At 60.6% G+C, this 57,542-nt stretch carries 53 protein-coding genes, 1 tRNA gene and 1 riboswitch (1 of these 55 running past the window's edge); of the genes, 28 read left to right on the plus strand and 26 right to left on the minus strand.

Annotated features, from left to right (window positions below; all coding sequences use genetic code 11):
• From J3T93_RS01675 to J3T93_RS01730, 12 genes are all read left to right on the plus strand, one after another.
• Positions 1-498: the 3' portion of a hypothetical protein gene (locus J3T93_RS01675; protein ID WP_267430292.1), read on the plus strand. Its footprint begins 81 nt before the window's first position; the window shows 498 of its 579 coding nt (coding positions 82-579); the start codon falls outside the window, past its left edge; its stop codon occupies positions 496-498.
• Between the two features lie 93 nt (positions 499-591).
• Positions 592-1,062, plus strand: a complete 471-nt coding sequence (locus J3T93_RS01680) for a hypothetical protein (protein WP_267430293.1) — start codon at positions 592-594, stop codon at positions 1,060-1,062.
• 44 nt (positions 1,063-1,106) lie between these two features.
• Positions 1,107-1,424, plus strand: coding sequence for a hypothetical protein (locus tag J3T93_RS01685; protein WP_267430294.1), 318 nt, complete (start codon positions 1,107-1,109; stop codon positions 1,422-1,424).
• Positions 1,425-1,439: 15 nt separating this feature from the next.
• The gene (locus J3T93_RS01690) at positions 1,440-4,736 is read left to right on the plus strand and encodes a phage tail tape measure protein (RefSeq protein WP_267430295.1); all 3,297 of its coding nucleotides are present in this window, start codon (positions 1,440-1,442) and stop codon (positions 4,734-4,736) included.
• Entirely contained in the window at positions 4,733-5,608 is an 876-nt protein-coding gene (locus J3T93_RS01695) for a hypothetical protein (protein WP_267430296.1), read from the plus strand. Before J3T93_RS01690 ends, J3T93_RS01695 begins: the two co-directional genes overlap by 4 nt.
• A gap of 11 nt (positions 5,609-5,619) precedes the next feature.
• On the plus strand, positions 5,620-6,534 hold the full coding sequence (locus tag J3T93_RS01700; RefSeq protein WP_267430297.1) for a hypothetical protein: 915 nt from the start codon (positions 5,620-5,622) through the stop codon (positions 6,532-6,534).
• On the plus strand, positions 6,531-7,742 hold the full coding sequence (locus tag J3T93_RS01705) for a hypothetical protein (protein WP_267430298.1): 1,212 nt from the start codon (positions 6,531-6,533) through the stop codon (positions 7,740-7,742). The genes J3T93_RS01700 and J3T93_RS01705 overlap by 4 nt, the downstream gene beginning before the upstream one ends.
• A gap of 12 nt (positions 7,743-7,754) precedes the next feature.
• Positions 7,755-10,178 (plus strand): hypothetical protein, encoded by a 2,424-nt coding sequence (locus tag J3T93_RS01710; RefSeq protein WP_267430299.1) that lies wholly within the window; start codon positions 7,755-7,757, stop codon positions 10,176-10,178.
• Between the two features lie 7 nt (positions 10,179-10,185).
• Positions 10,186-10,500, plus strand: a complete 315-nt coding sequence (locus J3T93_RS01715) for a hypothetical protein (protein ID WP_267430300.1) — start codon at positions 10,186-10,188, stop codon at positions 10,498-10,500.
• A 75-nt stretch (positions 10,501-10,575) separates the two neighbouring features.
• On the plus strand, positions 10,576-10,701 hold the full coding sequence (locus J3T93_RS01720) for a hypothetical protein (protein ID WP_267430301.1): 126 nt from the start codon (positions 10,576-10,578) through the stop codon (positions 10,699-10,701).
• Entirely contained in the window at positions 10,694-11,371 is a 678-nt protein-coding gene (locus J3T93_RS01725; RefSeq protein ID WP_267430302.1) for an NlpC/P60 family protein, read from the plus strand. Before J3T93_RS01720 ends, J3T93_RS01725 begins: the two co-directional genes overlap by 8 nt.
• Before the next feature lie 14 nt (positions 11,372-11,385).
• A complete protein-coding gene (locus J3T93_RS01730) occupies positions 11,386-11,769 on the plus strand; it encodes a hypothetical protein (RefSeq protein WP_267430303.1) in 384 nt (127 codons plus the stop codon).
• A 274-nt stretch (positions 11,770-12,043) separates the two neighbouring features.
• Here J3T93_RS01730 and J3T93_RS01735 read toward each other — a convergent pair whose 3' ends face one another.
• Positions 12,044-13,165, minus strand: a complete 1,122-nt coding sequence (locus J3T93_RS01735; RefSeq protein ID WP_267430304.1) for a hypothetical protein — start codon at positions 13,163-13,165, stop codon at positions 12,044-12,046.
• Positions 13,162-14,226 (minus strand): hypothetical protein, encoded by a 1,065-nt coding sequence (locus tag J3T93_RS01740; RefSeq protein WP_267430305.1) that lies wholly within the window; start codon positions 14,224-14,226, stop codon positions 13,162-13,164. The genes J3T93_RS01735 and J3T93_RS01740 overlap by 4 nt, the downstream gene beginning before the upstream one ends.
• Positions 14,227-14,370: 144 nt before the next feature.
• Here J3T93_RS01740 and J3T93_RS01745 point away from each other — a divergent pair, with 144 nt between their 5' ends.
• The gene (locus tag J3T93_RS01745) at positions 14,371-14,646 is read left to right on the plus strand and encodes a hypothetical protein (protein ID WP_267430306.1); all 276 of its coding nucleotides are present in this window, start codon (positions 14,371-14,373) and stop codon (positions 14,644-14,646) included.
• 104 nt (positions 14,647-14,750) lie between these two features.
• On the opposite strand, the gene J3T93_RS01750 is transcribed toward J3T93_RS01745, so the two are convergent.
• Both J3T93_RS01750 and J3T93_RS01755 read right to left on the minus strand, forming a co-directional pair.
• A tRNA-Arg gene (locus J3T93_RS01750) sits at positions 14,751-14,827 on the minus strand.
• Between the two features lie 44 nt (positions 14,828-14,871).
• Positions 14,872-16,710, minus strand: coding sequence for a 1-deoxy-D-xylulose-5-phosphate synthase (locus tag J3T93_RS01755; RefSeq protein WP_267430307.1), 1,839 nt, complete (start codon positions 16,708-16,710; stop codon positions 14,872-14,874).
• 179 nt (positions 16,711-16,889) lie between these two features.
• On the opposite strand from J3T93_RS01755, the gene purE reads away from it, so the two are divergent.
• The 3 genes from purE (at position 16,890) to J3T93_RS01770 (ending at position 19,059) form a co-directional block, all read left to right on the plus strand.
• The gene (gene purE / locus J3T93_RS01760; protein ID WP_024626635.1) at positions 16,890-17,396 is read left to right on the plus strand and encodes a 5-(carboxyamino)imidazole ribonucleotide mutase; all 507 of its coding nucleotides are present in this window, start codon (positions 16,890-16,892) and stop codon (positions 17,394-17,396) included.
• Entirely contained in the window at positions 17,380-18,546 is a 1,167-nt protein-coding gene (gene purK, locus J3T93_RS01765) for a 5-(carboxyamino)imidazole ribonucleotide synthase (protein ID WP_267430308.1), read from the plus strand. The genes purE and purK overlap by 17 nt, the downstream gene beginning before the upstream one ends.
• Before the next feature lie 69 nt (positions 18,547-18,615).
• Positions 18,616-19,059, plus strand: coding sequence for a Fur family transcriptional regulator (locus J3T93_RS01770; protein WP_267399609.1), 444 nt, complete (start codon positions 18,616-18,618; stop codon positions 19,057-19,059).
• On the opposite strand, the gene J3T93_RS01775 is transcribed toward J3T93_RS01770, so the two are convergent.
• Together J3T93_RS01775 and J3T93_RS01780 are read right to left on the minus strand one after the other, a co-directional pair.
• Positions 19,031-21,640: a bifunctional lysylphosphatidylglycerol flippase/synthetase MprF gene (locus J3T93_RS01775; RefSeq protein ID WP_267430309.1), complete on the minus strand. Its 2,610-nt coding sequence runs from the start codon at positions 21,638-21,640 to the stop codon at positions 19,031-19,033. The two genes, J3T93_RS01770 and J3T93_RS01775, sit on opposite strands and share 29 nt — an antisense overlap.
• Before the next feature lie 54 nt (positions 21,641-21,694).
• The gene (locus J3T93_RS01780; protein WP_267430310.1) at positions 21,695-23,059 is read right to left on the minus strand and encodes an alpha/beta hydrolase; all 1,365 of its coding nucleotides are present in this window, start codon (positions 23,057-23,059) and stop codon (positions 21,695-21,697) included.
• Positions 23,060-23,287: 228 nt separating this feature from the next.
• On the opposite strand from J3T93_RS01780, the gene J3T93_RS01785 reads away from it, so the two are divergent.
• Together J3T93_RS01785 and J3T93_RS01790 are read left to right on the plus strand one after the other, a co-directional pair.
• The gene (locus J3T93_RS01785) at positions 23,288-24,208 is read left to right on the plus strand and encodes a metal ABC transporter solute-binding protein, Zn/Mn family (RefSeq protein ID WP_267430311.1); all 921 of its coding nucleotides are present in this window, start codon (positions 23,288-23,290) and stop codon (positions 24,206-24,208) included.
• Positions 24,209-24,334: 126 nt separating this feature from the next.
• Positions 24,335-26,512, plus strand: coding sequence for an LTA synthase family protein (locus J3T93_RS01790; protein WP_267430312.1), 2,178 nt, complete (start codon positions 24,335-24,337; stop codon positions 26,510-26,512).
• On the opposite strand, the gene purD is transcribed toward J3T93_RS01790, so the two are convergent.
• The 6 genes from purD to purT form a co-directional block, all read right to left on the minus strand.
• Positions 26,509-27,780, minus strand: coding sequence for a phosphoribosylamine--glycine ligase (gene purD, locus J3T93_RS01795; RefSeq protein ID WP_267430313.1), 1,272 nt, complete (start codon positions 27,778-27,780; stop codon positions 26,509-26,511). The genes J3T93_RS01790 and purD overlap by 4 nt on opposite strands.
• Before the next feature lie 18 nt (positions 27,781-27,798).
• Positions 27,799-28,848 (minus strand): phosphoribosylformylglycinamidine cyclo-ligase, encoded by a 1,050-nt coding sequence (purM, locus tag J3T93_RS01800; RefSeq protein WP_267399617.1) that lies wholly within the window; start codon positions 28,846-28,848, stop codon positions 27,799-27,801.
• A gap of 38 nt (positions 28,849-28,886) precedes the next feature.
• Positions 28,887-30,404, minus strand: a complete 1,518-nt coding sequence (purF, locus tag J3T93_RS01805) for an amidophosphoribosyltransferase (protein WP_267430314.1) — start codon at positions 30,402-30,404, stop codon at positions 28,887-28,889.
• 17 nt (positions 30,405-30,421) lie between these two features.
• Positions 30,422-34,201 carry a phosphoribosylformylglycinamidine synthase gene (locus J3T93_RS01810; protein WP_267430315.1) on the minus strand — a complete coding sequence of 1,260 codons (3,780 nt, stop codon included), beginning with the start codon at positions 34,199-34,201 and terminating at the stop codon, positions 30,422-30,424.
• Between the two features lie 79 nt (positions 34,202-34,280).
• The gene (gene purC, locus J3T93_RS01815) at positions 34,281-35,033 is read right to left on the minus strand and encodes a phosphoribosylaminoimidazolesuccinocarboxamide synthase (RefSeq protein ID WP_267430316.1); all 753 of its coding nucleotides are present in this window, start codon (positions 35,031-35,033) and stop codon (positions 34,281-34,283) included.
• A 77-nt stretch (positions 35,034-35,110) separates the two neighbouring features.
• On the minus strand, positions 35,111-36,418 hold the full coding sequence (gene purT / locus J3T93_RS01820; protein WP_416378809.1) for a formate-dependent phosphoribosylglycinamide formyltransferase: 1,308 nt from the start codon (positions 36,416-36,418) through the stop codon (positions 35,111-35,113).
• A 135-nt stretch (positions 36,419-36,553) separates the two neighbouring features.
• On the opposite strand from purT, the gene J3T93_RS01825 reads away from it, so the two are divergent.
• The 5 genes from J3T93_RS01825 (at position 36,554) to J3T93_RS01845 (ending at position 41,328) form a co-directional block, all read left to right on the plus strand.
• Positions 36,554-37,606 (plus strand): methionine ABC transporter ATP-binding protein, encoded by a 1,053-nt coding sequence (locus J3T93_RS01825; protein ID WP_267430318.1) that lies wholly within the window; start codon positions 36,554-36,556, stop codon positions 37,604-37,606.
• Positions 37,603-38,283 (plus strand): methionine ABC transporter permease, encoded by a 681-nt coding sequence (locus tag J3T93_RS01830; RefSeq protein ID WP_267430319.1) that lies wholly within the window; start codon positions 37,603-37,605, stop codon positions 38,281-38,283. The genes J3T93_RS01825 and J3T93_RS01830 overlap by 4 nt, the downstream gene beginning before the upstream one ends.
• Before the next feature lie 25 nt (positions 38,284-38,308).
• Complete coding sequence (locus J3T93_RS01835; RefSeq protein WP_267430320.1) at positions 38,309-39,190, plus strand: MetQ/NlpA family ABC transporter substrate-binding protein; 882 nt, start codon at positions 38,309-38,311, stop codon at positions 39,188-39,190.
• Between the two features lie 33 nt (positions 39,191-39,223).
• Positions 39,224-40,087 carry a MetQ/NlpA family ABC transporter substrate-binding protein gene (locus tag J3T93_RS01840; RefSeq protein WP_267430321.1) on the plus strand — a complete coding sequence of 288 codons (864 nt, stop codon included), beginning with the start codon at positions 39,224-39,226 and terminating at the stop codon, positions 40,085-40,087.
• 77 nt (positions 40,088-40,164) lie between these two features.
• On the plus strand, positions 40,165-41,328 hold the full coding sequence (locus J3T93_RS01845) for a glycosyltransferase (protein WP_267430322.1): 1,164 nt from the start codon (positions 40,165-40,167) through the stop codon (positions 41,326-41,328).
• Positions 41,329-41,444: 116 nt separating this feature from the next.
• On the opposite strand, the gene J3T93_RS01850 is transcribed toward J3T93_RS01845, so the two are convergent.
• Together J3T93_RS01850 and J3T93_RS01855 are read right to left on the minus strand one after the other, a co-directional pair.
• A complete protein-coding gene (locus J3T93_RS01850; protein ID WP_267430323.1) occupies positions 41,445-42,101 on the minus strand; it encodes an ABC transporter permease in 657 nt (218 codons plus the stop codon).
• A complete protein-coding gene (locus J3T93_RS01855) occupies positions 42,098-43,030 on the minus strand; it encodes an ABC transporter ATP-binding protein (protein WP_267430324.1) in 933 nt (310 codons plus the stop codon). Before J3T93_RS01855 ends, J3T93_RS01850 begins: the two co-directional genes overlap by 4 nt.
• A gap of 157 nt (positions 43,031-43,187) precedes the next feature.
• On the opposite strand from J3T93_RS01855, the gene J3T93_RS01860 reads away from it, so the two are divergent.
• A complete protein-coding gene (locus J3T93_RS01860; protein WP_267430325.1) occupies positions 43,188-43,880 on the plus strand; it encodes a response regulator transcription factor in 693 nt (230 codons plus the stop codon).
• Between the two features lie 50 nt (positions 43,881-43,930).
• On the plus strand, positions 43,931-44,836 hold the full coding sequence (locus J3T93_RS01865) for a sensor histidine kinase (protein WP_267430326.1): 906 nt from the start codon (positions 43,931-43,933) through the stop codon (positions 44,834-44,836).
• Between the two features lie 175 nt (positions 44,837-45,011).
• On the opposite strand, the gene J3T93_RS01870 is transcribed toward J3T93_RS01865, so the two are convergent.
• The 8 genes from J3T93_RS01870 to J3T93_RS01905 all read right to left on the minus strand — a co-directional run bounded on the left by J3T93_RS01870 (position 45,012) and on the right by J3T93_RS01905 (position 51,849).
• Positions 45,012-45,143 carry a hypothetical protein gene (locus J3T93_RS01870; protein WP_267430327.1) on the minus strand — a complete coding sequence of 44 codons (132 nt, stop codon included), beginning with the start codon at positions 45,141-45,143 and terminating at the stop codon, positions 45,012-45,014.
• Between the two features lie 311 nt (positions 45,144-45,454).
• Positions 45,455-45,643, minus strand: coding sequence for a hypothetical protein (locus J3T93_RS01875; RefSeq protein WP_267430328.1), 189 nt, complete (start codon positions 45,641-45,643; stop codon positions 45,455-45,457).
• Positions 45,644-45,899: 256 nt separating this feature from the next.
• Positions 45,900-46,925: a threonine aldolase family protein gene (locus tag J3T93_RS01880; RefSeq protein WP_267430329.1), complete on the minus strand. Its 1,026-nt coding sequence runs from the start codon at positions 46,923-46,925 to the stop codon at positions 45,900-45,902.
• Between the two features lie 102 nt (positions 46,926-47,027).
• A complete protein-coding gene (locus J3T93_RS01885; protein WP_267399640.1) occupies positions 47,028-48,437 on the minus strand; it encodes an NAD(P)(+) transhydrogenase (Re/Si-specific) subunit beta in 1,410 nt (469 codons plus the stop codon).
• The gene (locus tag J3T93_RS01890) at positions 48,434-48,802 is read right to left on the minus strand and encodes an NAD(P) transhydrogenase subunit alpha (protein WP_267399641.1); all 369 of its coding nucleotides are present in this window, start codon (positions 48,800-48,802) and stop codon (positions 48,434-48,436) included. Before J3T93_RS01890 ends, J3T93_RS01885 begins: the two co-directional genes overlap by 4 nt.
• Positions 48,799-49,980 (minus strand): NAD(P) transhydrogenase subunit alpha, encoded by a 1,182-nt coding sequence (locus J3T93_RS01895; RefSeq protein WP_267430330.1) that lies wholly within the window; start codon positions 49,978-49,980, stop codon positions 48,799-48,801. Before J3T93_RS01895 ends, J3T93_RS01890 begins: the two co-directional genes overlap by 4 nt.
• Before the next feature lie 422 nt (positions 49,981-50,402).
• Entirely contained in the window at positions 50,403-51,173 is a 771-nt protein-coding gene (locus tag J3T93_RS01900; protein WP_267430331.1) for a hypothetical protein, read from the minus strand.
• A 424-nt stretch (positions 51,174-51,597) separates the two neighbouring features.
• Positions 51,598-51,849 (minus strand): ACT domain-containing protein, encoded by a 252-nt coding sequence (locus tag J3T93_RS01905; protein WP_267430332.1) that lies wholly within the window; start codon positions 51,847-51,849, stop codon positions 51,598-51,600.
• 414 nt (positions 51,850-52,263) lie between these two features.
• A riboswitch (guanidine-III (ykkC-III) riboswitch) is annotated at positions 52,264-52,324 on the minus strand.
• A gap of 150 nt (positions 52,325-52,474) precedes the next feature.
• On the opposite strand from J3T93_RS01905, the gene J3T93_RS01910 reads away from it, so the two are divergent.
• Positions 52,475-53,326 carry an aldo/keto reductase gene (locus J3T93_RS01910; protein WP_267430333.1) on the plus strand — a complete coding sequence of 284 codons (852 nt, stop codon included), beginning with the start codon at positions 52,475-52,477 and terminating at the stop codon, positions 53,324-53,326.
• Positions 53,327-53,443: 117 nt separating this feature from the next.
• On the opposite strand, the gene J3T93_RS01915 is transcribed toward J3T93_RS01910, so the two are convergent.
• Together J3T93_RS01915 and J3T93_RS01920 are read right to left on the minus strand one after the other, a co-directional pair.
• The gene (locus J3T93_RS01915; protein WP_267430334.1) at positions 53,444-53,998 is read right to left on the minus strand and encodes an NAD(P)H-dependent oxidoreductase; all 555 of its coding nucleotides are present in this window, start codon (positions 53,996-53,998) and stop codon (positions 53,444-53,446) included.
• Positions 53,999-54,011: 13 nt separating this feature from the next.
• Entirely contained in the window at positions 54,012-54,338 is a 327-nt protein-coding gene (locus J3T93_RS01920) for a carboxymuconolactone decarboxylase family protein (protein WP_267430335.1), read from the minus strand.
• A 325-nt stretch (positions 54,339-54,663) separates the two neighbouring features.
• Here J3T93_RS01920 and J3T93_RS01925 point away from each other — a divergent pair, with 325 nt between their 5' ends.
• Entirely contained in the window at positions 54,664-54,828 is a 165-nt protein-coding gene (locus J3T93_RS01925) for a VOC family protein (protein WP_267430336.1), read from the plus strand.
• Here J3T93_RS01925 and J3T93_RS01930 read toward each other — a convergent pair.
• Together J3T93_RS01930 and J3T93_RS01935 are read right to left on the minus strand one after the other, a co-directional pair.
• On the minus strand, positions 54,806-54,970 hold the full coding sequence (locus J3T93_RS01930) for a hypothetical protein (RefSeq protein WP_267430337.1): 165 nt from the start codon (positions 54,968-54,970) through the stop codon (positions 54,806-54,808). The two genes, J3T93_RS01925 and J3T93_RS01930, sit on opposite strands and share 23 nt — an antisense overlap.
• A 118-nt stretch (positions 54,971-55,088) precedes the next feature.
• A complete protein-coding gene (locus J3T93_RS01935; protein WP_267430338.1) occupies positions 55,089-56,081 on the minus strand; it encodes a LysR family transcriptional regulator in 993 nt (330 codons plus the stop codon).
• Between the two features lie 374 nt (positions 56,082-56,455).
• Between J3T93_RS01935 and J3T93_RS01940 the strand changes: the two genes are divergently transcribed.
• Positions 56,456-57,334, plus strand: a complete 879-nt coding sequence (locus J3T93_RS01940) for a DUF3737 family protein (RefSeq protein ID WP_267430339.1) — start codon at positions 56,456-56,458, stop codon at positions 57,332-57,334.
• Positions 57,335-57,542 lie beyond the last annotated feature (208 nt).

Here is a 57,542-nt window from a genome sequence, read left to right on the forward strand (position 1 = left end):
ATCCTCGAGGACGGCAACATCCTGACCACCTTCGTGCCCGGCCACGGGGGCATCAAGGACATGACCAAGCCCACCGAGACCGAGCTCAACGCCGAAGGGAATTTGAACGTTTCCGCTTATCTGACCTCGACTGGGTGGAAGCTCAACCATACGCAGGAGTCCATCAAGGACGACCGCGAGGCGTCCGCCGACGTGGGCGAGATCCCGGGAGCCGAAAAGTACGACGGCGGGTCCCTGCAGGTGATCAACAACGTCAACAACGAGGGCTATGCCAACGCGGCCATAGAGACCCTGGTCAAGGGGACCAAGGGGTATCTGGTGCGCCGCCGTGGCGCAGGCCAGACCCCGTACAAGGCCGGCCAGAAGGTGTCGGTTTTCAAAACCGTGATCGGCATCGCCACTCCCGTGGCCCACGCGGACAATGCCCGCATGATGAGCACCATCAGCTTCTCGGTCGCGCCCGGGTCCCAGGACGAGACCGCCACCGTCACGGCCTGACCATGATGCTTCCCCGCATGACCCTGTGCTCCGGCCATGCGGGGACCTTACTTTCGTCACTTTTGGAGCACAGCACATACTTAAGGAGCACGCATGCCTATTGCCGTCAAGCCCATCACCAAGGAAGTGGAGATCGTCACCGACCTGCAGCTGATGAGTGACATCATCGACCTGAGCAACCGGATCAACAGCCAGGACAAGCCGGACAAACAGGACAAGGAGCGTCTGGCCGGCATGGTCCAGGATCTGGACAAAAGCACCCTGGTGCTCACCCTCCGGGGCCTGCCGTCAAGCCCTTGGAACGCCATCGTCATCGACCACACGCAGGTCAAGGGCGACCGGGCCGTCAAGGACCTGCAGGGCATGGTCGCCGACGCGGTGCCCCGCATGCTGGTCAAAGCCCGCTACAAGGGCGGTGAGGACCTCGACCTGGGCGGGGAGGACCTGGCCGGGCTGACGGGCTCGCTGACCGACATCCAGGTGGCCGACCTTATCCAGACCATCCAGACTTTGAACACCCCTATCGACGCGCTCCCAAAAGCGGTGCGCGACCTGATCGGCTAGCGGACTGGCTCGCGCGCCACCCCGAAGACCTGGCCCAGCTGCGCGTGGCCCGCAGCCTGGGCATCTCCTACAAGCGATGGCTCGGCTGGCAGCCCACCCCCGACGACCCGGTCGAATGGGACGAGTACGAGCGCGACTGGATGATGGCCCTGGACACCTACGAGCGGGCCCACAAGTGCCCCATATGCGGCATGGACATTGAATTTTGTCACGACCAGGTTGCCGTCGCCACTGTCTTCAAGGACGCGGCCGTGGACACCTGCTTCGTGGGGCGGATGCGTGAGCTGGCCATGGACCGGTTCGCCCAAGGAGGCACGGTGGAGGCCCCGAACTCGCAGACCACCAGACTCAACCCCAGATAACCATGGAGGTGCATCGTGGCGCTCAACCAGAACATCGTCATCCGTTTGATGGCGGACAGCACGGACTACACCGCCAAGATGCAGGCCGCCTCGGCCTCAGCCACGGAGCTGTCCACAGCCCTGGAACGCCCCATGAGCAAAGGCGAACGGTTCAGCGCCATGGGACAGAAGGTGGCACTGGGCGTGGGGGCCCTGAGCGCCGCCGTAGGGGTGGCAGCCGTCAAGGCTTTTGCGGATTTCGACCAGTCTATGAGCGCGGTCGAAGCCAACACCGGCGCTTCCGCCGATACTATGGGGCGGCTCAGGGATGCGGCCCTGGAGGCCGGGGCACGCACCGTATACAGCGCCACCGAGTCCGCCGATGCCATCAACGAGCTGGCCAAGGCCGGTGTGAGCACCACGGACATCCTCCAGGGCGGCCTGGACGGGGCCCTCGACCTGGCAGCCTCCGGGCAGATGGGCGTCGCCGACGCCGCCGAGCTCACCGCATCCGCACTCAACGAATTCGGCCTGCAAGGCAACCAGGCCAGCCATGTAGCCGACCTGCTGGCCGCCGGAGCGAACACCGCCCAGGGCGGGGTCTCCGACATGGGCGAGGCCCTGAAGATGGTGGGCACGACCGCAAGCCAGCTGGGCATGAGCATCGAGGACACCACAGGAGCCATCACCATGATGGCCTCCCAGGGCATCGTCGGCTCCGACGCCGGCACGCAGCTGCGGTCTGCGCTGATTGGCCTGACCAGCGCCTCCGGCCCCGCCAAGGCGGAGATGCAGCAGCTGGGCATCAGCATGTACGACAGCCAAGGAAACTTCGTGGGATTGGCGAATTTTGCAGGTCAGCTCAAGGAAAAACTGTCAGCCCTCACCCCCGAACAGCGGGCCAACGCCATGGGCGTGCTCTTCAGCAACGCAGCCATGAGCGTGGGCAACACCCTCTACGAGCAGGGTGCCGAAGGCGTCAACAAATTCACCAAGCAGGTCAACCAACAGGGCTTCGCCGCCAAACAGGCCGCTGCGCTGACAGACAATCTGAAAGGCGATGTCGAGCAGTTCGGCGGGGCTGTGGAGACCTCCCTGATCAAGATCGGATCTGGAGCCAACGGGCCCATCCGCAGCGTCATCCAGTCGGTCACCAGCCTGGTGACCGCTTTCGGCGACCTGCCTGCCCCCGTACAGCAGACCGTCGTCATGCTCGGCATGGCCGCCGGAGCCGGCGTAGGCCTGCACAAGGTCTTCGGCCAGACCGCGCAAAGCACCAGCGCACTGAGCCGAAGCTTCGGCATGGTCGTGGACCCCGTGCAGCGCGTGCAGGCCGCCATGGGCAATTTCAGCTCAGCGGTGGAGCAGATCAAACTGTCCACGCTCTCCTATGAGGAGCAGATGAGGCGTGTGGGCACAGCCACCAGCGGCTCCGCCCTGCGTATGGGCGCACTCAAAAGCGCCGGCGCTGGCATCGTCGACCTGCTCGGCGGCCCGTGGGGAATCGCCCTGGGCGTGGCAGGAGCAGCGCTCACGGCCTTTGCCAACCACGCCGCCCAGGCCAAGGCCGCGCAGGACGAACTGTCCCAGGCCATGGCCGAAGGCGGGGACGCCAGCGAGAAACTCGTCGACATGATCACCAGTGGCAACAACATCGACTGGGGCTGGGTGCAGCACCTGAATACCGGCTTCGGCAGCCTTGACGACATGCTCCAGGCCTGCGGCATCAGCGCCGGCACCTTCGCCCGTGCCGCACAGGGCAGTAAAACCGCCATCGACCAGGTCAACAAAGCCCTCGAGGCCAACAAACAGTCCGGCAGCCAGTACTACGGGGTCATCACCGAGGGCCAGACCAAACTCTCACAGCTGACCAAGGTGTACAAGAACTCCACGGAAGAGACAAAACGCAACAAGGAGGGCAAGGACGAGCTGGCCTCGAGTGAAAAGAAGGCAGCCGACGCGGCCGGCCAGCACGCTCAGGCGCAAGGTCAGTCAGCCGAGCAGACCCAGAAGGCCGCTGACGCATCATCCATTCTCTCCAACCAGCTGAACGCCTCCAACAAAGGCGTGAACGAGGAGTCCTCCGCGCTTGGCGAGGCCGTGGACGCGCTGAAACAGTACTACGGCTTCAAACTAGGTGCTTTCGACGCTGACACCAAATGGGGGGAGGCCCTGTCCGCAGCCGACGAGGCCGTGAAGAAGAACGGCAAGTCGTTGGACGCGTTCAACCCCAAAGGCCAGGCCAACCGCAAGGCCCTGAAGGACCTGGCGACAGCTGCACAGGATTGCGCCGAGGCTCATGCCAGGAACGGTGAAGGCATCGACAAGGTGAGCCAGGTCATGGAGGAGGGCCGGCAGAAGGTCATCGACTATGCGAAAGCCATGGGCATGAGCGACGGCGACGCCACCGCTTTCGCCGACTCCGTGGGCCTGTCGTCTGGCCGGGTCAAGGACCTGGTGAACCAGATCGAGAGAGCCAACGCCAAGCCCCTCAAAATAAAGGACGAAGCATCGAAAACCCTCAAGCAGGTGGGACTGGCGGCCAAGGGCCTGCCTGACGGGAAGACCATCCAGATTACAGGAAAGAACAAGGATGCCATGATGGCCATCCGCGAGGTGACCGGAGCGAAGATCGACGACAAGCACTCCAAGCTCACCTTGGACAAGCACCAGTACGACATGGCGCTCGCCTTGGCCAACGGGGCGACCATCGACACCAAGACAGGCCAGCTGAAGGGCGACAACAGTGACCACTGGAAGAAGATCGCCCAGTCCAACGGGTGGAAGATCGACCCCAAGACCGGCGTGATATCTGGCAATGACGGGCCGTTTATGGCTGTCAGAAAAGCGGTCGATAACGCCACTATCCGGGACAAGACCGTGCACGTGGGTGCAGAGGCGAGCGGCTTCTGGAGCGTCGTCAACAGCATCCTGGGCAAGGTCTTTCACGTCAACATCAGCGCCACCGGTGGTCATGCAGCCGGCGGTCTGATCACCGGGCCCGGGACGGGCACCAGCGATGACATCCCGGCCCGCCTGTCCAACGGGGAGTACGTGATTAGGGCTTCTGCGGTGCGCCAATACGGCACGGAGATGCTCAATGCCATCAACTGGCAGCGCTATGCGACCGGAGGCTACGTGCAGAAGTACGAGGCCACGCCGATCACCCCGAACCTGCCACAGCCAGCCAGTCAGGAGCCGCGGATCGTGTACGAGCAGCCGGTCACTTTCCACCAGCATGTGGTGCAGGATCCTTACGCGCAGTCGGCTTTGGACTCGGCCAAGGTGCGACATGCGACCCTCGGTCTGCTGAGGAGAGGGGGCATGCTGTGAGCACGGTGATCTTCTACCCGCAAACCGGTGATAAGGAGCTGTGCCGCTTGTACGGGGATGATGGTGACCGGGAGATGATCCTGCGGGAGATCGACGGCTGGCATGGCACTCCTGAGTCGCGGACGGAGGCCACGCCCCGCAAGTGGGGTGACGGCGACCATGATGTGGGCGAGTCGGACATCGCCTACGGGGCGCGCACCGTGTCCGTCTCCTACCGTCTGCTGGCCGGCGACCGGGGCAGGCTGGAGCAGCTGCGCGGCATGCTTGGCGCTTTGACGCACCGGCTGGTCCGCCTGCGGGTCGTGGACCCTCCCGAGGACACTTACCAGGTGGGGGAGGTGCTGCAGGTGCTCCCCGACAAGGCACCGCAGAACATGGCCATGCAGACCGATACGGGCCTGATCACCGTCCTGTGCCGGCGTCCCGAGCGCCTGTCCTGGCGGTCGATGGACGTGCAGCTTTTCCCCACATCGTCCTCGTCGGGTGGTCTGTCCTATGGGAGCAAGGGTCTGGGCCTGGTGTATCCGCTCTCGTATGGGGCTGATGCGGGCTCCCCGCAGAGCGTGGCCCTGCTGCGTAATTCTGGCTCCGCCATGGCGTATCCGGTGATCACGGTGACGGGTCCGATGCCTGACGGGGTGCTGCTGGTGGGCTCTGATGGCAGGGCTTTGCAGTGGTCGGGGAGCGTGGGCCGTGTCCCACTGGTTTTGGACTGTCGGACGCAGACGGCGTCCATGGGCGGCGTGGATGTGAGCAGGCGGCTCACCCGCAGGGGGTTTCCTTCGATTCCGGCGATGGGGTCTTTGTCGGTGCAGCTGATGTCGCCCGGATCGGGCTGGGCGACCGTGAGCGTCCGTGACACGTATCTATAGAGGAGTGATCTATGTCTACAGCTTTGGGTGTGGCCCCGGACAGCGAGGGCCAGGGGTGTGATGCGCTGACTCACCGTCGGGTGATCGCCGCCCAGTGGGATAATCCGGGGGTGGTCAGCGGCCTGGTGGTGTCGGGCCGTCAGGATCTGCGCTACGGGGTGAGCCCCGGGGTGGCGGCCTGCTCCATGGGTGATGCGGACGGCATGAGCCTGGCCTGGTGGGACGGTGGCGGCGACCCGGCCACGGAGAACGCGGTGGATGCTGGTGACTCGGCCTATCCGCGCATCGATGCGGTCTATATCGTCTCCTATACGGGCCAGCCCGACAACAAGGCGCATGTGAAGGTGCAGCAGGGCACGCCGTCGGCATCACCAGCGGCCCCGCAGGTGGAGGCTGGTGGTCTTGTCATCGGCTACCGCCAGCTGCCGGCCGGTGCCATGAGCACCGCGTCGGCCATGGAGTACGGGGACGTTGATTATGCGATGCCGGCCGGCGCTTTGATGGGCAGGCTCGCCGAGTCCTGGAGCAGGCAGTCGGGCCAGGGCGGCGGCTCCGCCAACGACGGGACCGCATACTACGAGCGCAAGGTCGGCTTCTACCTGCCCACCGACCGAGAAATCGAATTCCGCTTCGACGACAATTTCTCGGCCGCGGACAACATGAGCGCCGAGCAGGGCGTCGCTTTCATGCTCGACGACAAGGCTTTGGAGGGGTCCAGCGCCATCCTCGCGGCCAAGGGCACGACCTGGACGACCCACCAGCATACCTTCATCGCCACGGTCCGCCGGGGCGACCATACGGCCTGCGTCATGAAATGGTGGGCGGCCGGCAGCGCACCCGTCTACCATTACGGCAACAACCATGCCGGCTTCCCATCGTATATAGGGCAGCGGTTCCAGCTTTTCGACCGGGGCGTGGCCCGGTGAGCTGGCGGCTGTGGCTGACCGACGCGCGCGACGGGCAGATCATCGCCCCAGTGGACGTGCCCAGCTTCCAATGGCAGATGGGGATAAGAGACTCGTCGTTTACTACCGCCTCACGCGAGCCTGGCGACAGGAGCGCCTCCAGCCTGACCCTGCCCTGGTCGGCCCTGCCAGCGGACACGCCCGACCAGCGGAGCCTGCTTTTGGACTCGGCCAGGCGGGCCCTGTGCCTGACCTGGGCGGACTCGATGGCGGGCGACGACTTCGGCGACCCTGCCGTCTGGGGCGTGATAGGGGAGCGGCAGGACACTCAGCAGGACACCAGCTTCCCTCTCTCCTCACCGCTTGAGCTGCTCTCCCAGCGGCTTGTGGTCCGTGAGGGCGCTTACCGGGACGGCAAGAGCACGGATGTGATCGGCGTGGACGGCCTGTCCTACCGGGGGATCATGTGCGAGGCCGGCCTGTACGCGACCGAACGCAAGCAGGGCGGCCAGCTGCCCATCGACTGGCCCTACCAGGGGGAGAAAGGCACGAGGCAGAAGACCAGCTGGAAGGCGTGGAACATCCAGAACAACGGTGCGAAGAAGCTGCTGTGCGACATCGCCGACCTGCAGGACGGGCCGGACTTCGTCTTCATCCCGTACCTGACTGCTGACGGGTCGCATGTGCGCATCCGTTTCGAGGCCGGCAGCGACGGAGACAGGCGTTTGTTTGCTTCCACGCCTCCGGTCGTCCTGCCCTATCATCCTGGGGCGAGCCTGCTGGATGATCTGCAGGTGGCGCACGCCTCCCCGATCCAGCGCGTGTATGCGACGGGGGCGGGCAGCGACGAGAGCGTGCTCACGGCCCTGGCCCAGGACCTGTCGGGCATCACCGGCGGGCCGGACCCGCAGATCCTGCGTGAGACGGCCTACTCGGACACGGACACCGACAATCCGGCCGTGCTCAAATCCCACGCCCGGGCGCAGCTGCAGGCAGGCCGGCGCAAGCTGATCCAGATCACCACCCAGGTGCATTTCGGCGATATGACCGCCGACAACGTGGCCCTGTCCCCGGCCAGTCTGCGTCCGGGCATGCCGGTGACGCTGAGCATCCAGGGCTTTCCGAGCCTGCCGGACGGCGACTACCGGACGGCGGTCATGCTCCTGTCCGGCGACCAGACAAACACCGCCAAGGTCACTTTCGACGTGATGGCAGATCCCTATCAGTAAGGAGGGCGTATCGTGCAGCATACGCTGATCGCCCCGCAGAGCCCGGGGGAGCAGCTGGCCGCCCTGGCCGCAGGGGCCCTGGACATGGCCAGCCGGCAGCAGACGGGCAACATCGGCAGCGTCACCATCCCCACGGCAGGCGGCACCAAGCTGATCGCCGGCGAGGCGGCCGGCCTGCAGGGCATCGCCCCCTGGGTGGGGGACACGACCCCTCCGGGCATGCCCACGGGCGTGGGTGTGGACTCGGCTGCGGGCATGATCCTGGTCTCCTGGGACGGCACCCTCAAGGGCGGCATGCCAGCCGACTTCGACCACATCAGCATCCTGGTGGACGGGACCGAGGCTGGCCAGCTGCGGGTCAGGGGCACGGCCACCCTGGGCCCGTACGAGGCGGACAGCGTCCACCGGGTGACCGCACGGGCGTGGGATGATGCGCATGCGGAGGACGGCAGCCCCGCCCCCAACGGCTCCGGCACCACAGAGCCTGTGAGCGTGACGGTCAAGAGCGTCGTGGACGCCAGCCAGATCAAAGACGCGCAGGACAAGGCGCAGCAGGCCATCAACCAGATCGCCGGGGTGCAGCAGACCGCAGCCAGCGCCAGCCAGGCAGCCGCCGATGCGGGCAAGGCCGCGGCCGACGCTGGCAGCACGGCCAGCCAGGCCAAGACCATCGCCGACGGCCTGTCCGGCAGCGTTGGCACGGCCGTGTCCACGGCCAACAACGCAGCAGCGTCGGCCAAGCAGGCATCGAAGGACGCCGGCGACGCCAAGCAGAAAGCCGGCGAGGCTGTAGACAGCGCGAGCACGGCCGTCAGCCAGAGCGCAGCCGCAAGCAGCAAGGCCGATGCGGCCCTCTCGCGGGGCGTGGAGCTGGTCCGCAATCCCGCCTTCGACCCGGCATGGGGCGACCTGGACGGCTTCGGCCTGAACATGGGCACGAGCGGTGCCCCGGCCAAGCCGCCCCTGCCCTACGCCACCTACGGGGCCTTGACCCAGAGGGACTACTTCAGCAGCTGGCGCTTCCCATTGGATCGTGGGCGCAGGTATCGTTTCGGCTTCTGGTGCATCTGCGACGGCAAGGGCCGTGAGGATCTGCGGATCGGCTGGCGGTACGTCAACCCCGGCACGCATTGGGATGAGGCGGTCACGGTCACCCCGGGGGAGGCCTCCTCCTGGGTGTGGCGGGAGGCCGTCGTCGGCACGCCCGACCAGTGGACCGACACCGACCACAGTCTGAGCGTGTGGCTCAACATCGCCGGCTACGGGGAAGCTGCGAAAGGCTGGTGGATCACCGGCCTGACCGTCAGGGACGTGACCGACAGCCAAGCCGCCAAGGACCAGGCCAGGCAGGCGCAGACCACGGCCGACGGGAAGAACCGGATCATCGCCGCCGCCTCCGAGCCGGATCATGCCGGTCTGGCCCTGGGTGACCTGTGGATGCAATTGGACAAGAGCAATAACGTGACCGGCATCCAGGTGTGGAACGGCAAGAGTTTCACCGACTACGTGTTGTTGGCACAGCAGGTGCTGGTGGCCGGCAGCGTGGGCACCATCTGCCTGGCCGACGGGGCGGTGGTCGCGGACAAGGTCACCGCGTCCGAGGCCATGCTGGAAAAGCTCCTGGTCAGGAAGATCAAGGCCGACGAGATCGACGTGGGGAGTCTGACGGCCGCCATCGTCGAGTCCGGCCTTTTCTCCACGCCGGACGGCCTGGTGGGCTTCGACTCGTCGGGCTTCTGGGCCAAGGGCAGGGACGGCAAGTATCTTTTCCGCGCCTCCGGGGACGGGGTGCAGGCGGTGGGCGGCTTCCAAACCGCCTCGAAGGGCGACCGCATCCAGCTGAGCCAGACCCTGATTCAAGGGAGCACGACCGGCGGCCTGCAGGGCATCGGTGATGATCCCACGCACCCGTACTGGCTGATCTGGGGGGATCATGACGGTGCTGGCAGCCGGCTGGCGATGGGCACCAGCCCCCAGCAGCCCGAATTCCAGGCGCGCATCACCCCGTCTGGCAGCGCCGCATCGGTCATGGCCAGCCAGATCGATCTGGGGATGCCCGGCGATTCCCTGCGCCTGCAGGGCGTGGATGCCAGCTCCGCCGACTACCGAACCAACGACGTCATCGCCTTCTACCAGGGTTTCACGAACTACCGGAATTTCATGCGCATCTACCAGAGGGCCGGCGTGTGCTTCCTCGATTTCAACGTGCAGAAAATATCGGGACTGTTCCAGCAGAACGTTTTGACGCCAGTCATAGTCCTGTCAAAACCGGTGCGGCCGGACCGGGCGATCGACATGTGGGCGTACGGCAGCTACTCGACCCTTTGCCGCGTGCACATCTTCGGGCCGAACGAGTCCTACCCGCAGGGCACGGTCAGCGTGACCGCGCAGGGCGGGCAGGTGGACTACTGCTCCGGACAATGCTTTTGGATGTGAGGCTGGCATGCCAGACGTGATGATGACCCTCCTGGAGTCGATAGTGCCCATGCTCCTGACGGGAGTGGGCGGGGTCTGCGGCTGGCTGCTGAAAAGCCACCGCAAGGAGGAGGCCAGGGACCAGGCCATGGAGACGGGCCTGCGCACCCTCCTGCGGGCCGAGCTGCTGGAGATCCACGCCAAGTACGTGCCTTTGGGCTATATCCCGGTGGCGGTCATGGAGGAGGCCGACCGCGTCTACAAGGCCTACCACTCCTTGGGCGGCAACGGCACCGGGACCAAGATCTACGAGGAGATCAAAGCCCTGCCCACCGTCGACTGACCGCCCATCACCTGTCCCGCCGCCTTTTCGGGCGGCTTTTGTCATGCCCGACCGGGCGCGAGAAAGGAGGCCGTCATGGACGACCATCAAGTGCATGCACACCAGGATCAGGGGGATTCGCCGCCGCCTGACGGCATACCGGCTATCGATGCCGACGCCGCCGTGCAGGATCTGGAGGAGGAAGCGGGGAAGGATGGCTGACCTGAATGTTTTGATCGCCCGGATGCGCTACTGGTGTGATGTGGCCAGCCTGGGCTACTCGCAGTCCGACCGGTGGGACATCAGGGACGGTGGTAACGCCGACTGCTCCAGCCTGGTCATCTGGTGCCTGCGCGAGGCGGGCTTTGATACGGGCGGTGCCACCTATACGGGCAATCTGAGCGCCGAGCTGACCGCCAGGGGATGGGCCCGCCTGCCCAACGACGGCAACCCGATGCCGGGCGACATCCTGCTCAACGACCGGGATCATGTGGCCGTCTACCTGGGCGGAGGGCGGCTCGCCCAGGCCAGCATGAGCGAGCATGGCACAGCCTGGGGCTCCGGCGGCGACCAGACCGGCGGGGAGACCAACACCGCCCCCTACTACGACTACCCGTGGGACTGCTACCTGCGGTACACGGGTCCGCAGGACGAGGAGGACGACAGCAATGACGACGATGAGGAGGATTCGATGAAAGCGATCATACAGCTCAACGACCAGCAGTCCCTGCATTACTTCGATGGCAGCCGGCTGCACCAGCTGCCGAACGCGGATGATGTGGACGCGCTGCAGATGGTGGCCAAAGCCACCATGGGCAGGACACTGCCCATGATCAAGCTCGGCAGCGACCAGGCCCCTTGGGGCACACGGCTCGCAGAATCACTCGGATGATAACAGGAGGAACCATGACAGAAACGGCAATAGGCAAGCACGTGGCAGGCGCTGTCACATCGATCGAACCGGCCGGGACCAAGGATGCGCAGACGGGCCCGCACCCCGAGGTGACCACGCTCTCCCAGCAGGACGTGGAGAGGATCAAGGCGGCCTGGTCCGCGCAGCAGCCCAAGGTGGACGGGTACACGCCAGTCTTCGGCGACACGACCCGAACGGTCATCTACCTGGTGTGCTGGATACTCGGCATCCTGGCCTTCGTCGCCACCGTGGCGTCCGCAGTCTCCGGGGCCCCGACCTGGCTGACCGCCGCATCGGCGATCCTCGCCTGGGTCGCGCCCCAGACTGCCAGCACCTTCGGGGTCGCCTACAACCCGCTACGCTTGGCAGGCAAGTAGCCGGCCTGGCCATAACAACTATCGCCCTCGCTTCGGGAGACCGGAGCGGGGGCGTTTTTCTCGTCTCAGTGTGTAAAATAGGGTTTGATCGTCCCCCGCCCTGCCTCTCGGGCACGAGTCCTGAAGCCCACTCGGCGGGGCCTTTCACGTCTAAGGTGACTTATCCACATTTTCCAGCAGGGCTGTTCTGGGATGCCGATGCCTTATAGCCTGGTATTGTCGTGCCGCCCGGCTCCCCCGATTAATGCGGGCGGCACGACCTTTGCTTCTTCGCTCAGTCGAGGGGGGCGACTCGCGTGTCCGGGGAGGCTTTCTTCGCGGGGGAGGAGAGCTGGTCCTTCTCGGCGGCGACTCGTCTGGTCATGTCGGCCAGCCGGCTCTGTGCGCAGTCCAGGGCGTGCGCCCGTCCCTGGCCGTCATGGTAGAGTCTTTCCCACATGTCGGTCTGCCGGTCGATCGCCTCTCTCAGCAGCGTGTCCAGGGTGGCGGCATCCCTGCTTTCCTGTACGATGAGCCGCTCATGCGCATCACGCTTCCGCCGTTTCCGGTCGGCGGTGCGCTGCTCGTAGTCGGCCTGCGTTTCGACGACCCTGGCCATGGCCTCCTGCCATGAGTCCGCCTCGTCCTGGTGGACCACCTCGGCTTCCGGCGGCCACTGCCGGTCGGGGGTGGACAGGGTCAGCGTCCAGTGAGGGTCATCAGGCCATGTCGTATGCCTTGCCGGGCTTTGCGGGTCGCTGACATCGATCACGCCCCTGTTGGGGAGCACGGTCACGTCCTTGTACCGGTAGGATCCCGAGCAGACTGCCTCCCTCATGTCCTCCGTCAGCTCCTCCCAGTCGGCGACCGCCTCCATCAGGGTCTGGAGCACCTGCATCGAGTCCATGTTCTGGCCGGGCTCTTTCAGGATGTCGCTGATCTCGCGGACCGGGATCATGCTGTCAGGCAGATGATGCCGCCACCCGGGGTCGGCCTGATCCCAGTCATGCACATAGTCCATGATCTCCTGGTCGGGGTCCTGCCGCATGGCTGGCCGCATATCATCATCCTCCGGCTCCTCCTGACCCTCGTACAAAACCTTGGCCCCGGTCTGCTCAGCCACCCTTTTGGCGACCATGCGATGCCAGGAGGCCGGCATATCGTCGTCCTCCTCACCGGCACCCTGCGGGACAGTCAGAGTCCCCTCATTCTCATTGACCTGCTCCTGGATGATGCCTCGCGTGTAGGCGTCCAGCGACTGCAGGTCCCGGGCGATGGTGTCAGGGATGCTGCGCTCGCCGGACTCCCACCGGTCCACGCTTTGCCGGCGCACCTTCCACCGGCGGGCCAGCCAGGCGACCGGCAGGCCCAGATCCTCGCGGGTGGCTTTGAAGTATCCTGGCGTCATGTGGATCATGACCGGACCTCCTCTCTGGTCTTGCTGATCGTGGCATCCGACGAAAGCAGCGGGTAGACGGCCCTAAGCTGGCTCCGTGTCAGCCGCCTGTCGATGGTCCACCGCGTGTCCGTCCCGTAGGCATCATCCATGCCGTCAGAGCCTGTGCCCTGCGCGTGGATGATGGTGTAGTAGACGATTTGCGAGCGGGTCCTGGTGGAGCGTTCGACCATAGCCACCCAGGCGGTGACCGTGCTCTCCCAGCCACCCCGGAAAAGATAAGAGTCCCCGCACTCGAAGCTGTCCAGGGTCCAGGAGGAGACCAGCCGGTACCCGAAGCGCTCATCCTGGGGGATCTCGGCCATCAGCTCCTCGTCCGAGGGCCTGGCCGCCGGCTGCGCATGGCTGTCTTTCGCAGCCGGCATGCGCGCATGCTCTACAGCCTGCTCGAGGGTCATGGCATCATCGTCCTCATCGGTGTCGTCGCTGATGGGATGCCCGCCCATGGTCAGCTGCACCCTGATGCTGAAGTCCCGCTCGTAGGAGACCTCCCCGGTCTCCGGGTCGTCATGCTCGCCAGGGTCCAGCGGGGAGAAAAGGATGCTGTGCGACAGGCTGATCTGCATGCCGTCCTCGGCCATGCCGGACAGGTCGGGCAGACCCTCGGCGGTCAGCACCACAAGGGCACCGCCGCCGTAGATGCCCTGCAAGCGGGTCACCTGATAGGCCCCGTCCAGGATGCCGCGCAGCACAGGCTCCGCCTGATCCCCGTAAGCGTCCAGGCTGTCAAAGCCCCGGAGGCTCCGGTCGTCATGGGCGAGCGTGAAGCGGGTGGTGGGCCCGGGGTGAAGCTCGCTGGTGTAAGGCTCAACGGTGACCGTCAGATCCGTGTCGGCCTGCCCGTCGGTCACCGGCAGGCTGGTCACCGTCCAGTCCTGGCCGGCCACCTGCTCGGCCGTGAACTCCTGCGTCTGATAGGCGGTGGCGCTCATCGGCATCGTCACCCGGCGGTTCTTGATGTCATACAGGTCGTAGGCCAGGCGGAACAGCTGGCGTGCAATGCAAGTAATGTTATCAGTCATTTTCTTCAGCCTTTCATGCTGAGCGGTATAGCCTCATGCTTCCCGCTGACAACTCTCATAATACCCAAAGTGGTGACAAATGCAACCGGATGTAAAGTCCGGGCGTGTCGCATCTTTTTCCGCATGACGGCCTATCATCCAGGTATGGTCTATATCCCTGATGATGTCTCCCAGATCCCCGACAACCACCCCGGCTATGTGCCCGCCTCAGACTCCGACCGGGAGCGGCTGACCATCCTCCTGCACAAGCGCCTCGACCAGATCATCGACCAGGAGCAACAGGCCGAACTCAGCCGGCAGGACCGCGAGCGCCTCGCCACCATCCACCAGCAGATAAGAGCAGACCTTGCAGACATCAGATACGGGGCCACAGAGCGGACCGTTAGGGAGATCGAGCGCCGGTACAGGGCGTTTCAGTGATTTTGGTGATTATGTCACACAATTGGCACACAAGCAGTGTAATGCTAGTTATTGCTGCGGATACGATGAAACCCCTACATCCGTTTGGGGAGTAGGGGTTGTGTTGGTGACCCCGGAGAGATTCGAACTCTCGACCTACAGATTAGAAGTCAGTTGCTCTATCCAGCTGAGCTACGGGGCCAAACCCTTTCATTGTACCCGCCTGTGTCCACCGGCGGGTCAGATCTATGAAGCCCGGTCGACAAGGGCATCCGATATGGCTTGGGTCATTGCAGGAACGGTCATACCATACCTTTCCAGCAGAGTAGCCTGGGGTACCCGATCATTGAACTCCTTGGCCGCTCCGAAGGACAGCGTGCGGACCTGAGCAGGCCCGTAGTAGGCTGCCACGGCCTGTCCCCAGCCGCTGTCCAGCTGGCCGTCCTCGATGGTGACCACCAGAGAGTGGGTGCTGGCCAGGGCGTCCAAGGTCTGCTTATCCAAGCGGTCATAGCGATGAGGATCCACCAGTGTGGGCTTCAGTCCCGTGGACCTTTCCAAGGAATCAGCAAGGTCATGGCCCAGCGGCAGGGCATCGCCGAGAGCCAGCAAGGCCACTGTCCTACCTTGTTGCAGGATGCGGTAACGATCCCAAGGCTGCCCTCCGGAGGTGGGATCGGAGGTCGCTGGCGCTATCGGCTTGCCTGCGCGTTCAGTCGCCAGCGTGCGCTCGCCGGGTACCCTGATGACCACCGGCTGCCGGGCCGGACCCGTGGCCCAGGCCAGCATGTCCAAAAACTCGGCCCCGCTGGTCGGAGCCAGGCAGGTCAGTCCGGGGATGCCTCGCATCATGACCATGTCGGCTGTGCCGGAATGTGTAGCGTCGGTTTTGGCAACGCCGGTGGAGAAGACCAGCAGGGTCACCGCACTGCCGTTCAAGGCCATCTCCTGCTCGATCTGGTCGTAGGCCCTCTGGAAGAAGGTGGCTGAGGTGGCAACTACAGGCGTGCCTCCGGCCTTGGCGATGCCCGCGGCATAGGCTATCGCATGGGATTCGGCGATGCCCACGTCCCGGTAGTGGTTTCCGGCCCGTTGGCGGAAGTCGGGATCGATGCCATTGGACAGCGGCGTAGCGGGGGAGATGACTGTCAGGCCCGGCTCCTGCGGGAACCTGGCCTCCAGGGCCTGCATGGCCATTCTTCCGTAGGTCTTCCGTGAGTTGGGCAGACGGTTCAGAGAGTCCAGGCCGTCCTGCCAGTGGTTGGCCTCCACAGGACCTTCAGCCGGCAAATCAGGCAGGGAAGTTGGGCCGATTTGCCCCTGGCTGCCCTGGCTCAGCCCCAGGCCCTTGCGGGTGTGGATGTGAACCACCACCGGATGGTCAGTGTCTTTGACCTGACGGAAAGCCTCGATCAGATCCTCAATTCGGTTGCCCTCCTCCACGTAGCGGTAGTCCAGTCCAAGGGCGCGGAAGGGATTGTTCGGGTTGCGTCCCCCGCTGGCACGCAGGGCCGCCAGGCTCTTGTAGAGCCCCCCGTGGTTTTCAGCGATGGACATTTCGTTGTCATTGACTACGATGATCAGGTTGCCGCCCTGTTCTGCAGCCCAGTCCAGCCCCTCGAATGCCGGCCCGCTGCTCAGGGAGCCGTCCCCGATGAAGGCGATGATGTTGGCCCTGCCTCCGGTCGCATCCCGCTGGGCAGCCATTCCGCAGGCCAAGCCGATGGAGGTGCCGGTATGCCCCAGCATAAAGTCGTCGTAGGGGCTCTCCTTGGGTGAGGTGAATCCGGAAAGATCCTCCTGGGACTCAGGGTCCGTGTAGGCCCGGCGCCGACCGGTCAGGATCTTGTGGGTGTAGGCCTGATGGGAAACGTCGAAGATCAGGTGGTCATGAGGCATATCGAAGACGTAGTGCAGGGCGATGATGGGCTCGATGGTGGCCAGGTTGGAGCCCAGGTGGCCGCCGTGACGTCGACAGAAGCTGATCAGCAGCTGACGGATCTCGTCGGCCAGTCGATCCAGCTCTTCCAGGGAGAGGATCTTCAGATCCTGTGGGGAGTCGATGCTGTCCAGAAGCTTGCCCATAACCCTCCTGTCTGTTTTCGTAATGCAATCCAATGATTCTAAATCTGAGACAGCGGTTTGGAGCCGCTGAAGGCCTTATGTTCACCAGGCCCGGCCTTTACATCCATAGGACCGTCACGATTGGTCGGCTTCTCCCCGGCCTTGCGTAGTATCGGATGTGCATGAACATTGGAGGGCCAATGGCTGACAATACACATGAAGGGGCACGCGTCGCAGTGATCATGGGGTCATCAAGCGACTGGGAGACGATGAAGGAAGCCTGTCGGATGCTGGACCGGTTCGCCATCGTCTACACCAAGGAGGTCATCTCCGCCCATCGCACACCCGGGCGCATGGCGGAGTTCGCGCATCAGGCCCGGAGCCAGGGCATAGGGGTCATCATTGCCGGGGCTGGAGGAGCAGCCCATCTGCCTGGGATGGTGGCGGCTCAGACAACGCTGCCGGTCATCGGGGTGCCAGTAAAGTCCCATGCACTGAGCGGGGTTGATTCGCTCCTGTCCATCGTGCAGATGCCTGCCGGCATTCCTGTGGCGACCACGGCCATAGGCGCATCCGGAGCCACCAACGCCGGTCTGTTGGCGGCTTCGATTCTCTCTATCAATGATCCAAGACTGGCTCAGGCCCTGGATGACTACCGTGCCGAGCTGGCCCGATCCGTGGAGGCTTCCAATGCCAAGCTTGTCTGAGGAAACCAAGGGAAGAATCGATCACTTGGAGCCGGGATCCGTCATCGGGATCGTAGGTGGCGGCCAGCTGGGACGGATGATGGCTCTGAGCGCCCGCTGCCATGGATTCCGCATCGGTGTGCTGGATCCCACGCCCGATGCTCCCGCGGCCCAGGTCGCCGATTTTCAGGAGACGGCCGACTATGGCGACCTCGAAGCCCTCAAGCGGCTTGCCGAACGCAGCGATGTACTCACCTACGAATTCGAGAACGTGGATGCCGACGCACTGGATCAGGTGAGGGACCGTGTGGCCATCCCTCAGGGGACCGACCTGCTCAGAGTCACTCAGGACCGCGTTCACGAGAAGACCTTCATCAACCGCCATGGCATCGATACGGCCCCCTGGAGGCAGGTTGACAGCCTTGATCAGCTTGACGCAGCCCTGAAGGAGCTGGGAATGCCCGCTGTGCTCAAGACACGAACCGGCGGCTATGATGGTCACGGCCAGGCGGTCTTGCGCACGAATGAGGATCTGCAGGCCTTGCAGGCGCGGATGAAGGGTCGGGACTTCCCGCCCTCCGTGCTGGAGGGGTTCGTGGATTTTGCCTTCGAGGCCTCCATACTGGTCTCAGGCAACGGGAAGGATTACGTGACCTTCCCCATGGTCCGCAACGAGCACCGTCACAACATCCTCCACATGACTCTGACACCTGCAAAGGTGGACCCTGGGATGGCGGACCGGGCGCGTGACATGGCCCTGACTCTGGCTGACGGCTTCAAGCTGGCCGGGACCTTGGCCCTTGAGCTCTTTGTCATGCCCGATGGCGGTCTGGTGGTCAACGAGTTGGCCCCGCGCCCCCATAACTCCGGTCATTACACCATCGAGGCCTGTTCCATGGATCAGTTTGATGCCCATGTTCGGGGTATCGCCGGGTGGCCCCTGCCCAATCCTCGCCTGCTCAGCCCTGCGGTCATGGTCAATGTTCTTGGCCAGCATGTGGCTCCGGTCAGGAAGTTGCTGGGTGAGCATCCCGAATGGTTCCTGCATGATTACGGCAAGGCCGAAGTGCGCACCGACCGCAAGATGGGGCACCTGACGGTGCTGACCGACGATCCGGAGCAGACAGCCCAGGACCTGGAGGCCACAGGCTGCTGGTCCGACCCGGACTGAACCGAATCCTCACATCCGACCCGGCAATCCGGATGTAGGCTTGGTGGAGCCCAAGGAGTGTGTCTAATCATGAACGCTGGCTCATCCGTCGGCCGTCAGACGCGGCAGAAGAACGCCATCTGGAGGGTTCTTCAGACCCAGAACGACTTCGTCTCAGCCAAGGAGCTGCACAGGCTTCTTCGGGATTCGGGCCAGCGAATCGGCTTGGCCACGGTCTATCGTCAGCTGGGCTCCCTGCATATGTCCGGCAGCCTGGACTGCATTGAGCATGGAGGTATCCGCCTCTACCGAGTCTGCCTGGCTCAGCGGAGGCACCACCATCATCTAGTCTGTGAACGCTGTGGCAGGACCGTCGAAATTAGCCCGCCCGATGATGGCTGGCTGAAGGCTGTGGCGGCTGAACATGGCTTTACAGTCTCCTCGCACACCTTGGAGGTCTACGGGCTGTGCAGCAGCTGTCGAGACCACTCTGGTCAGGTGGATGTCAGTGATCCTCCCGGCCCTTGGGCATGATGGTCTTGATGGCATCCCAGGCCTGCGAAGCCTTGAGATTGGGCAGGTAGGCCTGGACTACGGCCAGTCCGATCTGGGCCAGCTGGGCCGGGTCGGGGTAGCAGATATAGACCGGGTGTTCGCTGGGCTGGAACTTCTTCTTGAAGAAGAAGAGCGAGCGGAAGCCATAGGCTGGCTCCATCAGATCGGCCACCAGATGCAGGGCATGTTGCAGGAAGGCAGTCCGATCTTCGCCTTGATCATCCCCATCGTCTTCACTGCTGTCCATGCCGGCCAGGGGAGCGGCTGAGAGGCTCATGAATTCCGCTGTGCCCTGGTCGCGCAGTCGCTCGGCCATCCGCGCTATCAGGAACTCCATGATCCCATTGGGACTGTCGGTCCTGTGCCGCATGAAGTCCAGGGTCCATCCAATTACCTGGCCCTGGCGGTAGGTGGGCATCCAGCTGGTCACGGCCAACACCTTGCCTTGGTCGTCCACGGCGTAGAGGATGGCCATGCGCGGGTCCCTCAGCTCATCCAGGCCGCCCAGGGTGAACTTCATCTCGGGCAGGGCCTTGAGCTCGGCCCACTGCTCGGAGATGTCCACGATCTGCGACTGGACATCCCATGAGGCATCGTTGAATGTGGTCAACACGTCGGTGATCTTGTCGCGTTTGGCCTTGTTGATGGCTGTGCGAATGTCCTGCCACTTCTTGCCCTTGGTCTGCCAAAGACTGGGGGTGACCACCATCTCCGAGCCGACTGTCAGGGTGGACCAGCCACGAGAGGCAAGTAGATCGCGCTGAGGCTTGTGGACGCTGTAGAAGACCGGTGACCAGGAGTGGGCGTTGCAGAAACGGGTGAATTCGTCCAGGTCGTCTGCATACTCGTCAGGGTCGCCGAATGGACCAGTGGTGGTCAGGGCTATGCCGTGCAGGAGCCGGTAGGCAATGGCTGAGCGGCCGCTGTCAGAGAACCAGTAGCTGTTGCCCTCCCAGGTGGTCATGAAGGACATGCTCTCGCCCCCGTACTCGACCAGCCGATCGGCCTCCTGGCGCTCGCTGCCGTTCTGGATGACCGAGCTGCGCATCCAGGAGAGCAGAACCAGCAGGACCACCAGCCAGAAGATCAGTCCAACCCCGTGGCTGACGATGATCCCGGTGGGTGTGCGCGGTGTCAGGGCTGGGCGGAAGCGTGAGGCCACTCCATTGGGCAGGTAGAGTTCGGGCAGCTGGGAGAGTGCCCTGCCGGTGGTGGGCCAGGGGTGGAAGGATCCAGGGCTTGCGGCAGTGAAGGCCAGATAACCCATGGCCGTGGCCAGGAAGGCCAGGACAATGGCTGCCCAGCCCACCTGTAGACGCGAGATCTTGGTTCGCACTAGGAAGATGCGCAGGTTGCGTGCCAGGAACCAGTTGAGAATCAGCGGCGGCAGGGTGATGATCAGCAGGGAGGGCAGGGCACCGTGGTGGATGACCCGCGACAGGCCATCGCCGATGGTCAGGGGGAAGACCAGGAAATAGAGCACGGCCAGGACGATGGTCAGGGTGTTGAGGACCAGACTCGTGACAGCGGCAACCCGGCGGCCATGGTAAATACCCCAAGCCACCACCAGCAGTACCAGGGTGGGCATGATCAGGGACGAGACGCCGGTGGGTGCTCGGCCGGCGACCAGACCATACTGGGCATAGCAGCTGGCCTGGTTGTTCTCGGCCAGGCATCGTGACAGGGCAGCGCTACCGCCGGGGTCCGAACCCAGGAACATGCCCAGCGGGGTGAAGAATCCCGCACGGATCCTGGAGGAGATGGTGACTAGGGGGCCAAGAGCCAGAACCGTGGAAATGGCTCCCAGTAGGTGGCGGGTTTCATAGGAGCCGCTATGGCCGTGCGGGTTGGCGTCCTGGACCGGTCCGTGCCAGAGGTGGCCGGTCAAGTGGCCGATCAGTGCTGCCGCCAGGGCGCAATAGTAGCCGGGGTTACCGGTATACAGCACTATCAATATCAAGGCCGTGTAGCCTATGGTGGCGATCCTGCGCCGCCAGAGGAAGTCGCTGAAGGGGATGGAGGCCATCAGGGATCCGACCACCAGGATGATGGGGCTGAGCGTCATGGGCACTCGGATGAACCAGCCCCAGTGGTCCTGGAGGGCATTGATCAGGGTGCAGATGATCAGCCCGACAGCCGCGCCGCCTATGGCGCTGATGACCGCCGCCAACACGGTGCGCCTGCGGCCCAGCCGGGTCTCGGCGATGCACAGCATGACCAGGACCAGGGCCACATCTATGACCAGTTGCAAGGGGCCAGGAGTGATGACCAAGGATACCAGCAGCCGTGCGAACTGAACCAGTAACGAGGGACGACCTTGGCTGTGGACCGGATGAGGAACCTGGTGAATGATCAGGTCGGACAGCGGCATGCCCAGCCGTGTCCTGCCGGGGATGCGCAGCAGCCAGATCAGTAGCCAGCTAATCAGGTTGAGCAGGACCAGTGCAAGGCTGAAAGCCAGTGCAAGAGCGTGACGTCTGACCCACCGGGTCAGGTCCCGCAGAAGCACGGTCTTGGCCGAAGGCTCCATCAGTCCGGATCCCTTATGTGTTGTCTCCATGATTGCGGCGGCTCTTTCTGCTTATCGGTTTGGACGCTCTGACCTGTCGGCGGTTCAACCGATGTGTGTTTCGATAATGTTCGGAAAATCTTCAATTGGTCGGGACATAGGCCCTAGTCCCATGGCTTCGCCCACCCACTCCAGTCCGGGTTTCCAAGCGGTCTTGACGGTATGCCAGTCATGGCCCGACCCCTGGGTGATGACGGCCCGCACCTTCATGCCTGCCCGGTTGGCGGCCTTGGCAATGACCATCATGTTGTGCTGGGACTCCTTATCATTGGACCCGGCCGCGGTAAACAGAAGCTGGTGGGATGGTGCCCGCTCCAGCATGGCCCTGGCCGGTACCTGGGCCAGGAAGCGCTTCCTGTCGCCGTCGAAGTAGTCGCGGATCATCTGCTCCTGCCGACCCTGGGTCGGTTCCAGCTCTCCGTCTGCTGGGAGCATGTTGCCGTAGACCTTGGGATGCCGTGCCCCAAGCTGTGTGGAACAGGTCCCGCCCTGGGAGAATCCGCCAATGGCCCATTGCTGGGGTTGGTTGGCGACGGGCAGTTCAGCGCGGATCCAGGCGGGAACATCACTGCTCAGGTAGGTTTCGGCCTTCCCATACACGGGTGAGTCCACGCAAAGACTGTTGTGAGAGGATGAACCGTTCTGGTCGGGGGAGACCACCACTGGTGCCAGGCCGTCGTGCTGGGCGGCGTAGGCATCCATCATGGCTGGAATGGCTCCGGCAGTGAAGAGGCGGTCGGGGCTTCCGGGCTGACCGGCCAGAAGAACGAACACAGGCAGCGCGGGCGGTTTGTCGCTCAAGGCGGCGGGCGGCAGGTAGATATCAGCTGGCCGTGCTGCGAATCGGGAGCGGCTGTTGGGGATGCGCATGCTATAGGAGCGGCCGACGCTGGGGTGCGAGGGCAGCTCGCCCCGTGAGGCCAAGGATCGCCACTGGGCTACGCTCATGGCCGGTCTGGCTGCCTTATGGTCGCTGTAGTCGGGGTAGAGGGAGACGCTGAACAGGGACCCCAGAGTGGTGAACTCCCCGTAGATGATATCCACACGAAGCCCGGTGGACAGCAGACAGAGCAGGACGGTCAGGGCGGCCAGAATCCGTCGCCAGCCACGTGCAGTGATCAGGATGCAGACAGCAAACCCCACTGCGAGAAATCCCAAGGCCACGCTGATGATGACCATCCAGCCCAGGGAGACGCCGAAGAGCATAAAGACGTCGGAGACCAGCCAGGTGGCCAACAGTCCCAAGGCTCCTATGCCTAGGGCAATGGCCACTTGACGCAGCAGAGTCCGCCAGCGTCCGTGCGTCAGTCCGGTCAGTGCCAGCACGATCAGGGCCAGGGCTGTCAGCGAAAATATTGACGCAGGTAGCCACCCCTGGGTCAGATGAACCCTTGCCAGCCATGCACCCATGCCATTCCTTCCAACCAAAATACATCCGCAGTTCAGTATAGGGAGTGTCCGGTCGCACGGCTGCCATTTGAACAGTCATTCATTCTCGCATTCTCGCCAAGGCCGCCTCTACAGTTTCCGGTCATGGGTTCGTCTATGGTAGATTTATTGATAATCAATCTCAGTAACGGTCGGTGGACCTGGCGGCAGGTCCGTCCCGTGCCGTCGCCAGAAAGGAACTCCCTATTCATGCAAGCCAGCAGCCTATGCCTCCGCCGGACTCGTACCTTGGTCGCCGCCCTTCTGGTCGGACTGACCCTGCTGACCTGTCTGGCAGGTTGCGGAAAGAGCGAATCGTCCTCGTCGTCCAAAGGACCCGGCCCTCTGCAGGTGGTGGCCAGCATCAACCAATGGCAGTCCCTGGCCGTGGATCTGGGCGGCGACCAGGCCCGTGTGGATACCATTCTGAGCAACACCTCGACTGACGCCCATGACTATGAGCCGACAACGGCTGACATCGCCCGAATCAGTCGTGCAGACCTGGTCATCGTCAACGGGGCCGGCATCGACGACTGGGCTGCCAAGGCCGCGGAAACAGGGCAGGCCAAGCTGGTGGACGTATCCAAGGCATCAGGGCGCAAGACCGGCGACAACCCCCATCTCTGGTTCTCCTCCCAGGACAGGAGGGCAGCAGCCAAGGCCGTGCATGAGGCATACCGGCAGCTGCGCCCAGGCCGTGATGCCGATTTTGATAAGGCCTACCAGGACTGGCAAGATCGACAGGCCCGGCTGGACAATCTGATTGCCGATACGCGCAAACAGACCCAGGGACGGCACTACGCGGCCACGGAATCGGCAGCCTACTATCTTTGCCATGATCTGGGCATGGAGGATCTGACCCCAGAGGGGTACCTGCGGGCGGCCGCCAACGAGAGCGAGCCCTCGCCTGAAGACCTGGTGGCCTTCCGTCATCTGCTGGCATCCGGACGCTTGGACATGTTGGTCCTTAACACCCAAGAAGTCAATCGAACCTCCAAGGAGCTGGCTGCTGAGGCTCACAAGTCGCATGTTCCGGTCTTCGAGGTCAGCGAGCAGCGCCCCGATAAGTACCGGAACCTGGAGGATTGGATCAGCGCCCTGGTCCAACAGGTGCCGGGGGCCAAGGCATGATGATTCCATTGGTTCTCTTTGTTCGCTAAAGGGTGTTTTCATGGGGCTTGTCGTCCTTGATGGGAACAATGGCACAGGTATCGGTAAAGGCCCAGTGGGCCTAGTCGCCAAAGTCAGGAGTATGCGGTGAAGGATCGTAAGCGTCAGCCCGGCCGGTGGACATCCTGGATGCAGAACATGACCGGACGTCTTCAGGTACGCGGGTGGGTCTACCTGCTTGCCTTCATCCTGGTTGACTTCCTGTCAGTGGGCATCCTGCAGTGGGGGGTCTCCCTGAACAGCTCCCGCGTAGAGCTGTCCAACCCGCTGATCGGCTTCTGGGGCTTCATCTCGGCCATGTGGACCCAGCGTCGGTTTGTCCTGGTGCTCAACATGCTGGCTGTGGGTCTGGTCTACCTGGCGCTGGCCTACCTGACCAATCGCTTCTGGGCAGCATCAGGCCTGATTCTGGCCATCTGCGCGGTCATTGCGATCATCGAGCGCTTCAAGGTGCGCGCCCGCTACGAGGCCATCCTGCCCTCGGATCTGGATTTCCTCCATGCTGATGCGGCCAACCTGGTCTCCTTCCTGCCGGCCCGGTCCCTGATCATGATCGGGCTGGGTGTCGTGGCCCTGATCGTCCTCGGCGTGCTCTGCTGGGTGGTGACACGGATGGATGCCCGTCGCGGTCGTCCGGTAGCCACCGGCAACAAGCCCCTGGGCGCGGGACTCCGTACGGCGGGTGTTCTGGTGCCGGTTCTGGTGGTGGCGGTGTTCATGTCCACTGTGGGCACCTACGGCAGTCCCGCCTACCGTTTCTCACAGTTCATGGGCGACAAACCCTCCATGTGGGACTCGGTCTATGACGCCCAGCGCAACGGCGTTTTTGTATCTTTCTCCCGGCAGCTGCGACCCAAGGTCATGGACCAGCCCGCAGGATACAGCCGCGCCACCATGCAGTCTCTGGCCCACCGTTACCAGCTTTCGGCGGACCGCATCAATCATGACCGCAAGTCCTATATGAATGAGTCGAGCCTGGTCTACATTCTCTCCGAGTCGTTCTCGGATCCCACACGGGTGCCGGGCGTCGCGCTCAACCAGGACCCCATGCCTCATATCAGATCCATCAAGGAGGGGACCACCAGCGGGCTCATGCTCTCCTCCGGTTATGGCGGGGGAACGGCCAATCTGGAGTTCCAGGCCATGACCGGCCTGTCCATGGCCAACTTCGATCCCTCGCTGACCTCCCCCTATCAGCAGGTTATCCCTCACCTGAACTGGATACCCACGGTCAATCAGGCTTGGGGGACGCCATCCAGATCCCTGGCCTTCCATCCTTATGAATCCTCCATGTATTCCAGGGCCGAGAACTACAAGAAGTTCGGCTTCTCGCACTTCTACTCACTGACAGGCCCTGACCAGATAGCCCACCAGGACCGCATCGACCGCAGTCAGTATGTGGGGGATCGCTCCGCCTACGAATCCGCCTTGGAGCAGATGGGCGACGACAGGGGCAACCAGTTCGTCGAGGTCATCACCATGCAGAATCACATGCCCTACAACGACTGGTATGACAACAACGGCTTCTCGGTCAGTTCATCCGACCCCAACAGGCCCTTGGGCGACGATGAGATGCAATCCATACGTACCTACGCCAAGGGGGTCAGCCTGAGCGATCAGGCTACCGCCGATTTTCTGAACAGCCTGGACTCCCAGAGCAAGCCGGTCACCGTGGTCTTTTACGGGGATCACCTGCCTGGCATCTATGGCACGGCGAGCTGGGACGAGCGCAACTCTTTGGCCCTGCATCTGACCGATTACTTTATCTGGTCTAACAAAGCTTCGAATGCTTCGGGAACGCAGGTAAGCAACAGTGCCTATTCCTCGCCCAACTTCTTCCAGGCCCAGGCGGCCGAGCACATGGATGCCAAGGTCTCGCCCTTTACGGCCTTTCTAACCGAGCTACATGACAAGATCAGCGCTATCGAGCCTCCGGTGGCCAACCAGATCCAGGACTGGAACAGAATACCGGCAGGGCAGACCAACTATCTGAATGCCCAGGGCCAGCCCATGAATGCCCGAGACTTCGACAAGACCACCCGACAGCTCCTGAACGACTACAAGCTGATCCAGTACGACATCATGGCCGGCAAGCACTACCTGCAGGGGACTGGCTTCAACACCACGCCTACCCGCCGCTCGGATGCCGCCCGGCAGAAGGCCGAAATGGAGCGTCAGGCCAAGGAAGAGGCCAAGAAGCAAGCCCGCCTCGAGGAGAAAACCCAGGATAAGGACAGCGAGAGCACGACCAGCTCAGCTAATTAGGCCTCCAGACCGCGGTGGCCGATGTCGTGCCGATAGAAGAGGCCCGGCATCGACAATCCGTCCAGCCGGTCATATACACGGTGGGCTGCCTGAGCCAGGTCGTCGCCTCGGGCCACCACCAGTGCGGTCCTTCCGGAGGAGGACGTCAGACCAGTTGAGGCTGAGCCGGACACTCCGGCATAGTAGGCTCTGAGGTCCTGCTCCGGGGCGATCAAGGGTACGGGCACGCCGGTCTTGGGATTGCCGGGATAGCCCTGGGCTGCCAGGACCACCCCCAAACGGCTGTGGGATTCGTCCCAGGTGAATTGTGGCTCTCCGCCCTCCATCAGCGCACGGACGGCTGTGCCCAGGTCGCTGGTCAGGGCGGGCAGCACCACCTCGGTCTCCGGGTCGCCCAGTCGCGCATTGAATTCGACGACCTGAGGGCCTTTGTCAGTGACCATCAATCCCGTGTAGAGGACACCGGTGAAGGGACTGCCTTCCTGGGCCAGGGCCCGGACGGTGGGGGCCACGATGGTGTCCAAGGCCTTTTGGGTCAGTTCTGGACCGAACTGCGGCAGAGGGGAGTAAGCCCCCATGCCGCCGGTGTTGGGACCCCGATCCCCGTCATAGGCGGGTTTGTGGTCTTGTGACAGGGGCATGGGCCAGAACTGCTCGCCCCTGACGAAACACATGAGCGAGCACTCCTGACCCACCAGCTGATCCTCGATGACCACCTGGGCTCCAGCCTGTCCGAACTTATGATCGATGAAGATGTCATCCAGGGCCTGTATGGCCTGGTCAAGGTCGGCGGCCACCGTCACACCCTTGCCGGCTGCCAGCCCATCAGCTTTAATGACGACCGGGGCGCCGTGCGAGTGCACATAGGACTTGGCACTGTCCAAGTCATGAAAGACCGCATAGTCAGCGGTAGGAATCCCATGCCTGCGCATCAGGTCCTTGGCAAAGCCCTTGGATCCCTCGATGCGGGCCGCAGCCTTGGTAGGTCCAAAGGCTGGAATGCCGGCAGCCTGCAGTTCGTCGACCAATCCAGCCGTCAAAGGAGCCTCGGGTCCGACGAAGACCCAGTCGATTCCAAGCTCGCGTATTGCAGCGATCAGTTTTTCCGGCTGCGAGGAATCCTCCTGCAGCAGGCTGATGCCGTCCGGCTCCATACCCGGGTTGCCCGGGGCGCACCAGACCCGATCCACTCCTGGTCCGGACAGCAGGGTGGTGGCGATAACGTGCTCTCTGGCTCCCGACCCGATGACCAGTACCTTGTCCGCCATGATGGGCTCCTCTCGCTATTACTGACGACCGTTGTCGTTAAGGATGACCTGCTGGCCGTTTTGAGCATCTGTCACCTGTCCGATCAGAGCGTAGGGTTCCTGCTCCTCATCCAGGACTGCACGGGCCTGGTCCAGCTGGTCAGGAGAAACCACCAGAACCATCCCAATGCCCATGTTGAAGATGTTGTACATCTCCAAATGGTCGACCCTGCCCATCTCTTCGATCATGGTGAAGATGGGCGGCACCTTCCAGGCATTCAGGTTGAAGATGGCGGCCAGTCCCTCGGGCAGGATTCGCGGCACCTTCTCCACAAAGCCACCGCCAGTGATGTGTGCTGCGCCCCTGAGCAGGCCCGAGGCGAAGAGCGGACGTAGGGCCTTGACATAGATACGGGTGGGGGTCAGCAGTTCCTCTCCCAGAGTCCGTCCATCAAGCTGGTAGGGCCGATCCTCCAGCTTCATGCCCCCCTGATCCAGCAGGACCTGACGGATCAGGGAGAAACCGTTGGAGTGGACACCCGAGGAGGGCAGACCGATCAGCTGGTCGCCTTCCTTGATGGCCGAACCGTCCACCAGGGACTCCCGTTCGACCACACCCACGGTGAATCCGGCCAGATCGTATTCGTCGGGCTGGTACATGTCGGGCATCTCGGCGGTCTCCCCGCCTACCAGGGCAGCCCCAGCCTGAACGCAGCCGTCGGCCACGCCCTTGACCACCTGCTCCAGCAGAGCCGGGTCGTTGTGCCCGCAGGCGATGTAGTCCAGAAAGATCAGCGGCTCGGCCCCCTGGGCGATGATGTCATTGACACACATGGCCACGCAGTCCTGACCGATGGTGTCATGACGGCCGGCTTCCCGGGCCACCATCAGTTTGGTGCCCACGCCGTCAGTGCCTGAAACCAGGACTGGGTGGCGGTAATTGAGCGCAGACAGGTCGAAGTCGCCGCCGAAGCCGCCGATATCGCCGGCACCCGGCCTACGCGTTCTGGCCGTGTGGGAGCGGATCCTGTCGATCAGTTCGTATCCGGCCTCTACCGATACCCCAGCCTGCTCATATGCCTTCGGCATGGCTGCCCCTTTCTATGCCCTGTCTGTTCTGTTCTTCGCTAGTGCTCAATGGATTGGTCGGCTCCCTGTCTCGAGCCTGCAGGCATGTCAAGCCCGTAGGATCCCTTGGAAGCTTCCAGCCGGGCCCGGTCCTCTGGGGTCAGCGAGGCCAGGAAGCCCTGCTCATAGTCGTCAAGCCGCGTTGGGTAGTCTCCGTTGAAGTAGGCCACGCAGAGCCCTTGATAGGGCGCATCACGGCCCAGGCCGATGGATTCCACCAGACCGTCCAGACTCAGGTAGGCCAGGGAATCGGCTCCAATGGCTTCTCTGATCTGCTCCACGGACTTCTTGGCGGCGATCAGCTCGGAGGTCCGTTGGATGTCGATGCCGTAGTAGCAGGGGTAGCGCAGGGGCGGGGAGGCGATGCGCATGTGCACCTCGCTGGCCCCGGCCTCCCGGAGCAGGCGGACGATTCTGCGCGAAGTGGTGCCTCGGACGATGGAATCGTCGATGACCACCACCCGTTTGCCGGCTACAACGCCGCGTACAGCCGCCAGTTTCATCCTGACGCCCTGCTCGCGCATGGCCTGGCTGGGCTGGATGAAGGTGCGTGCCACATATTGGTTCTTGATCAGCCCCATCTCGTTAGGCAGCCCGGCCGCCTCGGCATATCCTGAGGCGGCGGACAGGGAGGAGTTGGGCACTCCGATGACCATGTCGGCATCCACCGGAGCTTCGCGGGCCAGTCTGGCCCCTATTCGCTTGCGTGCCGAATGGACGTTGATCCCATAAATATTGGAGTCGGGCCTGGCGAAGTAGATGAACTCCATGGAGCAGATGGACAGGCAGGTCTGATCGGTATAGCGCTCGATGCTGTAGCCCGAGTCGTCCACCCGGACGATCTCGCCGGGGCCGATGTCCCGCACCAGCGTGGCGCCGACCAGGTCCAGGGCGCAGGTCTCAGAGGCCAGGACATAGGCCCCTCCTGGCAGCTGGCCCAGGGAGAGGGGGCGGAAGCCGTTGGGATCCATAGCTCCGATCATGGCATCTTCGGTCATGAGCAGGTAGGCGAAGCCGCCATGGACCTGGCGCAGGGCCTGCTTGAGCGCCGCCATGAAGTCCTTTTCAGGGCTGCGCCGGATCAGGTGCATGAGCACCTCGGTGTCTGAGTTGGAGTGGAAGATGGCCCCCTGATCCTCCAGCTGCGCCTTGAGGCTGTTGCAGTTGGTCAGATTACCGTTGTGGGCCAGGGCTATGTCCCCGTCATGGAAGCGGAAGACGAAGGGCTGGATGTTCTCGATGGACCCTGAGCCGGTCGTGGCGTAGCGGACATGGCCAACGGCCCGGTTCCCGGTCAGCGGTGTCAGGCTGGATTCGTCAGGAAAGACCTGAGTGAGCAGACCCAGACCTCGCCGCCCGATCAGGTGCCCTTGGTCGTTGGAAACGATGCCGGCACCCTCCTGGCCGCGGTGCTGCAGGGCGTGCAGGCCGAAGTAGGTCAGCCGGGCGGCGTCGGGGTGGCCCCAGACCCCGAAGATCCCGCATTCCTCGTGGATGCCTTCAAGCTCCAACGACATGGTCTACGTCCTTTCCCCTAGGCGGCAAAGTAGTCCACTCCCGACTGGAAGAGCGGCTGTGTATGTTTTCCGGGCACGTTGAGATACAGGTCGGGGCCGCTGCGCTCCGTGTGGCCCATCTTGCCCAATACCCGGCCGTCCGGGCTGGTGATGGCCTCGACGGCCATGTCGGATCCATTGGGGTTGACCAGTGGATCCATGGAGGGACGGCCCTGCTCGTCCACGTACTGGGCGGCCACCTGTCCTCGGTCGATCAGGGTGCGCAGGAGGCCGGGCTCGGCCACGAACCGCCCTTCCCCGTGGCTGATGGGCATGGTGTGTATCTCACCCACCCGGCAGGCGCTCAGCCAGGGGGAGCGTGTGGAGCTGATCCGGGTGTGGACCAGACGGCTCTGATGGCGGCCGATGGCGTTGACGGCCAGGGTGGGATCCTCGGGCGAGCCGGTGACGATTTTGCCGTAGGGAACCAGGCCCAGCTTGATCAGCGCCTGGAAGCCGTTGCAGACACCCAGAACCAGCCCGTCCCGGTCCTGCAAAAGTTCCTGGAGGGCATCGGCAACCTGGTTCGAACGCAGGAAGGATGCCACCAGTTTGGCCGAACCATCGGGCTCATCGCCGCCGGAGAAGCCCCCGGGCAGCATCAGTATCTGGCTACTGTGGATGGCCTGGGCCAGGCGGCGGGAGCTCTCGGTCACGTCCTCGGCATTCAGATTGCGGATGACCACGGTATCCACCTGGGCTCCAGCGTCCCGGAAGGCCCGGGCGGAGTCGAACTCGCAGTTGGTTCCCGGGAAGACGGGCATGACCACCCTGGGGTGTGCGGTCTTGGAAGTCCCCTTGGATCTGCGCGCAGCAGGCCTGCCGGACTCACGGTCGGTGCGGCCAATGGTCGGCACCGGGTCGCCATGGCCTCGGTATAGGAAGATTGATTCCAGACCCCTGGCACGGATCTCCTCGAGTTCGGCCAGGTCCAGATCCTCGCTGCCGCAGCGCAGGCGGTAATCCTCACGGGTGTGCCCCAGAAGGTGCAGATGCAGACCGGAATCCTGAATAAATAGGGGCTCCGGACCAGAGGCTTCCAGGAGGAAGCTTCCATAGGCGGGACGGAAGAGCGCCGATATAGCAGTGTTTGCTGCCATATCCAGCCCGATCTTGTTGCCCAGGCACATCTCCATCAGGGATTGGGCCATGCATCCGTAGCCTGGAGTGGCAGCCGCATCCACCAGGCCCTGGCTGATCAGCGCCTCCGCCTGGTCCATAACGGTCCGCAGGCTCTCCGGATCGGGCAGCAATCCGTCCTCCTGGTAATCGGGCGCCAAGAGATAGACCTGGCGGTCCGCTGCCTTGAATTCGGGGGAGATAGCATCCTTGGCCTGTCCCAGGGCCACGGCGAAGCTGATCAGGGTGGGCGGCACATCTAGGTCCTCGAAGCTGCCGGACATGGAGTCCTTGCCACCTATGGCACCCACGGAAAGATCCAGCTGAGCCTGGAGGGCTCCCAGGACGCCAGCCACCGGCAGACCCCAACGCCGGGGGTCGTCGCCGGGCTTGGGATAGTACTCCTGCAGGCTCAGGTGGGCCCGGGAACGGCTGAAGCCAGAGGCGACCAGCTTGGCCAGGCTCTCGACCACGGCCAGGTAGGCTCCGGTGTAAGGGTCCTGGCTGCTGATCCAGGGGTTGAATCCCCAGGCCATGGCCGAGGCGGTGGTGGTGTGCCCATCCACGGGCAGCTTGGCCACCATGGCCTGGGCCGGTGTCAGCTGTCGGGCTCCACCGAAGGGCATGAGGATGGTGCCTGCACCGATGGTGGAGTCGAACTGCTCAGCCAGACCCTGCTGGGAGCAGACATTGATGTCCGCAAGCAGGGCTCTCATGCGTGCATCCAGGCTGCCTTGGACCTCGAATGGGGCATGGTAGGGAGCGGGAACCGCCACCTGGGCATCGGCCTTGTGAGGGGCGCCGTTGGAGGACAGGAAGGAGCGGGGGATATCCACGATGGTGTCTGACCGCCAGGTCATCCGCAGCCGGGGTTCTTTGGTGACCTCGGCGATGACGGTGGCTTCAAGGTCCTCTTGCCGGGCGCAGTTGATGAAGGCGGGCGCATCTTCGGCAGGCAGGGCCACGGCCATGCGCTCCTGGCTCTCGGAAATGGCGATTTCAGTCCCGTCCAGCCCCTGGTACTTGAGCGGCACCCGATCCAGGTCCACATTCAGCCCGTCCGCCAGCTCGCCTACGGCCACGGCAACGCCGCCGGCTCCGAAGTCGTTGCAACGCTCAATCAGCCTGGCTGCCTCCGGGCGACGGAAGAGGCGCTGGAGCTTGCGCTCCTCAGGGGCATCGCCCTTCTGCACCTCGGCTCCGCAGCGTTCCAGACTTTCTTCGTTCTGGGACTTGGAGGCTCCGGTCGCGCCGCCGATTCCATCGCGGCCGGTTCTTCCGCCTACCAGGATGATCAGATCGCCGGGTGCGGGCCGACGGCGGATCACATGGTCGGCCGGGGTGGCGGCCACTACAGCGCCCACTTCCATCCGCTTGGCTGCATAGCCGGGGTGGTAGATCTCCCGAACCTGCCCAGTGGCCAGCCCGATCTGGTTGCCATAGGAGGAGTAGCCATCGGCTGCCTGACGGACGATACGGCTCTGGGGTAGCTTGCCCGGCAGGGTCTGATCCAGGGGCTGGCGGGGATCCGCTGCCCCGCTGACCCTCATGGCCTGGTAGACGTAGCCCCTTCCGGACAGGGGATCACGGATGGCTCCGCCGATGCAGGTGGCGGCACCACCGAAGGGCTCGATCTCGGTGGGATGGTTATGCGTTTCATTTTTGAACAGAAAGAGCCAGTCTTGATCCTGGCCGTCCACGTCGACCTTGGTTCGGATAGTGCAGGCGTTGACCTCTTCGGACTGGTCCATGTCGTTCAGGATGCCGCGCTTCTGCAGGTACTTGGCTCCGATGGTGCCCATGTCCATCAGACATTCCGGCCGGTCCTGACGGCCCAACTCTGCGCGAATGGACCGGTAATGCTCCAGCGTGGCGTGAGCCCGGGGGTTGTCCGCCTCGATCCGCTCCAGCCTGGTGTTGAAGGTGGTGTGCCGGCAGTGGTCGGACCAGTAGGTGTCGATCACCTTGAGCTCGGTCAGGGTGGGGTCGCGCTTCTCCTGACGGTAGTGGTCCCGGCAGAAGCGGATATCCGGCAGATCCATGGCCAGGTCCAGCTTGTCAATCAGCGCTTCAAGTTCAGGATCGTCCAGATCGCGGAACCCGTCCAATACAGGCACTGGATCCGGATTGTCATCAGGCATGGCCAGGGTCTTGGGCTGCTCCAGCCCTACCACCCGTGAGTCCACCGGGTTGACCAGGTAATTGCGGATGGCTTCAATCTGCCCGGCATTCAGGTCGCCCTGGAGCAGGTAAACAGTAGCTGTGGCCACCAAGGGTCGGGCGCCCTGGCCTACCAACTGGACACATTGGGCTGCGGAGTCGGCTCGCTGATCGAACTGACCCGGCAGAGGGGCCACGGCGAAGAGCATGGGGGAGTCCAGTGGCGGCAGGTCCCCGTCGCCCTTCATGCGCAGGGCTTCCTCCAGTCGGGTGACCACCAGATCGGTCTGGGGCTGGGCAAAGACCGTGGGCAGGCAACGTTTGAAGAGGTCTTCGTCGATGCCTTCCAGATCGTAGCGGTTGAACATGCGCAGGCCGGTCAGCCCTTGCACGCCCGGCAGGGTGCGCAGCTGTTCGGCAAGTCTCTCGGCGGCCTGGTCGAAACCCTGTTTTTTCTCGGTATAGACACGGAAGAGCACAATGGATCCTTTCGCGATGGACTGGTTGGGGACCAATGAAAAACCCGGAGGCGATATGCTCGCTTCCGGGTCCACCGATTCAGCTGTTCGATTGGCTTTCGCGCTCCTCCAATTCGGTCAGCCCATCCAGAATGGTTTGATAAGCCGGAATGATGCTGCCCAGATCCCTGCGGAAGATGTCCTTGTCCAGGTGGGTGACCTGGCCGTCATTATTGTTGCCAATCGCCCAGAGCCGGCAGGTGTCGGGGGTGATCTCGTCGCCGAGAAGGATGATGCCCGATCCGGTCTTGCCCATTTCAATCTTGAAATCCACCAGCTCCACGTTGATGGCGCGGAAGATGCCGGTCAGGGCCCCGTTGATCTCCCGGGTCTTTGCTGCGATGATGTCCAGATCCTGCTCAGTGGCCAGTCCCAGGGCCAGAATGTCGTCCCGGTTGATAAACGGATCATCCAGGGGATCGGACTTGTAGAAGAACTCCAGCACCGGCTGCTTCAAGGCCGTGCCTTCCGCAACCCCGTACCGCTGGGCGAAGGAGCCTGCGGCCCGGTTGCGCATGACGATCTCCAGCGGGAACATATCCAGCCGACGATTGAGCTGTTCGGTATCCGAGATGCTGCGTACGAAGTGGCTGGGGATACCCCGGCGGGCCAGCAGGGAGAATACCACCGTGGTGATCCTGTTGTTCAGTCTGGCCTTGCCTTCGATGTTGGCCTTCTTGGCCCCGTTCCCCGCGGTGGCCTGGTCAGTGTACTCAACCCAGAGTATGTCCGGGTCATCCGTCTCGTACAGTTTCTTGGCCTTGCCTTGATAGCGCATTCCCAACTTTTCCACGGTTCGCCTTCCTCGAGATTGTTGCGAATTGGAAACTTCTGCACTGCTTGGGACACGACCACCATAGCAAGCCCGGGTTACATCCCTGTGCCCACCCGGGGTTTCAAATCGCGGACCACCGCTTCGGCACACTCGGTGGCAGTCTGCAAATCTGGCCCCAAGGCCAGGGCCACGCCCATACGGCGTAGACCATGCACTTCGGGCTTGGAGAAGATGCGCAGATCGGTGCCTGGGTGGTCCAGGGCCTGCGGCAGGCCTTGGAAGCTGACCGGTCCCTGGCCCCTGACCAGGATGGGTCGGCTGACCGCGCAGGTGCCCTCCGGCAGATTCAGGGCCAGATCCTCCTGATGGACGGGAATGCCCAGGATGGCCCGGGCGTGAAGGTCGAACTCGGTCAGGCGTTGGGAGATCATGGTCACCATGCCGGTGTCATGGGGGCGCGGGGCCACCTCGTTGAAGAGCAGCGAGCCGTCGCGCAGGACGAAGATCTCCACTCCGTAGATCCCCCAACCGGTCTCCCCACTCTGTCGGGCCAGGGAGGTCATGGCCTCAACCAGCCGGGTGGCCATGTTCCGGGCCTGCTGTAAGATGTCGGGTTTCAGCGCCGCCGGTTGCCAGGAGAGCCGGTAGTCCCCGTCCTCCTGACGCTGACCGATGGGCGTGCAGGTGGCCACGCCAGCCGAGGAGGCCACGGTCAGAACAGTCAGCTCATGGGCCAGGGGGGCCAGAGCCTCCACAATGACCTCGGCTTTGCCCTGGTGCTTGGTGGCTGCCCGGCCTTGGGTCAGTGCCGAATTCCAGGCTTGAGACAAGCCCTCCTTGCTCCGTACCAGGGTCTGTCCGTGACCGGAGGAGCTCATCAGAGGTTTGACCATGCAGGGGTAGCCCACCTGGTCCGCCGCACTGGCCAGTTCTTCGGGAGAGTCGGCGAATCGATAGGGGGTAGTGGGCAGACCCACCTGCTCGTGGGCGAAGACACGCAGGGCCCGGCGGTCCATGCACATGGCCGCCAGGGGGGCGGCAGGCACTACCTGGATGCCCCGTGCCGCGGCCTTGGCCAGGCGGTCAGTGGCAATGGCCTCCACTTCAGGCACAATCAAATCGGGCTGGACCTCTCCGATCAGGTCCTCCAGAGCCTTCGGATCGCTCATCCTCACCTGGTAGCCGGCATGGGCCACCTGGGTGGCCGGTGCGCCAGGGTAGGAGTCCGCTGCACCTACCCAGGCACCCAGCCGCATCAGGCTGATGGCAATCTCGCGGCCGAGTTCGCCGGCACCCAGGAGAAGGACTCGTGTGGGTCTGGGCCCCAAGAGAGAGCCGAACGGTCGCTCCCCTGGATTGATAGTGTTGATAATCCGTTGCTGACCGGATGCGCTCATACCCATATTCTGCCACCAACCCATCGACCAAGCAGGCAGGTTATCGATACATACCTATAAATGACATCTATAGAGGCCTTTTTGTCCACTGGCCGCTGGGACGATTACCATGTCAGGCAGTCGACCAGGGAAGGCGGGAACGTGAGCGAGCGGACACCGGCGGTGTGGATGGAGCACCTGACCAAGACCTATCACAGCGACGACGACGAAGACAAAACGGCACTGGCCGACATCAATCTGACCGTTGAAACTGGGGATATTTTTGGCATTATTGGCCTGAGCGGGGCGGGCAAGTCCACACTGGTCCGCTGCATCAACGGGCTGGAGGACTATGATTCGGGCAGTGTTAAAGTCCGTGGCCGCGAGGTCAAGGATCTGTCTCCGGCCGAGCTCAGGGACTTGAGACGTCGTACCGGCATGATCTTCCAGCACTTCAACCTGATGCCCTCCAGGACAGTGGCCGACAATGTGGGCCTTCCTCTGCGAGGGAGCGGCCGCGACCGTGCGTCTCGACGGGCCCGTGTGTCCGAACTTCTGGAATTGGTGGGACTGACCGAGCTGGCCGACCATTATCCGGCCGAGCTCTCCGGCGGCCAGCAGCAGCGGGTGGCCATCGCTCGCGCCCTGGCCAACGAGCCGGATATCCTGCTCAGCGATGAGGCCACCAGCGCACTGGACCCGACCACCACACGCTCCATTCTTCAGCTGCTGCGTGACCTGCACGACCAGCTGGGCATCACTGTGGTCATGATTACCCACGAGATGTCGGTCATCAGGCAGATCTGCAACCGGGTGGCAGTCATCGACCAGGGTGTCATCGTGGAGCAGGGCAGGGTCTTCGATGTCTTTGCAGACCCCAAGGCCCAGCTGACCAAATCCTTCGTGGCCACCACCTCCAACCTGGACAAGGTCAAGGATCTGATGGCCGCCGATTCGCCCCTGGTAGCCCTGGAGCCCGGGCAGATCCTCATGCGCATGTCCTATGTCTCCAAGGAGGTCTCCGAGGCTTTGGTCTCCACCATCAGCCGTCGCTACAACCTGGACGTCAACATCATCTTCGGCGACATCGATGTGGTGGAGGGAGCACCCCTGGGCGGTCTGGTGGTCAGAGTTGGCGGCGACGCTGAAAATATCCGCCAGGCCATGGAATACCTGCGCTCGCGCAACATCGGAATCGAGGTTCTCAAGTCATGACGTTCCTGCTTACCTCCTGGTTCCCCAACGTCATGAGCCGGCTGCCGGAGTTCTTTAGCAGCATGGTTCAGACCTTGGTTATGGTCGGCGTCTCCGGGGTGATCTCCTTCCTGCTGGCTCTGGTCATCGGGGTGGGACTGATCATCAGCCGACGTGACGGCATCCGTCGCAACGGCCTGGTCTTCACCATTCTGGACAAGCTGATCGACCTCTTCCGCTCCATCCCCTTCATCATCCTGGCGGCGGCCCTGGTGCCGGTGACCAGGATGCTCATGGGCACGGTCATCGGGCCCAAAGGGGCGATCTTCCCGCTGGTCGTGGGCATTACCCCCTTCTTCTCCCGGCAGATCGAGTCGGCTCTTGCTGGTCTGGATCCTGGGTACGTCGAGGCGGCGGAGTCCATGGGCATGACCACCTGGCAGATCATCTGGCATGTCTACCTGCGTGAGGGCATCCCCTCCATCATCCGGGTGACCACCATTACCATCGTCAGCCTGGTGGGCGAGACCGCTACCGTGGGCATCGTAGGCGGCGGCGGGCTGGGTGACTTCGCCATCCGTCTGGGCTACCAGCGGTCCATGAACGACGTGACCATCGCCACCATCATTGTGCTGGTCATCTTCATCGCCCTGATCGAACTGTTCGGCCGGCTTCTGGCCGAGGTCGTCGAACACTGAGCAACCCGGGAAAGGTCAGATTATTGTGGTCGGTCGTAATCGCGTCGGCAAAAAGAACCGAGCCAAGGTCCAGCTGGCGGCGCTCAGCCTGGTCATCGTCCTCCTGCTGGCGCTGGTGGTCGGTACCGATGTCCGTCTGAACCAGGTGGGTGCCGATGTCAAGGTCGTCAAGGTCGGCGTCATTGGCAGTTCGGACGATCAGATTTGGAAGGCTGTCCAGACAGAGCTGGATCGGCGGGGCGAACGCATCAGGATCGAGCTCAAGCCTTTCCAGGACGCCATCTATGTCAACCAGGCCACAGCCAACCGCGAGGTGGACTTCAACGCCGCCCAGCATTACGCCTACCTGGAGGACGATGTGAAAACCAACCACTACCAGCTGGCTGTGCTTGGCAATACCTACATCTCGCCCATGAACCTCTACTCGCAGCGCTATGCCAAGCCTTCGCAGTTCCAAGACGGCGACCGGGTGGCCATTCCCAACAACGCCACCAATATGGGCCGGGCCTTGAAGGTCCTGGCCGACGCCAAGCTGATCGGTCTGCGCGACCCCAAGGCCACCAACCCGTTGCCCGAGGACGTAGTGGACAACCCCAAGCATCTGCGCATCGAGCAGGTGGATCCGGCTGGCATCCTCAACCTGCTGCCCGACTATGCGGGCGGGGTCACCAACGCCAACTTCGTGGTCGATGCAGGTCGCAGTGTGCATGATGCCATCCACGAGGTTCCCTACGACCTCCAGAACCCGGCCAACAAGCCTTACGTCAACATCATCGTCACCACCAAGGATCAGCGGAATAACCCCACCTACGCCGCAGTGGTGCGAGCCTACCATTCCAAGCCCGTGGCCGACACCATCGTCCATGTCTACAAGGGGGCCTGCCTGCCGGCTTTCAAGGTTTCCTGATGCGATAGGTTCAACAAATGAAGGAGGATGGATATGAGCACCAGAAGAACCAGGGCCAAGCGAGAGCTGGCAGCTGTCTCGGTCGTCATCCTGGTGGTCGCCGTCCTGATGGGAGTGGCCTATGTCAGGGTCAACCAGCCCGATCGCGGCCAGCGGGAGATCAGCATCGGCCTGGTGGGCGATGCTGATGAGGAGATCTGGAAGGCCGTTCAGCACCAACTGGACCAGCGCCGGGCCGGCATAAAAATCAAGCTCCGCTCCTTCCAATATGGGCGTTACGCCAATCAGGCACTGTCCAACGGGGAGATTGACCTGAATGCCTTCCAGCACTATGCCTTTCTGGAGCAGGAGTCCAAGCAGCACGGGTACCGGTTCGCAGCCATTGGCGACACCTACATCTCACCCCTCAACCTCTACTCAAAGAAGTACCGGAGCGTTGACCAGATAGGCTATGGTGACCGTTTGGCAATACCCAGCGATCCTATCGACTTGGGCCGCTCCCTGAAGGTGCTTGCCAGCGCCGGGCTGATCGGTCTGCGAGACCCCAAGGCCACCACGCCGGTTCCCGAAGATATCGTAGACAACCCGCGCGGGCTGGTCCTGGATCAGGTCGATCCACCGGGGATCGTCAAGGTCCTGCCCGACTATGCGGCGGGAATCACCAACACCAATTTCATCCTGGATGCTGGCATGAAGATCCAGGATGCCATCTACCAGGTGCCCGGCGATCTCAAATCGCCAACCAATCATCCCTATGTCAACATCATCGTGGCCAGACAGGCTGACAAAAATGACCCCGACTACAAAGCTCTGGTCTCCGCCTACCATAGTCGCTATGTGGCTGATGCCATCAACCGCTACTACCGTGGGGCGGCCGTCCCGGCCTTCTCCTACTAATAGTGGGTGCAATCGGGTGGTCGCCCTGTCCTGGTCCGACCCAAGTCTGCAACAGTTGAACAGCGGAGGGAACGTTGATGAGGGATCATGATCGCCTGACGCTGGCCCTGGTCCTGGATTCCTTCGGCAACAGGGGCAATGGGACCTCCAACTCCGCCATCCAATACGCCCAGGGTCTGGAAGCGCTGGGGCACCAGGTCCGTCTGGTGGGGGTAGGCTCGACCGACTATCCGGCGCGGGTGCATCGAATTCCTCTAGTCTCTCATGTGGCGGCCAGACAGCAGATGAGCTTCGCTCGTGCTGATCCGGAACTTTTCCGGAGGGCCTTTGCCGGTGTGGATCTGGTCCATATTTACGAACCCTTCGCCTTCGGCCGTGCCGCCCTGGCACAGGCCAGGTTCATGGGCATACCGGTGACTGCCGGGTTTCACATTCAGCCTGAGAACATCACCTATTCAGCTGGTCCATTGCGCTACCTGCCCGGGGTGGATGCGGCCATCTACCGGCTCTTTCGATTCTGGCTCTACGATCACGTCAGGCACATCCACGTTCCTACCCAGCTGACGGCTGACCTCTTGCGCTCGCATGGGTACAAGGCCCACCTGCATGTCATATCCAACGGCTACCAGCCCAGGTTCAACCCCGGTGACCGATATGAGCGGGGCCGATACGAGCGGCAGCGGCCCGACCGGCTGATCCAAGTCGTGGCCTCTGGCAGGCTGGCCCGGGAAAAGGACCATCTGACTCTGATCCGTGCTCTGGCCCTGTGCAGGAACAGACGCAGAATCAGCCTGACCATAGCTGGCACAGGTCCCATGGAGCGTCGCCTGAAGGCGGAGGCCGCCAGGCAGCTGAACGGCACGCAGGTCTCGATTGGATTCCATCACAACACGACCATGCCTGATCTGCTCAGACAGGCCGATCTACTGGTCCATCCCTCCATCGCGGACCTGGAATCGGTCAGCGTCCTAGAGGGGATGGCCTGCGGCGCAGTCCCGGTAATAGCACAATCCGACCTGAGCGCCGCCAGCCATTTCGCTCTGGTTGAGCACTCGCTCTTCCCGGTCGGCAAGGCCCAGGCACTGGCTGCGCAAGTTGACTGGTGGATAGACCATCCTGATGCACTTGCGGTCTGGTCCAGACGCTACGCCGAACATGCCAAAGAGCATTATTCCTTGGATGCTTCCGTCAGAGCCTTTGCCAAGATGGTCATGCAGGTCGCCAAGCCCGATCTGGCTTAGATCTCCTTCTTGGATATGATCAGAGCCGACCCGATGATGGCCACCAGGACCACGCCCACGGATACGCCGGCATAGATCCAAGCCTGATCTGCCTTCAGCGTGTCCAGAACAATCTGTTAGCCGAACCCGACGAAGTCGAAGTATCGCAGCCATTTCCATTTCGCCGTGAACTCTATGAGGCCGATTAGCACAGGCCATATCACGATCGCCACCGCTGGAATGACTATGGATTGGGTAAGGATCAACAGGACGATGCCCAGGCTGATGATGACGGAGATGCAGAAGCTGACCGATAGGGTCATGACGGCCACATCCTTGTACAAGATGCCCCAGCCGACTCCGGGCTTCCTTCCAAGGGCCAGTCCGGTCAGCAGGTTGGCGATGAAGTAGCACAGGGTCATGAGGATGATGTCAATCAGGATGGTCGCGTACTTGCCTAAGATGAATTGCATGCGCGAGATGCCCGAGGTCAACGTGTTCTTCAGGGTGTGCTGGCTGTACTCCGAACCAATGACGATAACGAAGATTGCGATATAAAAGTAGATCAGGGACGTGGCGGAGGCGACTCCAACTTGCAGGCCTGTCCTGATGGTCCAGCTCTGGCCTTGGATTTCCAAAAGTTTATGACCGTATTCTTCCCCGCCCGTGCTGATACCCACAGTGTTCTTGCTCCAGGTGGTCCCGATGCCGAGGGCCACAGTGGCAATCAGCAGAAGCAGCATGCCGATGGAGTGTCGCTGCCTATAAAAGTCGGCCCTGATCTGGTTAATCATTGTTGCCTCCTCGACTTTTGAGGGTCCTTATTCAGCAGATCTGCGAAATATCCCTCTAACGATCCCTTCTGCTGGCTGATTTGATTGACCAGGATGCCTTTCTGAACCAGAAGACTGTTGATGGAGCCCGGTTCCAGATTCCCTTGCCTGATCAGAATCTGATGGTCGTCAAGGACTTGAAAGGGGCCGATTCCCTGGCGATCCATGATCGTGGCGGCTTTGGAGCTCTGGTCCACGTCGATCAACAGTCCATTCTGATTGATCCGATCCAGTTCGTCCTTGTCTACCTCCTTGATAAGGCGGCCGTGGCTGATGAACCCGAACCGGGAGGAGACCAGGTAGAGTTCGCTCAGAATGTGGCTGGAGATGAGAATGGTCGTCTGGCGCTCCTTATTGAGCTTTCCCAGAAGTGTCCTGAATTCAATGATTCCTGCCGGGTCCAGGCCGTTGATGGGCTCGTCCAGGATCAGGAAATCGGGCCGGGTGAGGATGGCCATGGCCAACCCAAGGCGCTGACGCTGACCAAGAGAGAGGTGAGCGGCCCGAGTCTTGGCCTTCTCGCCCAGACCAACGAAGTCGATGGCCTGGGAGATGGCCTTGTCGTCGGCCAGCCCGTGCTGGATGGCTGTCAGTTTCATGTTCTGGCTGACGGTCAGTTTTTTGAAGGCGGCCGGAGCCTCAATGATTGAGCCTATTCTGCTCAGAATGCGTCTGTTCTTGCCAATTGTGCGCCCCATCAGCCTTATGGTTCCCTTCTGCATGGGGGAGAGTCCGGTTATCAGACGCATCAGGGTGGTTTTGCCAGCACCGTTCTCGCCGATCAACCCGTAGATCTCACCCCTGTTTATGGAAAGGCTGAGATCCTCTACTGCCTGGAAGCGGCCGAACCGTTTGCTGACATGGCTAATATCCAGAATGGTATCGTCCATGGAGTTCCTTTCTCTGTGTCGCTATTAGAGAATCTAAAATGCCTTTCTTAAGTGCTTGGCAAAGAAATCATTAAGAATTACATAAATCCGATTGGGCGAGACTGGCATTGTGAGGCGGCTTCAGTAACATGAGTGTGACCCGTGAAAGTAAGAAAGCATGCCGACGATTCTGGTCGTGGAGGATCAGGAGGACATCCAGTCCCTGCTCAAGGATGTGCTGGGCGAGACCTATCGGATCGTCCAGGCGACCACAGGCGCCCAGGCCTTAGCTCGCTTCCAGCAGGAGGAACCCGACCTGATCCTTCTGGATCTGATGCTCCCCGTAATCACCGGGGACAGCGTCCTCAAGGCCATTCGGCGCATGTCTTCGGTGCCAGTCATCATCCTTACGGCCATCCAGGACAAGACCAGGACCGTCAGCCTCTTGGAGCAGGGCGCCAATGATTATGTGACCAAGCCTTTCGACATCGACGAGCTTCGCGCTCGCGTCCGGGTTCAGTTGCGCCAATCCGTGGCACTGAAAGCGGATGCGGATACAGCAGGTGAATCTGACGCCAAGATTTGTTTCGAGGGGATCGAGCTGGACCGGATGGAGCACACGGTCAGCGTTGATGGGCACAGGGTCGATCTGGCTCGCAAAGAATTCGCCATCCTTGAGCTTCTGATGGACCATCCGCATCGGGTTTTCGAGAAGGAGGACCTCTACAGACAGGTTTGGAACCATCCATACATCAATGCCGAGAATACTCTCAATGTGCACCTGAGTACCTTGCGGACCAGTCTTAACAAATATGCTGGAAGCCAGCGCTACATCGTGTCGGTCTGGGGTATCGGCGTTCGCCTGGTCTGAATTTGGGCGGAAAGCGGGACGACGAATAAGGGGTCATCGGAGGTGAATCCGTGAAGGTGGTTGCACTTGTTCTGGGTCTTGTCGCCCTAGCATTGGCGATTAAACTGATACTGCTGATTGTCGACCTCAAACGAATCAGCAGTGATCTGGATTTCATCAACCATGCGGACTCCAATGCCCTGGTAACCACTGGGGCCAATATCGGACTCATCCGCACTCTGGCGAATAGGATCAACGCCATTCTGAACAAAACCAGACGGCTGCAGATCACCCAGGCTGAGCAGAATAAACAGGTCCGACAGATGCTGACCAATCTGACCCATGACATCAAGACCCCTCTGACCGTGGCTAGGGGATACGCCCAACTGCTCAAAGAGGAATCGGACGACCAGGAGCAGCTGGACAAGATTCTCAACAACCTGCAGTCGGTGGATCACTATCTGCATTACCTGATGGATTTCAATCTGATTCAAGAGAAGAGCGTGAGTCTGGATTTGAGTAGGGTGAACCTGTCGGCCCTGGTTCAGCAGGAGCTCTTCAACGCCTTCGATTCTTTGACCGCACAGTCGGTCACGGTGGATCCCAGGGTCCAAGCTGGTGTGGAAATAACGACGGACCAGACCATGATGAGTCGGGTAATCCAGAATCTGATTGGCAACTGGCTCAAGTATGCGGAGGAATCAGCCTGGGTGGACCTGCACCAGGGCGAAGATGGGCGGGTTCATCTGGACTTCGGCAACAAAACCAAGGACGTAGCCGTCGATGTAGACAGGCTGATGGAACGGTTCCAGACCGAGGACCAATCACGGACCAAGATCAGAAGCACAGGTCTGGGTCTGAGCATCGTTGATTCCCTGGTGGATTCGCTCGGCGGTTCAATAAGGCTGGAATCCGCCAACGGTATTTTCTCGATCCACTTGCTGTTGAGTGATGCTCCGCAATCGAACGAACTGTAAACAATGCGGGTTTGAACCCCTCGGTTGGATGCTATGGCCTGTCATGGTCCTTGTGAAAGGACCATGACAGGCCATCAAGTGCAGGCAGGCGGAAAATGGTGTCAGGACACAAATCTGACCATGCTTGAATCCGACCGACAGGCGATCAGCTTTCTCACCTACGCGCTAGGGAAGATCAGGTCTTGGTGTGCGGGACTACAACAGCCCTGGCAGAGAGCTTGTTGTCGACCAGCTTGTGGTGGGCATTGAGGGCGTTGTCCAGCGCATAGGTTTCGATCTCAGCCTCAATCTGGCTGTTGCGATACATGTTGGCAGGGCGTGAAGAATCTGAATGGCGATCTGGGCCGGTCCGCCCAGGCCAATGACCAGAGCGTGCTTTCCGCCGCCGTTCAGATGAGGCATGGCAGCCCGGATCGTGGTAGGGGGTCAAGACGGTCATGTATTCTGCCATGCCGCCGTCGCGACCCAGACCCAAGGCCAGGGATTTATTGGTTACGGAGCTTGAGCATTAGTTCTCTTGGCCGGCCAAGCAGTCAGGGTAGTGGCCGCATCCGGATCACCCTTCTTGAAGCCCGTGACATCGGGGACTGCCTTTTCGGCCCAGCCGGTGGTCTCATGTCACAGAATAATCGGCGGTTTGGTGCGGCTCCAGGTTTCCGGCGTGCAGTCCTGGACGACGGATACATCGGAATGGCAGCAACCTGCCCCAGCAACCTTGAGCAGAACCCCGCCGCTTCCAGGGGTCGGCTCCGGCACTTCCTTGAGGGTGGGGAAGGTGTTGAATTGTTCGAAAACAATGGCTTTCATAAGCTCCCTTTCATCATTGAAGCATTTCCGTTCCTATGCTCAGGGCGGGGAGTGTGCACATCAGCATCGTTGCAATAAAAATCCTGCTGAACGCCAGCTTTCACTCATCCCGAAAGAGTGTGATATGTCCAACAATATGGGATTGGTCGTGTCTACATAGCGGATGGAAAGTTCACGTATATATGAGTATCCCTCCCCTAAGGATAACCGGCAGGGAAGGGGTGACGGGATGGCCTTGGTTTAGCTTGAGCGGCTTTTACAGCAGATTGATCAGAGCCTGGGTGTCCTCGACTGTCGTCGCCCAGGAGGTGGCCAGTCGGATCACGGTGTGGGTTGCATCGCTGCGTTCCCAGAAGTCGAAGGCGACCTGCTTGGACAGCTCCTCCATGCGCTCATTGTCCAGACAGATGAAGGTTTGGTTGGTTGGGGAATCCATAACAATCTGATACCCCTTCTCGCGCAGGGCTTCTTTGATCATCGCTGCTGTCTGGATGGCGCTTCGACTGATGCGCAGGTAGAGGTCATCGGTGAAAAGAGCGTCGAACTGCACTCCCAGGAGCCTTCCCTTGGCCAGAAGGGCTCCCCTTCTTTTGATCATGGTGCTGAAATGTTCGGGAGCATTCCCCCTGGGGAAGACCACCGCTTCGCCGCAGAGTGCGCCCACCTTGGTTCCTCCGATGTAGAAGACGTCGCAGAGACGGGCTATGTCCGCCAGATCGACATCGGTTCCTGGAGCCACTAGTCCATATCCCAGCCTGGCCCCGTCCAGGTAGAGCGGGATCTTGTATTTCCGACAGGTCTGCGAGAGATCTTCCAGCTCCTGGCGGCTGTAGAGGGTCCCATACTCGGTGGGATGGGAGATGTAAACCATGCCGGGGAAGACCATCTGCTCATGGTTTCCGTCGGCGTAGAAGCCATCAAGGAAGGCGTTAAGATCTCCTGCGCGAATTTTGCCCTGTTTGCTGGGGATGGTGAGGACCTTGTGGCCTATGGCTTCAATGGCACCGGCCTCGTGGACGTTGACATGGCCAGTATCCGCAGCGACCACCCCCTGGTAGGACTTCAGCAGGCAGGAGGTGACGACCTGATTGGTCTGAGTCCCTCCGGCCATGAAATAAACCTGGGCCTGGGGACAGTCACAGGCTTGAGCGATCTTCTGTGCGGCGGAAAAGCAGTACCGATCCTTGCCGTAGCCGGGAAGGTGCTCCATGTTGGTGTCGATTAGCCGTTGCAGGACTGCGGGGTGGGCGCCCTCGGAATAGTCGTTGACGAATGACAGCATGCGGGTCCTTCCTGTTCGACGATAATCGGCCCCGGATCAGCCAAACCGATCTGGAGTCATGGTTCTGACTACAGCATATGCGACAGGTCGTCCAGCAGATGCTCAGGCGATAAGTTCCTTGACCGATGCAATGATCGCCTGAAGGCTGACCTTGGCATCGTTGAAGAGCATCTGCGTATTCGGATTGAAGTAGAGCTCGTTTTCGATGCCTGCATAGCCCTTGCCGCGACCTCGTTTGAGAACGACAACATGCTGGGCCTTGTCAACGTCCAGGATGGGCATGCCGGATACTGCGGTCCCTGGTCGGCGGGCCGCGGGGTTGGTCACGTCATTGGCGCCAACCACCAAGGCGACGTTGGCTGATGGGAACTGGGGATTGATGTCGTCGAGGTCGATCAATTCCTCATAGGGGACGTTGGCCTCGGCCAAGAGGACATTCATATGTCCGGGCATGCGGCCAGCCACCGGATGGATGGCGTAAGAGACCTCCACGCCATGACCCTTGAGCAGCTCGCCCAAGTCGGCCAGTTCGCGCTGGGCTTGAGCCTGAGCCAGACCAAAGCCGGGGACAAAGATGACCTTGTCTGCGTAGACCAGCTGGACAGCCACATCGTCGGGTGTGGTCTCCTTCATAGTCCCTTGGGCACCCTGATCCTGGCTGGCGCTGACAGAGGAACCGCCAAACCCTCCAGCTAGAACGCTCAGGAGAGGCCTGTTCATGGCCTGTGCCATCAGGACGGACAGGGTCGCTCCAGCGGCACCGACCAGTGCGCCAGCCACGATCAAGGCGACGTTGTCGATGGCCAGGCCGTTCATGGCCACAGCTGTGCCAGTGCAGGCGTTCAGAACAGAAATGACCACGGGCATGTCAGCGCCGCCGATGGGGATGACGAAGACCAGTCCGTAGCCTAGGGCGAATATGGCCGTGAGGAGGGCCCATGGGGTCCGATTGTCTGGATTCAGGCAGAGCATGACCAGGCAGAGCACCGTCAGCAGGGCGAAGAGCACATTCCAGACAGCCTTGGCCGGCAGCTTCAGGTTTTTGATCAGGCTGACGCCCTGAAGCTTGCCGGCAGCTATCAGGGAACCGGTGAAGGTGACGGAACCGATGACCACACCGAGCCCGGCGGTGATCAGCACCACCAGAGTCGGGGTACCTTCGGAAGTGAGTATGTCGTTCAAGGCGACCAGGGCTGCTGCGCCGCCGCCGACCGTGTTGAAGACGGAAACCAGCTGGGGCATGTCCGTCATTTTGACCTTCCTGGCCGAGTAGACCCCTGCTGCGGACCCGATCAGGATGCCGAGCACGAGCAGAACGATGGCCAGGGAGGAGGCGAAACCGGTGGCGAACAGGTGGATGAAGGCCATGGCTACGGCGATGATCATGCCTGCTGCAGAAATCCTATTGCCTGTGCGGGCCGTTTTGGGGGAGTTCATGCAGTGCAGCCCCATGACGAACATGACCGAGGAGAGGAGGTAGACGAACCAGGTGATGATGTCGAGGGTGTTCACTTGTCGGCTCCCCCGTCCTCAGCATTCGCTACCGGGACGGCCGAAGCCTGGTGGTTCTGGTCGTCTTTGTTCTTTTTCCTGCCGGATTTCGATGATTTGAACATCTCCAGCATTCTGTCCGTCACTACATAGCCGCCCACCACATTCATGGCACCAAGTATGGCCGCCAGGAAAATGAGGACGTAGGAAAGCGGGGAGTGCGCCTCCGTTGCAATGATGACCACGCCGACGATCACAATGCCATGGATTGAGTTTGCTCCGGACATCAGAGGCGTATGAAGGGTGGCCGGAACCTTGCCGATCACTTCAACGCCGATCAGCAGAGCCAAGATAAAGAGTGTAATTGCTATGACCAAGGAATTCATTGCTGGTGGCCTTTCCTCTCACTGCTTGCCGCGTCTGTGCTTCCGCGCGCGCCAGACTCTGCTGTTCCTGTTACGACCAGCGCCTGATCTATTCCATCATCTGCCTTGATGCTCAGCGCTCCATTGCGGACAAAATGAACCAACACGTCCGCCACATTCCTGGCCAGAAGGCTGGAGGCCGTCGTGGCCACACCGCTTGCCAAGTATGGCGCACCTATCATGATGACTCCCTCATGCGTGGTCGTGGTTCCTACCTGCGACCCCTCAACGTTGCCGCCAAGATCGCTGGCTGCGCAGTCCACCACCACGGCTCCGGGGTGTAGATTGGCTACTCCCTTGGCACTCAGGAGCCTGGGCGGCTTCCCTCCTGGGACCTTGGCTGTGGTGATGACCACATCGAAACCTGCCGCCTTGGCATCCACCGCTGCCTGCTGCTGAGCCTGCTCCTGGCTGTTCAGCTGGCGCGCATAGCCGCCCTCGCCCTGACCTTTGGAGAAATCCAGTCCCAGGTCAAGGAACTTGGCTCCCAGGGATTCCACCTCCTGCCTGGAGGCGGGTCTGACATCGTAGGCGGTGACTACGGCTCCCAGACGTTTGGCGGTTCCGATGGCTTGCAGTCCTGCAATGCCGGCGCCCAGAACCAGAACCTTGGCTGGCCGGATGGTTCCTGCTGCAGTGGTCATCATGGGGAAGAAGGATCCGTAGGCATCGGCAGCCACCAGAGCTGCCTTGTATCCCATGACTGAGTTCTGCGAGGTCATTTCATCCATGGACTGAGCAGAGCTGAGCTGACGGGGGAGTCGTTCCATGGCGATACCCGTCAGTCCGGCCTCGTCCAGGGCTTTGATGTAATCCTGATCTGAGAAAGATCCCAGCATGCCGATGATCCAGGTCTTGTTTTGTATCCGGCTCAGCAAGGATGTGTCTGGCCTGTTGACAAATCCCAGGACTTGGGATTTGGACAGGACTGTATTCCTGTCGGTGACTGCAGCCCCTGCTCGCTGATAATCCTCGTCCCTGAAGCCGGCTCGGACTCCAGCGCATGACTCCATCAGACAGGTGATGCCCTGCCTCGCCAGACGGGTCACGATGTCTGGCGTCAAGGCCACGCGCGACTCATCATGGCTGGTTTCATTCAGGACCCCGAAAGTTATCTGAGATTGTTCTGGTCCGCTCATACCCTTCCTTTTCTTCCACAACGATGTGTGAATAATTTCGATATAGAATATAGGTTTCGTCCGTTACTGTTGGGCAACTATCCGTCTTTATTCTAGTCGATTTCCAGACGATCGAATATGGCAGATTGCCCGACTGGAGCTTACAATCGGCCATCTTGTCACCTTTGACATCATATGCTGAAATTTGGCGTATCAGGGAGCAGACTGCGGGAACATCAGCCGCGGAGCAGTCTCGTTCTGCGCCCTGCTCCAAGGCTGATATTCCCTTCTCTAGAACGGTTGATCTGATTTGATTCGATTGCCTTTATCGGACAGTTTTCTTTATAGGCTCTTGTTCTGAGATTCTCTCACATTTCGATTGTTCACAGTATCCAAGTTGAGGATTGGACTCAGGTGGATACTGTAGTAATTCCGTTATTGTCTCATGCCCCTTTGTCGTGGTTTCCATCGGCAATCGGTTCCTTGGATTTGGAATGCAATGGATCGTGATGGTAGATAAGGGCGAAGGCAGCCAGAGTTTCAATCATGCTGGCGATGATCCAAGCTATGACGATGGCGTTCTGATGCTTGTTGATCGTTCCCATGCGGGTGAAGATGAACACATCCATGATGAAGGTCTGTAGAACCAGAAGGACCGTCGCCACAACGACCGTCCTGGTATGCCTGTCAGCCTCCGTTCCCTCTTCCTCTGGCTTGCCGGGAGACTTGAAGCTGGCATAGGAGAGGAGCCAGATGCCGATTCCGAATAAGACGGCAGCAAGAGGCAACGAGAAGAAGATCGGCATGGTGCTCAGGCTGAGGCCCAGAGCTGCGACCAAGACTGCCGAGGCCAGGCCTAGATAGAAGGAATCATGGTTTTTCGCCTTGGGCGGTTTGGCTGGCTTGCTTTCCTTAGTCAGCTGAGATGGCTTCTCGGCAGTCTTATTGGTTTGGCTCGGCTCGTTGTCATGAGAGGGGCCATCATGCTCTCTGTCTACGTGTCCGGTCTGTGCGCGCTCGGGGGCTAGGGCCCGTTCCTGCTTATTTAGTGCTTTAGGTCCGCCATGATCAGAATCCTTGTTGGACGGGTTCCTGCCTTCCTTCTCGCCTGTTTGCTCTGATGCATGCTTCGCCTCGGGTGCATTTGCTGTTTGGCTTTCTTTTCCGGCATTAGCAGTTTCCAATGGTTTTGGCATGCGGTTCTTGTCGTTCATGGATGTTTGCTGAGAACTTTCACGTGTGCTGTCGCTCCGTGAGGAGTTGCCCTCATGCCTGCCTTGGTTCTTATTTGCATGTTCGTTTCGATTGTTGCTCATCTGATCCTCCAGGCTTGTGCTTCCGCGTCACTTGTGGCAGGTCATCTGGCAGCCTGCCTATTTTCAGGAAGCAACCTCCGTTGAGGCCAGTGTATGTGTCCTTTTCTCGTAAAAGTGACATTGACCGGCGCTAGATCGGCATCATTTCGATATTGACCAAGTGCAGGTGAAGCACAGAGAGTTAGACGAAGGGGGCCTGCAAAAGCGCTGGATTCGTTGCAATATATTCAACGACGGAGGGTGTTTGTTTATTCATGGTCTGCATCGGCGGTCATGATCTGAACTTTTGACTCTTGGACAGCGCTGCTATTGCTGTGATCAGTCAGATGATTGTATATCCTGACTTGTCAAGGGCATCCAGGGCGGCAGGGAAGTCCTCGGCCTTGGTAAGGACATAGTCCGTGTTGTAGGTCGAGACAGCGAAAATGCCTATGCCCCTGTCTGCCAGGATGGTGGCAATCGGCGCCAGGATGCCGATTAGCGAAAAATCAAGAATGCCTTGAATGCGTAAGGCCCGCCATCCGTCGCTGCGTTCCAGAGTCTGGCTGGGAACCATCTCGGCTGGACAGACCAATGAAGCCTCTTGGTCGGTTCGTCCTGTAAAAACGTAAGGTGAGTTCAGATCTACCTCTGTATAATCAGCAACCTTGCAAACGGCCAGGTTCGCCTCTATGGGCTGGATGCAGATGCCCCGCCCCTGCCTTGTCGCTGAGCTGCAATCCTTGGTTGTGAGTGACTTGCTTTTTAAGTGGGAACGAATGATGGCGTATAGCGCAACCAGGGCCCATCCGCATTCGAGGGCAAAAAAGGCCCACTGTCGGTTAGCCAGGGCATCGACGGCCAGCAAGCTTGCGCCGACAAGGTTTAGAGCAAGGTTGACCCGACTGCTGCTGGACAGGCTTAGCACAAAGGCCATGAGTAGCAGCAAAAATCCAATAAGTTGAACCAGTGTGAGCAAACCAACCACATCCTTCCGCGAGTGACCTGATGAGCGTCGTCGTCAATCCGGGTACGGCGCGTCTCGTCCGGGGAAGGGAAGCTTCCGCAAGATACTGTAGCACCACTGGCAGGGGGGGGGCTGAAGGTTTGGTGCGCCACTCACGCAGAAGATGAATGGGTAGCCATATGCAGCAGGTATTGTACTGTCTTCCCATGCTTTGTTAGATTGCAGGAGGACATCACCATGGAGGGGATAGAGTATGCAAAAACTGCAGTTGAGCAATGGCTTCGAACTGCCCATATTAGGATACGGAGTCTACCAGATAGATGATTTGGCTGAATGCAAGCGTGGAGTGGCGTCGGCCCTCGATGACGGCTACCGCCTTATCGATACTGCCGCCTGCTATGGCAACGAGAGAGCAGTAGGGGATGCTCTGAGTGAAGCAGCCATTCCTCGAGAGGAAGTGAGCCTCTCCTCAAAGGTCTGGATTCAGCAAAATGGTTACGAGGGGACGATGCAGTCCTTTGAAAAGACGTTGATGAACCTGCAGACCGACTACCTGGATCTGTACCTCATCCATATGCCCTATGGCGATTATCAGGGGTCTTGGAGGGCTATGGAAGACCTGTACGAGCAAGGCCGGGTCCGTGCCATCGGGGTCTGCAATTTCCTGCCTGACCGGCTGATTGATTTGATTCTTTCCAGCCGAATTGCGCCCATGGTCAACCAGATTGAGCTGCATCCTTTCACCCAGCAGATTGCACTCCGAAAGGTCATGGCTGAGCAAGGGGTTGCCCCAATGGCCTGGGCGCCTCTGGCTGAAGGCCGTCAGGACATTTTCGACAATCCTGTCCTCAGGCGTATTGGCCAGCGTTATGGCAAGACCCCGGCCCAGGTGGTATTGCGCTGGCTGACCCAGCAGGGGATATGCGCCATCCCGAAGTCCGTGCATGAGGAACGGATTCGCGAGAACCACAATATTGCAGATTTCAGTCTTGATGATGACGATATGCATGACATCAGGGCCATGGATACGGGAGGGCCGCTCATTCTTGATGTGGATACGCCTGATGAGGCCACGCGTTTGCATGGGATATCTTATACACAGTGACTGAGGTCCGCTGAGCCGATACGGCAAGGGCGCCTGCACCTGAAGACTCCAGTGTGAGCGCCCTTGTTTTAATATCAGGGATTGTTACTTATTTTATGCACCTGCGCCTCGACTAGCTTATTGTGCTGGCCAGTCGCCTTGCAGACGGCTCAAGTAATCCTTGGCTGCCTTTTCCAGGCTCTGATCGTTCATGCCTGAGCTAACGCCGGTCAGAATGAAGGGCTTCCGATAGACGGTACCGATGAGATTGCTGGTAGCTTTGAACGGAGCCAGGAGTTCATCTACCGTATAGCCGAACTCTCCCTCATGGCGATAGTTTTCTCCGGCAGAGCCAACCGAGACGGTAAGCATGAGTTCCTTGCCTTTCAGAGCATCACCGTGAGTGCCGTAGGCCCATCCGTAGGTGAGCACCAGGTCTTCCCACTCCTTAAGCAGCGGGGGGCAGCTGTACCAATACATAGGAAACTGCCATACCAGACGGTCGCAGCTTTTGACGAATGCTTGCTCGCTCGGGATGTCTATGTGGCCTGAGCGCAAGGCAGCGTATTCGTCCCGGACCAGGATGCCGTCATCTTCATGCCCCAGGGCTTCCCGCATCAGGCGGGAGTTGATCCGTGAGGCTTCCATATGGGGGTGGAAGACCAGGACTGTCGTCTTGGTGTTTTGCTTCATGCCTTATTCTCCTTCAGTCATCATTTTGCCAGATTTGCTTGGCACGGTTGAAAGCCGACCAGGCCTTCGGCCAGCCTGCGTAGAAGGCGAGATGGGTGATTTCCGCTGCGATCTCGTCCTTGGTGATGCCGTTCTTTTTTCCGATGTTCAGGTGAGCGTCGAGCTGTTCTGTGCTACCCATGGCGATCAATGCGGCTATGGTGATCATGCTTCTGTCGTGCGCGGGCAGCGCTTGTTCATCGGCCCAGACTTCGCCAAATAGAACATCATCATTCAGAGCTGCGAACTGAGGCGCGAATTCGCCCAACTGTTCTCTTCCTGCTGTTTGCTTTGTGGACATGATGTCCCCTTCCTTGCTGACTGTATGATGGCCCAAGATTGCCTGACGCCAGTCGGCATGCGCAGGTTCATTCCTGTTTTGGATATGAACGGAAACAGTTTAGGACTCTCGAAACGGCATGTATAATGCTGATTGCTTATATGTTGGTATTCGTTTTTCGCATGAGTCCATTGACGCGTCTCTACCTGATCAGTTTTTCTTGGCTCTGGTAGGGGTCTTGTCTGTTGTGACAATGGGTCGCCCTCTCTGCTGACCCCTGATGCCGTTTTTTCGCTTGCGAGCATCTAGCTGTCTCTTGGGTTGTACAGCGATGGGAGTTGAAGGAATGAGAACCACTGGTTTGGACCATCCAGTCATCGCAGTGCAGGATGTCGATGCGACCTGCGCGTTTTACCGTGATGTGCTGGGCACGCAGGTGCAGACGCTCGGCGATGGGCGTTTGGCGCTGAAATTCGGCCAACAGAAGATCACCATTCGAAACCGCCCATGAGATTGACCCCAAGGCTGACAGGCCCACGCCCGGCCCGGTTGACTTGCGTCTGCTTGTGGAGGACTTGCTGGATGATGTTGTTGCAACGCTTCATAAGCATCATGTCGACTATCTGGGCCCGGTCAACAGGACTGGTGCGCATGGGGCTATCACCTCGGCGTACGTCAGGGACCCCGATAGGAATCTGATTGAGCTTTCCAGATATGATCAGGAATGATACCGGACAAGAACCGGATGCGTCAGCACATGCACCCCTATGGCTAAATTCTCTGAGACGTTAGTCCAGTTAGTGCAGACTGGGTTTCGTTGTTTTGCTTATACTGCGAGTCGCATTCTAGTGTTTTCCGGGCTTCTGCTGATTTGCAGGTGTTTTCTGCACCAATCTGCTTTCGTAATATTTCCAGGTAATGGCTCGCAGCCGGTGAAAAATGCCTATTGCTCTTCCAGACCAGGTTCACTCTGGTTCTAAGTTCAGGCGCCAGAGGTTTGAAGACCAGATTTGAATCCTCCGTCAGATTGATGATGCGGTCCAGGCAAAGCGCGTAACCACATCCTTCGCTGACGAATAGTGACGCATTGAAAAGCAGATTGTATGTTCCGACAACATGCAGATCGTGCTCCGAGAAGGAACTCCATCCGCTGAATTCTCTGTCGAATCTGACTTGCCGTGAGAGCAGGAGGGGTATCTGCTCAAGATCTTCCTGGCGGATGCCATCATGGTTGGCCAGCGTGGAGTCCTTGCGCATGAGCAACCCCCATCTGTCGGCTGTAGGCAAGCTGATATAGGTGTATTTGGTGTTGTCCGCGGGCTCAAAAAGCAAGCCAAAATCCAGAAGTCCCGATTCTAATTGATCTGTTACGGCCTGACTATTCCCGCTGAAGATGTGGAACTTTACCTGCGGATATTGCTGCAGCATGCACTCTGCGGCCCTGGCCAGGAAGCGCACAGCCTCCGTCTCACCTGCGCCGATGTAGATATTGCCGCTGATCGGCTTACCCATGCTTGTGAGCTCAGCCTCGGCACGGTCAGCCATGAGCACGATCTCGCGTGCCCGGTCACGCAGCAGTTCCCCTGCTGGAGTCAGCGTGATTGTGCGGCTTCCGCGGTCAAAGAGCTTGTGACCTAGATGTTCTTCCAGCTCTTTTATCTGCCTGGACAGGGATGGCTGGGATACGCTTAGGTACTCAGCTGCCCCAGTGATGCTTCCCTCTTCAACGATGGCCAGGAAATACCTCAGCACCCGTAAATTCAATTTGAGCCTCCAAGTGGTTCTCTTTTGACAAGATCACGATCAATGGCCTTGATTTGTTCGCGATGCTTATGCTTATGTCAAGCTGTTGTCAACGCGCAAAATGACTGCATAATCCCTTATCTTGCCATATCTATTAAGCATGATTATATATCGAACATAGTTATTTGATATGAATCAAACAATGATGTTTACTATTTTTAGATTTCAGTACTTGGGCGTCCTCGCCCTCACGAATTCTATATAATCGTTTGCTGCTTTGACGAAAGGAACAGTTAATGACTTCCTGTTTATTTCAAATCAATACGAATAGATCTGAATCTGGAGCTCAAATCAGGGGGAAGTCGCCGGTCTCTGGGATGAGAGAATTAAATGACATGGAAGCAGAACCCAACCTGCGTCCTAAAACCGTGCAAAGGCGATTGACGGGTGAACGTGCAGCTTTCTTCTGCAAGCATCACGATTTTGACTCGGTCACCTTTGCGGATGGGGAATCCCCACTCAAGCATGCCAGTGATATACGTCTTAGCCAAAGCGGCTTTCAGTGGAAGTATCCGCTATGGTATTGCAAAGATATTTCCTTGGAGGATTGCACACTGTTCACCATGGCCAGAGCTGGAATCTGGTATACGCACAACATAAGCCTTGAGGACACCACCATTCAGGCTCCCAAAACTTTCAGGCGCTCCAGCGGCATAGTAATGAGGAATGTAACGATGCCAAATGCTGATGAGACGCTATGGAATTGTCGCAACATCGATATGGAGCGCGTCAGCGCACAAGGCGATTATTTTGCTATGAACAGCCATGGCATCAGAGCACGCGATTTCAGCTTAGATGGGAATTACTCCTTTGATGGTGCCAGTGACATAAATATTGACCATGCCCGAATACTGTCCAAGGACGCATTTTGGAACACGGAGAATGTGACAGTGCGGAATTCAATCATCTCAGGGGAATACCTGGGTTGGAACTCTAAAAACCTGACTTTCGAGAATTGTCAGATTGAAAGCCTGCAGGGTATGTGCTACATAGATAATCTTGTTCTACGCAATTGCCGTCTGATCAATACAACCCTTGCTTTCGAGTACTCAAGTGTGAATGTGGAAGCCAAGGGTTATGTAGACAGCATACTTAATCCGCAGTCAGGAACCATTCGGGCGGATGGATTCGGCGAGATTACTATTGAACCTGAGCGAGTCGATCCTGTGAAAACAACCATTGAAGATAATTCTGCGACCTTGAATACGAGGTGATTGCGTCAGAAACCGCGACTTTATCAGGAGTAATAATAATCAGCTTGCTGAAAGGTCTCGCGATTGGATTGGTTTTTGGAGCGCCTGTTGGCGTTGCGGGAATTATGAGCATGCAAAGAACCTTGTTTGCAGGGCCAGCAGCTGGCTTTATGCTGGACTGGAGCCAACTGCTATTTGATTAATTACAAGAGCAGAGTGATGAATCTCG

Source organism: Bifidobacterium sp. B4111 (assembly GCF_026537235.1).
Taxonomy (GTDB): Bacteria; Actinomycetota; Actinomycetes; order Actinomycetales; family Bifidobacteriaceae; genus Bombiscardovia.

What these genes read in the sequence shown, in the direction of transcription:
- J3T93_RS01850 (WP_267430323.1), bottom strand. Translation starts at nt 42,101, where the DNA reads ATGATTAACCAGATCAGGGCCGACTTTTATAGGCAGCGACACTCCATC.
- J3T93_RS01875 (WP_267430328.1), bottom strand. Translation starts at nt 45,643, where the DNA reads ATGAAAGCCATTGTTTTCGAACAATTCAACACCTTCCCCACCCTCAAG.
- J3T93_RS01855 (WP_267430324.1), bottom strand. Translation starts at nt 43,030, where the DNA reads ATGGACGATACCATTCTGGATATTAGCCATGTCAGCAAACGGTTCGGC.
- J3T93_RS01700 (WP_267430297.1), top strand. Translation starts at nt 5,620, where the DNA reads ATGTCTACAGCTTTGGGTGTGGCCCCGGACAGCGAGGGCCAGGGGTGT.
- J3T93_RS01770 (WP_267399609.1), top strand. Translation starts at nt 18,616, where the DNA reads ATGAACGCTGGCTCATCCGTCGGCCGTCAGACGCGGCAGAAGAACGCC.
- J3T93_RS01725 (WP_267430302.1), top strand. Translation starts at nt 10,694, where the DNA reads ATGGCTGACCTGAATGTTTTGATCGCCCGGATGCGCTACTGGTGTGAT.
- J3T93_RS01910 (WP_267430333.1), top strand. Translation starts at nt 52,475, where the DNA reads ATGCAAAAACTGCAGTTGAGCAATGGCTTCGAACTGCCCATATTAGGA.
- J3T93_RS01775 (WP_267430309.1), bottom strand. Translation starts at nt 21,640, where the DNA reads ATGGAGACAACACATAAGGGATCCGGACTGATGGAGCCTTCGGCCAAG.
- J3T93_RS01925 (WP_267430336.1), top strand. Translation starts at nt 54,664, where the DNA reads ATGAGAACCACTGGTTTGGACCATCCAGTCATCGCAGTGCAGGATGTC.
- J3T93_RS01940 (WP_267430339.1), top strand. Translation starts at nt 56,456, where the DNA reads ATGGAAGCAGAACCCAACCTGCGTCCTAAAACCGTGCAAAGGCGATTG.
- purM (WP_267399617.1), bottom strand. Translation starts at nt 28,848, where the DNA reads ATGCCGAAGGCATATGAGCAGGCTGGGGTATCGGTAGAGGCCGGATAC.
- J3T93_RS01680 (WP_267430293.1), top strand. Translation starts at nt 592, where the DNA reads ATGCCTATTGCCGTCAAGCCCATCACCAAGGAAGTGGAGATCGTCACC.
- J3T93_RS01880 (WP_267430329.1), bottom strand. Translation starts at nt 46,925, where the DNA reads ATGCTGTCATTCGTCAACGACTATTCCGAGGGCGCCCACCCCGCAGTC.
- purF (WP_267430314.1), bottom strand. Translation starts at nt 30,404, where the DNA reads ATGTCGTTGGAGCTTGAAGGCATCCACGAGGAATGCGGGATCTTCGGG.
- J3T93_RS01755 (WP_267430307.1), bottom strand. Translation starts at nt 16,710, where the DNA reads ATGGGCAAGCTTCTGGACAGCATCGACTCCCCACAGGATCTGAAGATC.
- purD (WP_267430313.1), bottom strand. Translation starts at nt 27,780, where the DNA reads ATGGCGGACAAGGTACTGGTCATCGGGTCGGGAGCCAGAGAGCACGTT.
- purT (WP_416378809.1), bottom strand. Translation starts at nt 36,418, where the DNA reads ATGGGTATGAGCGCATCCGGTCAGCAACGGATTATCAACACTATCAAT.
- J3T93_RS01915 (WP_267430334.1), bottom strand. Translation starts at nt 53,998, where the DNA reads ATGAAGCAAAACACCAAGACGACAGTCCTGGTCTTCCACCCCCATATG.
- J3T93_RS01830 (WP_267430319.1), top strand. Translation starts at nt 37,603, where the DNA reads ATGACGTTCCTGCTTACCTCCTGGTTCCCCAACGTCATGAGCCGGCTG.
- J3T93_RS01870 (WP_267430327.1), bottom strand. Translation starts at nt 45,143, where the DNA reads ATGTATCGCAACAGCCAGATTGAGGCTGAGATCGAAACCTATGCGCTG.
- purK (WP_267430308.1), top strand. Translation starts at nt 17,380, where the DNA reads ATGCCAAGCTTGTCTGAGGAAACCAAGGGAAGAATCGATCACTTGGAG.
- purE (WP_024626635.1), top strand. Translation starts at nt 16,890, where the DNA reads ATGGCTGACAATACACATGAAGGGGCACGCGTCGCAGTGATCATGGGG.
- J3T93_RS01890 (WP_267399641.1), bottom strand. Translation starts at nt 48,802, where the DNA reads ATGAATTCCTTGGTCATAGCAATTACACTCTTTATCTTGGCTCTGCTG.
- J3T93_RS01785 (WP_267430311.1), top strand. Translation starts at nt 23,288, where the DNA reads ATGCAAGCCAGCAGCCTATGCCTCCGCCGGACTCGTACCTTGGTCGCC.
- J3T93_RS01730 (WP_267430303.1), top strand. Translation starts at nt 11,386, where the DNA reads ATGACAGAAACGGCAATAGGCAAGCACGTGGCAGGCGCTGTCACATCG.
- J3T93_RS01840 (WP_267430321.1), top strand. Translation starts at nt 39,224, where the DNA reads ATGAGCACCAGAAGAACCAGGGCCAAGCGAGAGCTGGCAGCTGTCTCG.
- J3T93_RS01745 (WP_267430306.1), top strand. Translation starts at nt 14,371, where the DNA reads ATGGTCTATATCCCTGATGATGTCTCCCAGATCCCCGACAACCACCCC.
- J3T93_RS01845 (WP_267430322.1), top strand. Translation starts at nt 40,165, where the DNA reads ATGAGGGATCATGATCGCCTGACGCTGGCCCTGGTCCTGGATTCCTTC.
- J3T93_RS01780 (WP_267430310.1), bottom strand. Translation starts at nt 23,059, where the DNA reads ATGGGTGCATGGCTGGCAAGGGTTCATCTGACCCAGGGGTGGCTACCT.
- J3T93_RS01920 (WP_267430335.1), bottom strand. Translation starts at nt 54,338, where the DNA reads ATGTCCACAAAGCAAACAGCAGGAAGAGAACAGTTGGGCGAATTCGCG.
- J3T93_RS01930 (WP_267430337.1), bottom strand. Translation starts at nt 54,970, where the DNA reads ATGCGCACCAGTCCTGTTGACCGGGCCCAGATAGTCGACATGATGCTT.
- J3T93_RS01720 (WP_267430301.1), top strand. Translation starts at nt 10,576, where the DNA reads ATGGACGACCATCAAGTGCATGCACACCAGGATCAGGGGGATTCGCCG.
- J3T93_RS01735 (WP_267430304.1), bottom strand. Translation starts at nt 13,165, where the DNA reads ATGATCCACATGACGCCAGGATACTTCAAAGCCACCCGCGAGGATCTG.
- J3T93_RS01895 (WP_267430330.1), bottom strand. Translation starts at nt 49,980, where the DNA reads ATGAGCGGACCAGAACAATCTCAGATAACTTTCGGGGTCCTGAATGAA.
- J3T93_RS01900 (WP_267430331.1), bottom strand. Translation starts at nt 51,173, where the DNA reads ATGAACGACAAGAACCGCATGCCAAAACCATTGGAAACTGCTAATGCC.
- J3T93_RS01715 (WP_267430300.1), top strand. Translation starts at nt 10,186, where the DNA reads ATGCCAGACGTGATGATGACCCTCCTGGAGTCGATAGTGCCCATGCTC.
- J3T93_RS01740 (WP_267430305.1), bottom strand. Translation starts at nt 14,226, where the DNA reads ATGACTGATAACATTACTTGCATTGCACGCCAGCTGTTCCGCCTGGCC.
- J3T93_RS01860 (WP_267430325.1), top strand. Translation starts at nt 43,188, where the DNA reads ATGCCGACGATTCTGGTCGTGGAGGATCAGGAGGACATCCAGTCCCTG.